Origin of the sequence: Nonomuraea ceibae (genome assembly GCF_019396325.1) — a bacterium.
In the GTDB taxonomy this organism is placed as follows: Bacteria; Actinomycetota; Actinomycetes; order Streptosporangiales; family Streptosporangiaceae; genus Nonomuraea; species Nonomuraea ceibae.
This window is the reverse complement of sequence record NZ_JAHKRO010000033.1, coordinates 1-56904: the sequence shown is the minus strand read 5'-3', so window position 1 is coordinate 56904 and position 56904 is coordinate 1. Positions and strand designations below refer to the sequence as shown.

Sequence of the window (56904 nt, the reverse complement as noted above, 5' to 3'; positions counted from 1 at the left end):
ACGCCTTCGAGCAGGGCCACCACCACCGCGGCGGCCCGCACGAGCACCGGCACCGGGGGCGCCGCGGGCCGGGAGCGTTCCCGTTCGACCTGGGCCGGGGGCCGTGGGGCCAGGGCCCGTTCGGCGGGCACCGGGGCTGGGGCGGCCGGCCGCGCAAGGCCAAGCGGGGCGACGTGCGCGCCGCGATCCTGGCCCTGCTGGCCGAGGAGCCGCGCAACGGCTACCAGATCATCCAGGAGATCGCCGAGCGCAGCGAGGGCGGCTGGAAGCCCAGCCCCGGCGCCGTCTACCCGGCGTTGCAGCAGCTCAGCGACGAGGGTCTGGTCATCTCCGAGGAGAACGAGGGCCGCAAGACCTTCCGGCTCACCGACACCGGCCGCGCCTACATCGAGGCGCACGCCGACGAGGTCCGCGCCCCGTGGGACGAGATGCGGCCCGACATCGATGACAGCACGGCCGACCTCTGGGACCTGTCGCGCCAGTCGGCGTTCGCGCTGATGCAGGTTCTGCAGACCGGCACTGATGCGCAAATCCGCGAAGCGCGTAAGACTCTGGTGGAGACCCGGCGCAGGCTCTACCAGATTCTGGCCGACGGCGACCCGGGTGAGGAGTGAGCCTTGAAGGGGGTGGCGACCGCCATGGACCACGGCGACCTGCGCATCGGTGACGCCGAGCGCGAGCGGACGATGGCCTCCCTGCGCGAGCACTTCGCGCTGGGGCGCCTGACACACGAGGAGCTCGACGAGCGGCTGGACCGGACGCTCGCCGCCCGCACCCGGCGGGACCTGGCCACGATCACGCAGGACCTGCCCGGCGAGGGCCCCGTCGCCCAGGCCGGGCCGGTGCCGCCGCACACGGTCGACTCCTGGCACGCGGCGATGCGCGAGCAGCGCGACCGCATGCGGGAGCTGGCCCAGCGGCACCCCGGCATGAGCCATCATCTGCGCGGGCCCCGGCACCCGGGCCGCCGCCACGGCCACGGCCCGGGGCGGTTCGTGCCGATCCTGGTCATGCTCATGGTGGCGATGGTGGTGACCGGCGGGGCGGGCCTGTTCAAGCTGCTCTTCTTCGTCGCGCTCGGGGCGATGGTGTTCTCTCTGGTCAAGCGGGCGTGCGACCGGAGGTGAGCGGGCTCAGCCCATCTCCTCCAGCCGGCGCCCCTTGGTCTCCTTGACCCACTTGAGGACGAAGACGAACGACAGCAGGGCGAACAGGGCGTACATCGCGTACGTGAGCGGCAGGTTCCACTCGGCGAGGGCCGGGAACGTGACGGTGATCAGCCAGTTGGCGATCCACTGCGCGGCGGCGGCGACGCCGAGCGCGGCGGCGCGGATCCGGTTGGGGAACATCTCGCCGAGCAGCACCCAGACCACCACCCCCCACGACAGCGCGAAGAACAGCACGAACAGGTTGGCGGCGATCAGCGCGATCATGCCCTGCGGGTCGGGCAGCGACACGTCGCCGCCGACGGGCCTGGCGGAACTGAACGCCCAGGCGGCGGCGGCCAGCGAGATCGCCATGCCGGCGGAGCCGATGAGGAGCAGCGGCCGGCGCCCGATCTTGTCGACGAGCGAGATGGCGATGAACGTGCCGATGATGTTGATGATCGAGCTGGAGAAGCTGATCAGCAGCGAGTTGGCCTGGTTGATGCCCACCGACTGCCACAGGACCGATGAGTAGTAGAAGATGACGTTGATTCCCACGAATTGCTGAAAGGCCGACAGGACGATGCCGATCCACACGATCGGCAGCAGGCCGAGCGCCGGGCCGCGCAGATCCTTCATCGTGGGCCTGGCCTCGGACCTCAGCACGTGCTGGATCTCCCGTACGCGCTCGTCCAGGTCCACGTCCTCGCCCTCGACCTCGGCCAGCACCGCGCGGGCCTGCCGGGTGCGGCCCGCCATGATGAGGTAGCGCGGCGACTCGGGGATCGTCGAGGCGAACAGCAGGAAGAGCAGCGCGGGCACGACGCAGGCGCCGAGCATCCACTGCCACGCCTCCAGCCCCCACAGCTGGTTGTTGACGTCGCCGCCCGCCAGCCTGGCGATCACGTAGTTGACGAGCTGGGAGACGGCGATGCCGAGCACGATCGCGAGCTGCTGGAACGAGCCGAGCCTGCCCCGGTAGGCGGGCGGCGCCACCTCGGCGATGTAGGTGGGCCCGAGCACCGAGGCCATGCCGATCGCGGCGCCCGCGAGCACCCGCCACAGCGCCAGGTCCCAGATCGCGAACGGCAGCATCTGCCCGATCGAGCTGATGGCGAACAGCACCGCGGCCACCTGCATGGTCCGGGTGCGCCCCCACCGGTCGGCGAGCCGTCCGCCGATCCAGGCGCCGACGGCCGAGCCGAGCAGCGCGATCGCCACCACGAACCCGGTCTCGACCGCGCCGACCGCGAAGTGGCGCTGGATGCCGACCACGGCGCCGTTGATGACCGAACTGTCGTAGCCGAACAGGAACCCGCCGATGGCCGCCGCCGCCGCGATGAAGACGACGTGACCCAGGTTCTCCTGATGGGCGTGCTGAGTAGCCATGCGGGTCCTTCCCCCTCTGGCTGAGGGACATACCCGTGACTACCTTACGTACTGCTCCAATTACTCAAAATTGGGCGAGCCAGAAGACCGCCACCACCACGGCCGCCACCGCCAGGGCGACGCCGTACAGCAGGACGGCGCGGCCCAGGCGGCGGCGCAGGTAGCCGGGCCGGTGCCGGTCGGCGGTCACAGGCGCGGGTCCACGGGCTCGGACTCCAGCGCGAGCACGGCGAAGACCGGCTCGTGCACCCGCCAGCCCGGCTCGCCGTCGGCCAGCCGCGCCAGCGCCTCCAGGCCGAGCGCGTGCTCGCGCAGCGCCAGCGACCGCTTCTTGCCGAGGAAGCGCCGGCGCAGCACGCCCAGCGACTCGGTGTAGTCGGGGCCGTAGATGATGCGCAGGTACTCGCGGCCCCTGACCTTGACGCCCGGCTGGACCCGGCCGCCGGTGTGCGCGGCGGGCTTGACCACCATGCCCTCGCCGCCCGCCGCCGTCATCGCCTCCCACCAGGCCGTCGCCTCGGCGCGGGACGACGGCGAGTCCAGCGAGACGAACACGTGCCGGGTCGGCGCGATGATCGGCGCGTCGAGCAGCCCCAGCGTCGACAGGTGCCAGGCGTGCGGCTCCAGCGCCGTGGCCCGGCCCTCGCAGGCGAGGATCTGGAACGGCGCCAGCCGCACCCCCTCCAGGCCGTCGACCGGCCAGCAGTAGCGGGCGTAGGCGTCGCGGAACAGCGTGGCGTTGCCCGCCCGGCGGCGGGTGCGCTCCAGCAGCTCCGACACCTCCAGCCCGCGCGCGGCGGCGGCCTCCAGCGCCGAGACCGCCTCCGGCAGCGCGGCCCCGGCGGCGGCGCCCACGGACGCGTACTGGGACCTGATGAGCCCGTCCGCCTTCGCCGACCAGGGCAGCAGCTCGCAGTCGAGCACCACCCAGTCGGAGCCGAGCGCGTCCCACAGCGGCGCGCACGCCTCCCGCAGCCGGTCGACCAGCGGCGTCAGGTCGTCGAAGAACGGCCGCCCGGTGCGCGTGTAGACGGCGCCCGCGCTGCCGTCGGTGACGCCGAACCGCGCCGCCGCCACCTCGGGCGTGCGGGCGAGCACGGCCACGGCCCGCGAGCCCATGTGCTTCTCCTCGCACACGACCTCGGCCACCCCGGCCTCGGCGAACTCCGCGAACGCCTCCTCCGGGTGCTCCAGGTAGCCGTCGAGCGCGGACGTCTGCGACGGCGCCATCGTCGGCGGCAGGTAGACGAGCCAGCGCGGGTCGACCGCGAAGCGGCTCATGACCTCCAGCGCCGCGGCGGCGTTCTCCTCGGCCACCTTGACCCGGCCGGCGAAGCGCGTCTCGACGTGGCGGGTGCCCTGCACGTCGCCGATGTCGAGCATGACCGCGTCACGCGCGGGGGCGGCCAGCGGCTTGACCGGCTCGTACCACACCTTCTCCGCCGGCACCCGGACGAGCTCGCGCTCCGGGTAGCGCAGCGCGGTCAGGTGGCCGCCGAACACGCAGCCGGTGTCGAGGCAGATCGTGTTGTTGACCCATTCCGGCTGGACCGTCGGCGTGTGGCCGTAGACGACCATGGCCCGGCCCCGGTACTCCTCGGCCCACGGGTAGCGCACGGGCAGCCCGTACTCGTCGGTCTCACCGGTGGTGTCGCCGTACAGGGCGAAGGCGCGCACGCGGCCGGAGGCGCGGCCGTGGTAGGCCTCCTTGAGCCCGGCGTGCGCGACCACGAGCCGCCCCTCGTCCAGCACGTAGTGGCTGAGCAGCGAGTCCATGAACGTCCGCGCCGACTCGACGAACTCCGGCGGCTCGGCGGCGAGCTGGTCGAGCGACTCCTGCAGCCCGTGGGCCACCTTGACGTTGCGCCCGGCCAGCGCGCGCACGAGCTTCTGCTCGTGGTTGCCGGCCACGCAGATCGCGGTGCCGGCCGCGACCATGCTCATGACCAGGCGCAGCACGCCCGGCGTGTCGGGGCCCCGGTCGACGAGGTCGCCGACGAACACGGCGGTGCGGCCCTCGGGGTGCGTGAGCCCCTGCCAGCCGAGCTCGGCCAGCAGCGCCTCCAGCTCCGCCCGGCAGCCGTGGACGTCGCCGATGATGTCGAACGGGCCGGTCAGCTCGCGCCGGTCGGACCACGCCTTCTCGTACGTGATCTCCGCCCGATCGATCTCCTCGACGCCGCGCAGCACGTGGACCTTGCGGAAGCCGTCGCGGGAGATCTTGCCGAGCGAGCGGCGCAGGTCCTTGCGCTGGCGGATCACCACGCGGGCGCCGAAGTCGCGGTCGGGGCGGCCGGCGTTGCGCTCGACGGCGACCTCCTCCGGCACGTCGAGCACGATGGCGTCGGCCATCACGTCGTGCTGCCGGGCGAGGTCGATGAGGCTCTTGCGGGCCGCGTACTGCACGTTGGTGGCGTCGACCACGGTGAGCAGGCCGCGCGACAGGCGCACGCCGACGATGTGGTGCAGCAGGTCGAACGCGGCGGGGGTGGCGCTCTGGTCGTTCTCGTCGTCGGAGACCAGGCCGCGGCAGAAGTCGGACGAGATGACCTGCGACGGCTTGAAGTGGCGGGCGGCGAAGGTCGACTTGCCGCTGCCCGAGACGCCGACGAGCACGACGAGCGACAGCTCGGGAACGCTAATCACGGGTGAACACCCCCATCTGGGTCGGCGGGCCGACCTCCGGATCCTCCTCGCCCACGGGCCGGAACACGACCCGGTAGCCGTGCCGGGCCGCCACGTCCTGGGCCCAGGCGGCGAACTCGGCCCTGGTCCACTCGAAGCGGTGGTCGGCGTGGCGCAGGCCGGTCAGGAACTCGTAGCGGACGTTGTACTCGACGTTGGGCGTGGTCACGAGCACGTGCGCGGGCCTGGCGTGACCGAACACGACGTGTTCGAGGGCGGCCAGCCGGGGCGGGTCCACGTGCTCGATCACCTCCATGAGCACGGCGGCGTCGTAGCCGGTCAGGCGCTTGTCGGTGTAGGTGAGCGCGCCCTGGAACAGCGTGAGCCGGGCGCGCTTGGCGTCGGGCATGCGCTCCAGCTTGAGCTTGCGCGCGGCGATGGTCAGCGCCATCGGCGAGACGTCCATGCCGGCGACCCTGGCGAAGCGCGGCCTGGACAGCAGCGCCCCGACCAGCTCGCCCTGGCCGCAGCCCAGGTCGATCACGCTGACGGCTCCGAGCTCCTCCAGCGTCTCCAGCACGGCCTCGCGGCGCCGCGTGTTGAGCGGCGTGCGCCTGACGGGCCGCTCGCCGAGCCCGTCCGCCTCCGCCTCGACAGCCTCGGCCGCCTCCGCCTCGGCGGCCTCGTCGGCCGCGGTCTCCCCCGCCGGGGCGTCCTCCGCGACCGCGGGCTCCAGCTGTTCCTCGGTGTCGTCGCCCAGCTCGGCCAGGCGGGCGAGGGCGACGCGGGCCATGCTCCAGCGCCGGCCCAGGTAGCGGCGGACGATCAGCCCGCGCTCCGGGTGGTCGCGCAGCCAGCCCTCCCCGGCGCGCACGAGCTTGTCGATCTCGTCCGGCGCCATCCAGTAGTGCTTGGCCTCGTCCAGCACCGGCAGCAGCACGTACAGGTGGTTGAGCGCGTCGGCCAGCCGCACGGTGCCGTCGAGCGTGAGCCGCACGTACCGCGAGTCGCCCCACTCGGGGAAGCCCGCGTCGAGCGGCACCGGCTCGGCGGTGACGTGCCAGCCGAGCGGCGTGAACAGCCGCCCGGCCAGCTCGGGGCCGCCCCGGCAGGGCAGCGCGGGCAGCCGGATCCGCAGCGGCAGCGGCGTGGCGGCCAGCTCCGGCCGGGCGTTGCAGCGTCCGGCCCGCGCGGTGCGGAACACGTCGGCCAGCGCCACGGCCAGCAGCGACGAGGCCGCGTAGGGCCGGTCGTTGACGTACTGCGACAGGCTGAAGTCGGGCGATCCCTTGCCCCGTGACCGGGCCAGCTTGACCGGGTCGACGTCGAGCAGGAGCGCCGCCGTGCAGCGTTCCGCGCCCGCCTCGGGGTAGAACACCGTCGCCTCGCCGAACGACTGGGCGAACCGTTGCACCCGGTCCGGATGCTTGTGCAGCAGGAAGCCCAGGTCGGTGGCAGGCGACACGGTGGTGGAGATCGTCAGCAACACCCCGCCAAGTGTGCCGCAGCCCGGCTGGGACATGCCACCGCATATCCGATCAGACGTGCGGCAACACCTCGGCCGCGATCAGCTCCAGGTGGTCCAGGTCGGCCAGGTCCATCACCTGGAGGTAGACGCGCTCGGCCCCCAGCTCGCCGAGCTTGCCGATCTTCTCCAGCACCTCGGCGGGCGTCCCGGCGAGCCCGGCCTCGCGCAGCGTTTCGAGCGACTGCTCGATGACGGCGGCCCGGCGCTCCAGCTCGGCCTGGTCGCGCCCGACGCACACGGTCTGCGCCGCCGACAGGACGACCTCGCGTCCGGTCCGCTCGCACGCCTGCCGGACCCGGTCGAAGGCGGCTCCGGTGTCGCCGAGCCGGTGGAACGGCACGTTGTACTCGTCGGCGAACGTGGCGGCCAGCCGGGGCGTGCGCTTGGCGCCGACGCCGCCGATGATGATCGGCGGGCCGGGCCGCTGCGCCGGCTTGGGCAGCGCGGGCGAGTCGACGAGCCGGTAGTAGCGGCCGTCGTAGGAGAAAGACTTGCCGGCCGCCCACAGCCCCCGGACGATCTCCAGCTGCTCCTCGAAGCGGCCGAACCGCTCCGCCACCGGCGGGAACGGGATCCCGTACGCGGCGTGCTCGCCGTCGAACCAGCCGGTGCCGAGCCCGAGCTCGACGCGCCCGCCGCTCATGGCGTCGACCTGGGCGACGCTGATCGCCAGCGGGCCGGGCAGCCGGAAAGTCGCGGGGGTCACCAGCGTGCCCAGCCGGATCCCGGACGTCTCCCGCGCCAGCCCCGCCAGCGTGATCCACGCGTCCGTCGAGCCGGGGCCCGGGTCGCCCGCGCCGATGCGCTGGTAGTGGTCGGACCGGAAGAACGCGTCGAAGCCGAGGCGCTCGGTGGCCTGGGCGACGGCGAGGAGATCGTCGTAGGTGGCGCCCTGCTGGGGCTCGGTGAAGATCCGCAACTTCATGTCGCCATTATCGCCACACAACGGACGTCATCCGGAGATTGCCCCCGCGACACCGCGAACGCTTGCTAACGTCCACCCTCAAGCGCACCCTGTAGCTCTGCGAACACGGAGGGTGGTCGACATGTCGGCTTCGCGGCGCAGAAGACCCACCGGCACGCTCCCGCGGCCCTTCGCGGTCCTGTTCGCCCTGGCCCTGACCGGCGCGACAGGGGTGGCGGTCTCGCTGCTGCCCGCCCGCGCCACGCTCCAGCCGGCCGACCCGCCGCCCCCGCCCGCGCGGCCCTCCCCGTCCCCCTCGCCGACGCCGCCGCCCGTGCCCGGCGGCTACGTCGGCTTCGTCGACACCGCCGCCGACCCGGGCTTCGACCTGCCGGCCGACTCGCGCCGCACCGGGGTGCGCTGGTACGCGCTCGGCCACCTGGTCGCCGGGCCCGACGGGTGCGGCGTGCGCTGGGCCGGGCGGCTCGACTTCGGCCACGACCCGGTCGCCAACAAGATCGGGCGGCTGCGCGCCAGGGGCGGCGACGCCGGGCTGGTCTTCGGCGGCCCCGACGGGCGGGAGGCCGCCGCCACCTGCACCAGGCCGGGCGCGCTCGCCGCCGCCTACCGGCGGGCCGTCGGCGCGTTCGACGCCGCCTACATCGACTTCGACCTGCGCTCCGACGCCGGCCTCGACCCGCGCTCGGGCGCCGGTGAGGCCACGGTGCTGCGGCGGGCGCGGGCGATCCGGGCGCTGCAGCAGGAGCGGCGGCTGCGGGTCGGCTTCACGCTGCCGCTCAAGCCGTACGGGCTGGCCGCGCGCGACGTCGAGACGCTGCGGCTCACCCGGCGGGCGGGCGCCGACGTCTCCGGCGTCAACCTGCTGGCCGAGATCGAGCCGCAGAGCGCGCCCGAGGGCCGGATGCAGCGGCTCGCCGAGGCGCTGCGCGCCGCCCGCACCCAGCTCGCCGAGGTGTACGGCCTGGCCGAGCCCGACGACGCCTGGCGGCGGATGGCGGTGACCTGCGTGCTGTCCGGCCCGGACGACCTGAGCGAGGGCGACGCCCGCAAGCTCACCGCCTTCGCCGCCCGCTACGGCGTGCCGTGGCTGTCCGCGCGGGGCGCCGAGCCCGCCCCGGAGGCGGCCCGCGTCCTGCACGGCTTCTCCGCGTGACCTCGGCGCACCCCCGCTGAAACTATAAGGTTGTCCCGATACGGGGTGCTTTTGGGCGATAGGGGGATGGGCGGGTGTCCACCAGGCCGGAGACCGCGAAGAAGCTCCTGCTCTACTGGATGGACGGCATGGTCGTCCTCCTGGGCTTCTTCCTCGTCGCGGTGATGGTGAACGCCACGACGGAGGGCCGGCAGTCCCCCGTCACCACCGCCGTGGGCCTGCTGTCCATGGCCGGCGTGATGGTCCTGTACTCCCTCGTGATGCGCGACGCCTACGACGAGCGCCCCCGGCCGACGGCGAAGCTGGTCGCCGGCGGGCTGCTCACCGCCGCCGCGATGCTGCCGGTCCTGCCCCTGCCGCCCGACGCCAGCGGCACCTGGGAGACGCTGACGTACGTGTGGCTCTCCTCCGTCGCGCTGTATCTGCCGCTGTGGGTGACCGTCTGCGCCGGCGCCACGCTCGTCACCGCGATCACCGTGTACGTCTCGGCCGCGCTGGACCAGCCCTGGCAGGCGGTGCTGATGAGCCAGGCGCTGAGCGCGGTCTTCATCCCGGCCGCCACCTGGATCTGGTGCTGGCTGTGGCGGACGATCCGCGACGCGCACGACAGCCAGGCCGCCAAGGCCCGCCTCGCCGTGGCCGAGGAGCGGCTGCGCTTCGCCCGCGACCTGCACGACCTGCTCGGCCACAGCCTGTCGGTGATCACGCTGAAGAGCGAGCTGGCCGCCAAGCTCGCCACCAAGGACGCAGCCAAGGCCGGGCGCGAGATGGCGGAGGTGCGCCGCCTGGCCGGTGAGTCGCTGGTCGAGGTGCAGGTGGCCGTCGACGGCTACCGGATGCTGGACCTGGACGCGGAGCTGAGAGGCGTGCGCGCCGCGCTGGAGGGGGCCGGGGCCCGCTGCGTGACCGACGTCCGGGCCGACGACCTGTCGCCCGAGGCCCGTACGCTGCTCGCCTGGGCGGTGCGTGAGGGGGCCACCAACGTGCTCAAGCACAGCAAGGCCACGAGCTGCGAGATCACCATCGCCCGCGGGGTGCTGGAGATGCGCAACGACGGGGTGCCGCCGGACGCGCCCGCGGGCGCGGGGAGCGGGCTGCGCGGGCTGGCCGAGCGGATGGCGACGGCGGGCGGCTCGTTCTCCGCCTCGCCCACGCCCGCCGGGGAGTTCCTGCTGCGCGCGGAGGTGCCCGTATGAGCCGGCCCTTCCGCGCCGGCCGGACGCGCGCGGCCACCAAGCTGGACAAGATCCGCTGGATCGTCGTCTACTCCGGCGACATCGGCTTCCTCATCGGCCTGGTGGGGCTGCTGCACCTGGCGCTCCTCGTGCTCGAGTACGGCCTCCCGGTGCCCGTGGCCGTGATCTCCGGGGCGTTGCAGCTGGCCCTGATCGTGATGGCGAGCCGCGCGGTCCGGATCGCCGTGCGCGGCGAGCGGCGTCCGACCGCCATGCTCGTGGCCGGCGGGGTGATCACGCTGCTGCAGCTGGTGATCCCGGTCATCTGGGCCGCTCCCGTGTGGCTGGCCATGATCGCGCCGTTCGTGCGCCGCCGGACCCTGGCCGCGGCGACGCTGGCCACGCTCGGGCTGACCACGGCCAACCTCCTGATCGCCGGCGACCTCCAGCCGCTGCCGCTGGTCGTGCAGGGCGCGCTCAGCTTGACGCTCGGCGCCGGGATGCAGGCCAACATGTGGCTGTGGCGCCTCGCCAAGGAGGCGCACGAGGGGCAGGAGGCCAAGGCGCTGCTGGCGGTGTCGGAGGAGCGGCTGCGGTTCGCCCGCGACCTGAACGACCTGCTCGGCCAGAGCCTGACCGGCATCGCGGCCCGCGCGGCGGGCGCCCAGGAGCTGCTGCGCGCCGACCCGGAGGACGCGGCGCGCGAGATGTTCGAGGTGCGCGACACGGCCCGGCAGGCGCTGCGCGAGGTGCGCGCCACCGTGCAGAGCTACCGGGCGCTCGACTTCGACGAGGTGCTGGCCAGCGTCCGCGCTGTGCTGGAGGCCGCCGACGTGCGCTGCACGGTCGAGGCCGACGACACCGCCGGCCTGGCGCCGGAGACCCGTACGCTGCTGGCCACCGTGGTCCGCGAGGGCGCCACCAACGTCCTCAAGCACAGCCGGGCCGAACGCTGCACGATCACGATCAGGGAAGGAATCCTCGAGATGTCCAACGACGGCGTCAGCGGAGCCGTGGGCGAGCACGCCCCCAACGGTCTCGGCGGCCTCGCCAAGCGCGTCGCGACCGCCGGCGGCTCGCTCTCGGCCGCGCCCACCCCCGACGGCGCCTTCCTGCTCAGGGTCGAGGTGCCCGCATGACCACGCGCGTGCTGCTGGCCGACGACGAGCACCTGATCCGCGGCGCCATCGCCGCCCTGCTGGACCTGGAGGACGGCATCCAGGTCGTCGCCCAGGTCGGCCGGGGCGACGAGGTCGTGGCGGCCGTGGCGGAGCACCGGCCGGACGTGGCGGTGCTCGACATCGAGATGCCCGGCATGGACGGGCTCAGCGCCGCCGAGCGGATCAGCGCCGACTGCAAGATCGTCATCCTGACGAGCCTGGGCCGGCCCGGTTACCTGCGCCGCGCGATGGCCGCCGGGGTGAGCGGGTTCCTGGGCAAGGACGCCTCGGCGGAGGAGCTGGCGATGGCGATCCGCAAGGTGCAGGCGGGCGGGCGCTACCTGGACGCCGAGCTGGCGGCGGCGGCGATGGCGGCCGGCGACAGCCCGCTGACCGACCGGGAGCGTGACGCGCTGCGCCTGGCGGCCGACGGCATGGCCATCTCCCGGATCGCCGGGGAGCTGCACCTGACGGAGGGCACCGTGCGCAACTACCTGTCGAGCGCCATGACCAAGCTCAACGCCCAGAACCGGCTGGAGGCCATCCGCACCGCCCAGCGCATGGGCTGGCTGTGACGGGTCAGGCGTCCGCGCGGACCGGTTCCTCCCAGTCGACGCGGTAGTCGTAGATCCACCGGCTCGGGTCCTCGCCCCGCCGGGCCATCCGCTTCAGCGCGGCCGACATGATGAGGTCGCGCGGGATGCGGGCGATCGGCCCGAGCCCCTTCCAGCCGCCGGTGCTGTTGCCCTGGGCGACGACGCGCTCGACGCGGGCGCGGCGCAGCCGCTCGTAGGCGGTGAAGGCGGCGGTGACGCCGGGGCTGTCGCGCAGGCACTTGGCCAGGACGACGGTGTCCTCGATGGCCATGGCGGCGCCCTGCCCGATCGACGGGGCGGTGGCGTGGGCGGCGTCGCCGATGACGATCATCCGGTCGCGGTGCCAGCGGGGCACGGCCGGGACGTCGTACGTCTTCCAGGCGTCGAAGATCTTGCCGGAGGCCGCGACGAGGCCGGCGGCGGGGCCCTCGTCGTCGCGGAACAGGCCGAGCAGGTGGGCCCGCCACTCCTCCGGGCCGGTCGCGGCCAGTTCGGCGCGGCTGGGCTCGGCCTTCCTGGTGAGGTTGGCCGCCCACCAGACCTCGCCGTCCGGGTGGGTGAGGTGCGCGAAGAAGGCGTGCCTCCCGAAGATCGCGCACATCAGCCCCGGTTCGGCGCCGGTGGACACGCCGCGGGCGTAGCCGCCGGTGTTGAGCAGTCCCGAGTAACGGACGCCGGGCGCGCGCGGGTCGATGATCTCGCGGGTGCGTGACCACAGCCCGTCGGCGCCGATGAGCAGGTCGCCCTCGGCCGTGCCGCCGTCGGCGAACCTGGCCAGCACCCGGCGGCCGTCGCTCTCGGCCTCGACGAGCCGCTTGCCGTACTCGATCGGCACGCCGAGCCGTTCGGCGTGCAGGCGGAGCAGCCGGTAGAGGTCGGCGCGCTTGACGGTCCGGCTGACGGTGCCGTCGGGGAGCGGGTCGCCGTAACGGAGCTCGCCGAGTTTCCTGCCGGAGCCGCTGGTCAGGGCCATCCTCGGCGTCGCGAAGCCGATCTCCCCGGCGTCGACGCCGAGGGTGCGTAAGGCGTGGAGCGCGTTGACCGAGAGGGTCAGGAAGGCGCCGGCGTTGTCGGCGTCGCGGTCGTAGGCCTCGTGGACGACGGCGGCGATGCCCGCCTTGTGCAGCGCGATCGCGCTCAGCGTGCCGGCGATGCCGCCGCCCGCGATCAGCGATGTGTATGTCATACACTCGAATATATGGCATACACTTCGGGAGGAGTCAACGAGTGAAGGCGGAGCGATGAAGGAAGAGCTGCCCGCGGGCCTCGCCGAGCTGTGGGCCCGGCTCGGCGCGCCCGAGCCCGCGCCGAGAAACCGGCTGACGCTCTCCCGCGTCACCGGCGCGGCCGTCGAGCTGGCCGATGCCGACGGGCTCGACGCCGTGTCGATGGCCCGGGTCGCCGAGCGGCTCGGCTACACCACGATGTCGCTCTACCGGCACGTCAAGAGCAAGAACGAGCTCCTGCTGCTGATGCTCGACCGCGTCGCGGCCCTGCCCCCCGAGCTGGACGAGCCCTTCGACGGCTGGCGCGACGGCCTGGAGCGCTGGTGCCGGGCGCAGTGGGAGATGCTGCACGCCCACCCCTGGGTCGTGCACCTGCCGATCACCGGGCCGCCGATCACGCCCAACCAGCTCGCCTGGACCGACCGCGCCCTGCGCACCCTGCGCGGCACCGGGCTGAGCGAGGCCGACAAGGCGGGCGTCGCCCTGCTGGTCGCCAGCCACCTGCACACCGTGGCGCGGCTCGGCGCCGACCTCGGGTCCGCCGCCTCGGGCGAGTCGATCGCCGCCTACAGCGACCTGCTCGGCCGGCTGGTCGACGGGGCCCGCTTCCCCGCGCTGCGGGCCGCCGTCGACGCCGGCGCCTACGACTATCCCGCGGGCACCCCGGCCGAGGAGCGGCGGCTGGACTACCGGTTCGGGCTCGCCCGCATCCTCGACGGCGTCGCCGCGCTGATCAGCTCGGCCGGCGGGTGAGCAGCGCCACGCACTCCACGTGGTGGGTCATCGAGAAGGCGTCGAAGGCGCGCAGGTCACCCAGCTCGTAGCCGCGCTCGGCGAACCACTTCAGGTCGCGGGCCAGCGTCGCCGGGTCGCACGACACGTACACCACGCGCAGCGGCTCCAGCGACACGACGCGCTCCACCACGTCGAGGCCCAGCCCCGAGCGGGGCGGGTCGACCACGACGAGGTCGGCCCGCTCGATCTGGAAGCGGTCCAGCGCCTCCTCCACCCGGCCGCGCTCGACCCTCGCCTGAGGCAGGTCGCGCAGGTTGGCGCGGGCGTCGCGCACGGCGGCGGCCTCCGACTCCAGCCCGAACACCGCCCCCTCGGGGCCGACCGCCTCGGCCAGGCCCGCCGCGAACAGGCCCACGCCGCAGTAGAGGTCGAGCGCCCACTCCCCCGGCTCCGGCGCCGCGTAGGCGAGCACGGCGTCGAGCAGCGTCTCGGCCGCGCCGGGATGCACCTGCCAGAAGCCGCTCCCGGAGACGCGGAACTCGCGGTCGCCCACCCGCTCGTGCAGCAGCCCGGAGCCGTGGCGCGGCACGGTGCGGCCCTTGCCCTGGTCGAGCAGGATCGAGGCGGGCGCGTCGAGGTCGGGCACCGCCACCTTGCGGCGCGGGCGCGGCGCGACCACGACGGCCCGGTCGCCCTCGGAGGAGGCGATCACCTCGACCGACGCGGCGCCCGGCCACTGGTGGTCCTCGGCGGCGACGGCCTCCACCTCCGGGTGCGCGATCAGGCAGGCGTCGATGAGCTGAAGGTCGTGCGAGCGGTGCTTGCGCAGCCCGAGCCGGCCGTCGGGCAGGGCGGCGAACTGGACGCGGGTGCGCCAGCCGAGGCCGTCCTTGGCGCCCGGCACCTCCTCCACGACCACGTCACGCTCGATGCCGGCCAGCCGGTGGAGCTGCTCGGCGACCACGGCCGCCTTGAGCCCGCGCTGCGCCTCCAGCGTGGCGTGCTGCCAGTCGCAGCCGCCGCACAGCCCGGGCCCGGCATAGGGGCACGGCGGGACGACGCGGTCGGGCGACGGCTCGAGGATCTCCACGGCGTCGGCGCGCAGGAACCGGGTGGTCTCCTCGGTGACCTTGGCGCGGACCCGCTCCCCCGGCAGCGCGTGCCGGACGAACACCACGCGCCCCTCGTGGCGTGCCACGCACCAGCCGCCGTGGGCGACCGGACCTACTGTCAGCTCGAGTGATACCTGTTCCACACGCATACCCTATGCCCAGCCGGGTGGCACTCCTCCGGTTACGCTGAGTGGTCGCACGCTCGTCAGTGGTTCGGGGGGACGCTGAGTTGTGGAAGCTGGGGTTCGGGGGGACTCTGCTCGGCACGCTGTTCTTCTGCGCGTCGCTGACGCCGTCGCTGCTGCCCCGGACGTGGCTCTACCAGGGGGTCATGGGCGCGGTCACGGCCGTGCTCGGCTACGCCGCCGGGGCCTCGGCGGGCGCGGTGTGGCGGGCGCTGGTGCGCCGCCGCCCGCCGGAGCGCTGGCGCAGGCCGGCCTGGCGGATCATGCTGACGGGCTGCGCGCTGCTGACCGCCGCCGCGCTGTGGTACAGCTACGACTGGCAGCGCGACCTGCGGGCCCTCATGGGCATGGACACCGCGATCACCTGGTTCCCGCCGGTCATCCTGGCGCTGGCCGCGGTGCTGTTCGCGCTGTTCCTCGGCCTGGCCCGGCTCGTCCGGCTCGGCGGGCGCAAGCTGATCGCCTGGCTCGACAGGTTCGTCCCGTTCTACGTGGGTCACGTGCTCGGGGTGCTGGTCGTCGGCTTCCTGGTGGCGGTGTTCGCCAACGACGTGCTGTTCTCCGGGTTCGTCCGGACGATGAGCGACATCTCGTCCGTGACCAACGCCACCACGCACCCGGGCGTCCACCGGCCGGCCTCCGCCTCGCTGTCCGGCGGCCCCGGGTCGCTGGTGAGCTGGGACTCCCTGGGCCGGGAGGGGCGCAGGTTCGTCGGCACGGCCACCACCCCGGCCCGGCTGCGGGAGTTCACCGGGCAGCCCGCCCGGCAGCCCATCCGCGTGTACGTGGGACTCGACACGACGGCCTCACCGCGTGACCAGGCGGCGCTGGCGGTGCGCGAGCTGGAGCGCACGGGCGCGTTCGACCGCGCGGTGCTGGCCGTGCTGGGCACCACCGGCACCGGCTGGGTCGACCAGGGCATGGCCGATCCGCTGGAGTACATGTACGGGGGCGACTCGGCCCTGGTCGCACTGCAGTACTCCTACCTGCCGAGCTGGGTGTCGTTCCTGGTCGACCAGAAGAAGGCGGCGCAGGCCGGGGCGGCGCTGTTCGACGCGGTGCGCTCCCGGTGGGAGCAGCTGCCCGCCGGCGACCGGCCCAAGCTGGTGGTCTCGGGCGAGAGCCTGGGCTCGTTCGCGCTGGAGAACGCCTTCCGCGACGTGGACGACCTGGCCGCCAGGACCGACGGCGCGCTGTTCGTCGGGCCGCCGAACGCCAACCCGATCTGGAACGAGGTCACCGCCGGCCGCGACCGGGGCAGCCCGCTGTGGCGGCCCGTCTACCAGGACGGCGTCACCGTCCGGTTCGCCCAGCGGCCCGGCGATCTGGAGCGGCCGCCCGGCCCGTGGAAGGAGCCCCGGGTCGTCTACCTGCAGAACGCCTCCGACCCGGTCGTGTGGTGGACGCCCCGGCTGATCTACGACCGGCCCGGCTGGCTGGAGGGGCCGCGCGGGCCCGGCGTCAACCCGCAGATGAACTGGTTCCCGCTGGTCACGTTCTGGCAGGTGCTGGTCGACATGACGGCGGGGCTGTCGGTGCCGCCCGGCCACGGCCACCGCTACGGCCCCAACATCGCCGACGGGTGGGCCGCCGTGGCCGCGCCGCCCGGGTGGAGCGAGGCCGACACCGCCAGGCTGCGCGGGCTGCTGCTCAGCGGTTCTTGACCCGCTCGCCGCCCGACCGCCGCGCCACGCCCGGCGCGTACTGCTCGGGGCGCCCGCGCAGCCGGTCGGAGGAGTGGAGCTGCCACGGCACGCTCGTCACCATGACGCCCGGCTTGAACAGCAGCCGCGCCTTCAGCCGGAACGCGCTCTGGTTGTGCAGCAGGTGCTCCCACCAGTGGCCGACCACGTACTCGGGGATGAAGACCGTCACCACGTCGCGCGGCGAGCGGCGGCGCACGGTCTTGACGTAGTCGAGGATCGGCTGGGTGATCTCCCGGTAGGGGGAGTTGAGCATCTTGAGCGGCACCGGGATGCCGCGCCGCTCCCACTCCTCCTGCAGCGCCCGCGCCTCCTTGCCCTCGACGCCGACCGTAATGGCCTCCAGCGTGGACGGCCGGGTGGCGCGGGCGTAGGCCAGGGCCCGCAGCGTCGGCTTGTGGATCTTCGAGACGAGCACGATGGCGTGGTTGCGGGCGGGCAGCGTCGACTCGTCGTACTCCTCGGTGATCTCCAGCTCGGCGGCGACGTTGTCGTAGTGGCGCCTGATGGCCTTCATCATGAGGAACAGGATCGGCATCGCGATGCACACGATCCACGCGCCGACCACGAACTTGGTGAGCAGCACCACCACGAGCACCAGCCCGGTCATGACCGCGCCGAAGAAGTTGATCGTGCGCGAGCGGTGCATCTGGTGGCGGGCCTTCAGGTCCTCCTCGGTCTTGAGCCGGCGGGTCCAGTGGATGACCATGCCGGTCTGGCTGAGCGTGAACGAGACGAAGACGCCGACGATGTAGAGGTTCAGCAGGCGGCTGACGTCGGCGTCGAAGCCCCACAGCAGCAGGCAGGCCATCAGGGCCAGGATGATGATGCCGTTGGAGAAGGCGAGCCGGTCGCCCCGGGTGTGGAGCTGGCGCGGCAGGTAGCGGTCCTGGGCGAGGATCGAGCCGAGCACCGGGAAGCCGTTGAAGGCGGTGTTGGCGGCCAGGAACAGGATGAGCGCGGTGACCCCGGAGATGACGACGAACGGCAGCGACCCGCCGCCGAAGACCGCGTCGGCCACCTGCGAGATGATCGGCTGCTGGTGGTAGCCGGGGCCGACCGGCGTGCCGTCGGGCCGCAGCAGGTCGGTGGCGGCCACCGACGGCTCGGCCACCTTGACCCCGGAGGCCAGGCCCAGCGCGATGATGCCGCCGAACATGCTGATCGCGATCAGGCCCATCATGAGCAGCGTGGTGGCGGCGTTGCGGCTCTTGGGCTTGCGGAAGGCGGGCACGCCGTTGCTGATGGCCTCGACGCCGGTCAGGGCCGCGCAGCCGGTGGAGAAGGCGCGCAGCACCAGGAACGCCGCCGCGAACATGGTCAGGTCGGTCTGCTCCGGCACGATGCCGAAGTCGGCGCTCGGCGCGCGCAGCTCCTCCTTCAGGAAGACGACCTCGAACCCGCCCACGGCGATCATGCCGAGCACCGCGATCATGAACGCGTACGTGGGGATCGCGAACGCGGCCCCCGACTCGCGCAGGCCGCGCAGGTTGACGACGGTGAGCAGGATGACGATCCCGATGGCCACGGCGGGCTTGTGCTGGGCCACGAACGGGATCGTCGCGCCCACGTAGTCGACGCCGTTGGCCACCGACACCGCGACCGTGAGCACGTAGTCGACCATGAGGGCGCTGGCCACGGTGAGCCCCGCGTTGGCGCCCAGGTTGGTGGTGGCCACCTCGTAGTCCCCGCCGCCGCTCGGGTAGGCGTGCACGTTCTGCCGGTAGGAGGCCACGACCGTCAGCATCACGACCACGACGGCGATCGCGATCCACGGGCTGTAGGCGTAGAACGAGACACCCGCCAGCGACAGGATGACCAGGATCTCCTGCGGCGCGTAGGCGACGGAGGAGAGCGCGTCGCTGGCGAACACGGGCAGGGCGATGCGTTTCGGCAGGAGTTGCTCGTGAAGCTGGCCGCTTCTCAGGGCCCGCCCCACGAGCAGGCGTTTGACAAGATCCGATGCTTTCGCCACGTTACGGAATGCTAGTCCTATGTGCCTGTGCCGCCGACGGGGCGCTCCCGGTGGACGCCATACTGGTGTCGAGCAACGGGCCGACCGCGGAGTGCGGGGGAGTATGCATATAGTGATCATGGGGTGTGGCCGGGTCGGATCGACCCTCGCGCACATCCTTGAGGACAACGGGCATTCGGTCGCGATCATCGACCGGGACCCGCAGGCGTTCCGCAGGCTGCGGGCCGGGTTCCGCGGCCGCCGGGTCACCGGCATCGGCTTCGACCGCGACGTGCTCACCGAGGCGGGCGTCGAGTCCGCCGCCGCGTTCGTGGCGGTCTCCAGCGGCGACAACTCCAACATCATCTCCGCCCGCGTGGCCCGCGAGACGTTCGGCGTCGACGACGTGGTGGCGCGCATCTACGACCCCCGGCGCGCCGAGGTCTACCAGCGGCTCGGCATCCCGACCGTGGCGACCGTGCGCTGGACCGCCGACCAGATCCTGCGCCGCGTCCTGCCCGAGGGGGCCGAGCCGCTGTGGCGCGACCCGACCGGCACCGTCGTGCTGGCCGAGGTGACGGTCAACCCGGCCTGGATCGGCACCCGCGTCGTCGACCTGGAGGCGCACGCCGGGGCCCGCATCGCCTTCCTCAACCGGATGGGCGAGGCCGTGGTCATCACCGGCACCACGATGGTGCAGGACGGCGACGTGCTGCACGTCATCGCCGCCGAGGACGACATGGACCGGATCAACCAGGTGCTGGCCGAGGCACCGGAAGAGGACGAGTGATGCGCGTCGCCATCGCCGGGGCCGGCGCCGTCGGCCGCTCCATCGCCGCCGAGCTCCTCGAGAACGGCCACGAGGTCCTGCTCATCGACGTCAACCCCAAGGCCATCAAGATCGACAGCGTGCCGCGCGCCGAGTGGCTGCTCGCCGACGCCTGCGAGATCGCCTCCCTCGACGAGGCCGGGCTCAGCAACTGCCACGTCGTCGTCGCCTCCTCCGGCGACGACAAGGTCAACCTCGTCGTGTCGCTGCTGGCCAAGACCGAGTACGGGGTGCCGCGCGTGGTCGCGCGCATCAACCACCCCAACAACGAGTGGCTGTTCAACGAATCGTGGGGCGTCGACGTCGCGGTCTCCACGCCGCGCCTGCTGAGCGCGCTCGTCGAGGAGGCGGTCAGCGTCGGCGACCTGGTGCGGCTGATGACGTTCCGCCAGGGGCAGGCCAACCTGGTCGAGCTCACGCTGGCCGACGACGCGCCGGTGGTGGGCCAGCGGGCCGGCACGGTGCCGTGGCCCACGGACTCGGCGCTGGTGGCGATCCTGCGCGAGGGCCGCGTCCTGGTGCCGACCGCCGACGACCCCCTGGAGGCGGGCGACGAGCTGCTGTTCGTGGCCAACCAGGAGGTCGAGCAGGAGCTCGCCCACCTGCTCTCCCAGCACTGACCCATGACGGCGCCCACGGAGGGCGGCGACGGGATCGACCGGGCCGGACGGCAGCGGCTGACGGAGTCCACCGGGCTGCGCCGCCGGATCGGCCACCTCGCGGGCGTGGCCGCCAACCAGGTGGGGCTCGTCCACCTGGCGATCGACGAGGGCGGCCCCCTTCGGCCCCCGCCCGCCTCCGGCCCCCACCACTCCGGCCCCGGTTTCTCCGGCCCGGGCCCGGAGAAGCCCGGGAATGGCGGAACCCGCCTCTCGTTCGAGAGACGGGTTCGCCGGGCGGAAGGGGTCAGGCCGGGGCGGGCGGGTTGAGCGGGGTGCGGCCGCGGCCGAGCACCCACACCATCGCGGCCAGCGCCGCCACCTGCAACGGCCAGCCCATGACGATCTTCGCGAAGCCGAGCGCCGCCACCGCCGGGTCGCCGCCGCCGAACAGGTAGACCGGAAGCTGCACGGCCACCCGCACCACGCACGGGATCATGAGCAGCCAGGTGAGCCGGGTGCAGAGCTTCACGATGCCGGGGTCCTTGTGCCACCCCACCGGGTCGTTGGTGACCGACCCGATGAGGAAGCCGACGACCGGCCACCGGGCGACGATCGAGACCAGCATCCCGACCGAGTAGGCGGCGTTCCACAGGATGCCGGGCAGGAAGTAGTCCTTCGCGTCACCGGTGCGGCTGGCGAAGAACGCGCCGATCGCGATGCCGATGAGACTGTTGATCACGAACTGCGGCGTGGACCGCTGCACGAGCCGCACCAGCAGCAGCGCCACCGCCAGCGTGATGCTGACGATCAGCGACAGCCGGAGCTGCTCGGTCGTGATCCAGGTCAGCGTGAAGGCGATCGTCGGCACCGCCGCCTCGATGATGCCGCGCACGCCGCCGAACGCCTTGGCGAGCTGGGCTCGCACCGCCGCCTCGACGGTGTCGTGGGCGGCTTCTCCGGCCTCAGCACTCACCTGATCAACTCCCTGGGCGCAGCTCGTATCGCGGATTGAACATCACCTTGCGGCCGTCCTGCATGCTGACCAGCCCTTCGGCCTTGACCGGCCGGCCCGGCTCGATCCCCGCGATCTTGCGGCGGCCGAGCCACACCAGGTCGATCACGTCGGAGCCGTCGTACAGCTCGGCCTCCAGGGCGGGGGCGCCGCCTCGCGGACGCAGGGTGACCGTCCGTAGCGTACCGGCTACGCAGAACCGGCGTCGGCCGCCACACGAGGCGATGGGCGTGGCGCCTGCCTCGTCGGCGCCCTCACGAAGCTCCTGTGCCTCCAGCTCGGACCGGCTCGTGGCCAGCCTGCTGAAGAAGGCCCGCAATCCTCCGCGTTTCGGAGGCTCTGCCGTACTCATGATGGTTCAGCCTATGTGATAAGGACGCGTCAGCGTATCTCGCTGATTTCGGGGCCGCGTTTGAACGGGTTCTGCTGCTGGGCCTCGGGCTGCTCGGCGACCGGCTGCTCGTTGGGGCGGCGCAGCGGGATCGATTCCTCGCGGGCCATCGGCTCGTCGCCGCGGACGACCACGACGTCCTTGACGAACTCGACGAACGCCTCCGCCACCGTGTCGTCGACCGCGGCGCGGCCGTTGATCACGGCGAGCAGGAACCAGCGGGGGCCGTCGATGCCCAGGTAGCGGGCCGGGCGGCTGCCGCCCTCGACGGGGATCTGCCCGGCCAGCTCGGGGCCGAACGGGCCCTCGCGCTCCTCCAGCGCCGGGGCGCTCGCCTTGATCTTGGTCCTGATCTCGTCCCACAGGCCCGAGCTCTTCGGCGCGGCCAGCGCCTGGAGCTGCAGCGAGCTCTCCTCCCACAGCGCGACCACGCCGACGTGCTGGTCCCCCACGGAGGCCAGCCGGACGTCGAAGGCCGGGTTGTGGGGCAGGCGCAGCCCGCCCAGGTCGGTGCGGTCATGGTCGGGGTGGGGCTCGTCGGCGTCCCACGGGCCGGATTCGCGCGCAGGGACGGCGGCGGTCTCCTCCGCCACCTGCTCCGGCTGCTCACGACGGCGACGTCGCAACACGTTGTCTCACTCTCCCTGATCTTGTCAGTGTCTTTCAGCGTCCGGTCGAACCGTGCCCGCCGGCGCCCCGAGCGGACTCCGGCAGGCTCTCCACCTCGCGGAAGGCCGCCCGCTCCACCCGCTGGAAGACGAGCTGGGCCAGCCGGTCGCCGCGGCGCAGCCGGAACGGCTCCTTCGCGTCGGTGTTGATCAGCGTGACCTTGACCTCACCCCGGTAGCCGGCGTCGACCGTGCCGGGCGCGTTCACCATCGTGATGCCGTGCCTGGCGGCCAGGCCGGAGCGGGGGTGGACGAAGGCCGCGTAGCCGTCGGGCAGCGCAATCGCCACGCCGGTGCGGATGACGGCCCGCTCCCCCGGCAGCAGCTCGGCGTCCTCGGCGGAGTAGAGGTCGGCGCCCGCGTCGCCGGGGTGGGCGTAGCGGGGCACCGGCAGCCCGGGGTCGAGGCGCTGGATGAGGACCTCCACCTCGGTCACGGGTTCACCTCGTAGTCCTGGTGCTCGGCGGCGATGGCCGCGAGGTCGCCGTGCTCGGCGAAGTGCGCCATGTCCACCTCGATGAACAGCGCCGCCGCGCGGACGGCGACCGGGCCGTCGGGGGCGCCCATGCGCCCCTCCGCCTCAAGGTACGCCTTGCGGCCCGAGATCCCGTTGCACCAGGCACGCAGGTGGAGTGTCGTGCCCACAGGAACGGGGAGGAGGTAGTCGGTCTCCAGCCGTCCCGTGACATAGGGCTTGTGGAACAGCCAGACGGACATTCCGATGACCTCGTCCATGGCGGCGGCGAGCACGCCGCCGTGCGCGAGCCGGGGCGCGCCCTGGTGCGCCTCCCCCACGGTGAACTCGGCCTCGACGGTGTTGCCGTCCGGGGTGACGGCGTTGATGTGCAGGCCGGTGGGGTGGTCGGCGCCGCAGCCGAAGCAGCGGCTGTAGTGGGAGCCGAGGGCGGCGCCGGGGCCGGGCGCGCCGGGGTGCGCCTTGGGCGGCTCGGCGCCGGGCGGCGGGGTGGTAACGGTGGAACGGGTCACGGGTGACGAGGCTACTCCGTGTCGGCACCGGCCCGGGTCGCGGCGGGGGAACGTCCCTGTTCCGGGGGATCATCCGTGGTCCCGTCCGTGGGCCCGTCCTGCGGTCCGTCCGGCGGGCCTGTCCCGGCGTCGCCCGCCGGGCGGGGCGGGGGCGGCAGCGAGGGCGGGTCGGAGCGCAGCTCGGGCAGCGCGCGGTAGATGACCGCCGCGATCGGCACCGCGACGACCGCGCCCGCGATGCCCGCCAGGATGCCGCCCACGGACAGCACGAGAATGATCGCCAGCGGGTGGAACCGCAGCGCCCGGCCGACGATCAGCGGCTGCAGCACGTGGTTCTCCAGCTGCTGCTCGATGACCAGGATGCCGACGAAGATGAGCGCGTAGACGATGCCCTTGGCGCCCAGCGTGACCAGGGTGGCGACGGTGCCGGCGAAGAAGATGCCGACGATCGGGATGAAGCTGGCGAAGAAGATGAGCACGGCCAGCGGCGCCCACAGCGGCACCCCCATGCCGGCCAGCACGATGCCCATGACGACGCCGTGCACGGCGGCCACCAGGACGCTGCCCTGCACGTAGTGCGACAGCGTGGTCCACGCGGCCCGCCCGGCCCGGTCGACGCGCGGCGACATCCCGCCGAACCCCTTGAGGAACCACGACCAGATCCGCTCGCCGTCCTTGAGCAGGAAGAACGTCACGAACAGCAGCAGCACGATGGAGGCGAGCACCTCGACGGCCACCGCCCCGGCGGACAGCACGGTGCCGGTGATGGCGTCGCGCTGGGCGTTGATCATCTTGACGACTTCGGCGACGTACGCGCTGATCTGCGCCTGCTCCAGGTGCAGCGGCCCGGTGGTGAGCCACTGCTGCACGTCGGCGACGGTGGCCTCGACCTGCTTGACCAGGTTGGGGAATTCCTCGGTGGCGCGCACGCCGACCAGCCAGCCGGTGCCCACCAGCACGGCCAGCGCGGCGAGCATGGTGAGCCAGGTGGCCCAGATGGGCCGCAGCCCGGCCTCGCGCAGGCTGCGGGTCAGCGGGAAGAGCAGCGCGGTCAGCAGCAGCGCGATCGCGACGGGCAGCGCCACGAAGCTGAGCCGGGCGATCACCTGGACGAAGAAGTAGACGACCACGCCGACGAGGACCAGGCACAGGCACCACGCGGCCATGCGGGCGAGCACGGGGGGCACGAGTTTGGTGGGTCGGTCGGTCAGCACGTTTCAAGACTGGCACGCCGGAGCCGAGGATGCGCGCGGTTAAAAGTTCGGGCCTGGGCAAGGCGGGACCGCCGTGTCACCGTCATGGTCATGAATCCAGTCGGGGTCGTGCGGCCGGTCCGGGTCATGAGGGCGGGCGGGGTCGTGAAGGCGGGCGCGATCACGCTCGCGGTCGTCCTGGGGCTCACGGCGGTCCCGGCCTCCCCGGCGCAGGCGGGCGGGGGCGGGGTCTCGGTCGAGGTGCTCTCCAGCCGGGCCGACCAGGTCAGCGGCGGTGACGCCCTGGTCCGGGTACGGGTGCCGCGCGGCGAGCGGCCGCGGGTGCTGCGTGACGGCGCCGACGTCAGCGCGGCCTTCCGGGCCGACCCGGGCGGGCGCACGTACACGGGCCTGGTGACGGGGCTGGCGGCCGGGACGGGCACGATCACCGCGTACGCGGGCCGGCACCGTGACTCGCTGCGGGTGCGCAACCACCCGATCTCCGGCCCGATCTTCTCCGGCGAGCACCAGTACCCGTTCGTGTGCAAGACGGAGCGGAGCGGGCTCGGCCCGCCCGTGGCGGACAACCGGGACGGTCAGGGCATGGGGGTGGCGGGCGGCTGGAGCCGCGACTGCTTCGCGCCCCCGGTCACCGACCGCCTCTACCGCTCGACTGGCGGCGCGTTCAAGCCGATGCCGCCGCAGGGCCGCCCGGCGGACCTGGCGACGACCACGACGCTGGACGGCCGGACGGTCGACTTCGTGGTGCGGCGCGAGCGCGGCGTGATCAACCGGTTCGTCTACTCGATCGCGGCGCTGGAGGACGGCTACACCGGCCGGGCGGTCTACCAGTTCGACGGCGGCGTGGCGATCGGCCACGACCAGGGCACGCTCGGCTCCGGGGCGCTGGACCCGTACGGGCTGGGCAAGGGGTACGCGATCCTGCACTCGTCGGGCACCCGCACCTCGACCCACTACAACCTGATCCTGGGCGGCGAGACGGCGCTCATGGTCAAGGAGCGCTTCGTCGAGACGTACGGGGTGCCGCTGTACACGGTGGGCGTGGGCGGCTCGGGCGGCGGCATCCAGCAGTACATCTACGGGCAGAACCACGGGAACCGGATCATCGACGCGGCCATCGCCCAGTATTCCTATCCGGACATGGTCACCCAGACCATCCACGTGGGCGACTGCGAGCTGCTCGAACGGTACATGGACGGCAACCCGCGCTGGGCCCGCTGGGAGGACCGCACCGCGCTCATCGGCATGAACGCGAGCGACACGGTGGTGAACCCGTTCACCGGCAAGCCCGGCTCGGACGAGTGCGTGACCGGCTGGCGCGGCCTGACCCCGCTGGCCATGAACCCGCGGTGGACCGACGACGACGCTCCGGAATGGGAGCGGACGGACCCGCCGGGCGTCAAGGAGAGCGTCCAGTGGACGCACTGGGACGACCTGCGCAAGGTGTACGGGGTGGACGCCGCCGGGTACGCCCGCTCGGCGTGGGGCAACGTGGGCGTCCAGTACGGGCTGAAGGCGCTCACGGACGGCGTGATCACGCCCGCGGAGTTCCTGGACGTGAACGCGAAGGCGGGCTCGTGGAAGGAGCAGGCCGACATGGTGCAGGAGGGGTGCCCGTTCACCCCGCCGGCCTGCCCCGGCGACGTCGACCTGTGGAGCGCGCGCAACATGAACCTGGGCGACCCGGCGCCGCGCCGCGCGCCCGACCCGGTGGCGGTCAGGAACGTGCTGCGCAGCGGCCTGGTGTTCGGCGGCGACATCGACATCCCGGTGATCGACTGGCGGCCGTACCTGGAGGAGCGGCTGAACATGCACAACGCCCACCAGTCGTTCGCCACGCGCAAGCGCATGCTGGACCACGACGGCCGGGCGGGCAACCAGGTCATCTGGTTCACCGACGCCCGGCCCGAGCCGCGCTCCGACGCGACGCCCGAGGCGCTGGCCGTGATGGAGGAGTGGCTGACCGCGATCCGGGAGCGGCCGTGGCGCGGCGTGACGGGCAACAGGCCCGCCGGGGCGGTGGACCGCTGCTTCGCCGTGGACGGCACGCAGATCGCGGCCGGGCCGCACGTGTGGGACGGCGTCCTGGACCGGCGGGAGCCGGGGGCGTGCACGAAGGCGTTCCCGCTCTACTCGACCTCCCGCGTGGTGGCGGGCGGGCCGATCGAGGGCGGCGTCTACGCGTGCCGGCTCCAGCCGGTGTCGAGGGCGATCGCCCGCGGCCTCTACGGCGCGTGGACGCCCTCGGCGGCCGAACGCGCCCGCCTGGAGCAGATCTTCCCGACGGGCGTGTGCGACTACTGAACAGCGACTACGGGACGGCGGCTACGGCCGGGGAGCCGAGCAGGACCTCGACGGTGTGGCTCTCACCCTGCTCCAGGACGAACTCCTCGACCGCGCCCGCCCCGCACAGGTCGTCCTGGGCGAGCCGGATGAGGGCGGCCTGCGGCGAGGTGACGGTGAGCCGGGACACCTCGGCCCGCATCGACGCCTTGGCCTCGGACTTGGCCTTGCGGACCTGGCGCAGCACCTGGGAGGCGGCCTCCAGCACGGCGGGGTCGCCGCCCGGCTGCCCCGCCTCGGGCCAGGCGGCCCGGTGGACCGAGCCGTCACGCCACCACGACCACACCTCCTCGGTGACGAACGGCAGGAACGGCGCGAACAGCCGCAGCAGCACGTCGAGCGCCTGCCGCAGCGCCTCGTGCGCCGACGCCGCCGCCGCGCCTTCCTCGTACGCCCTGGCCTTGACCAGCTCCAGGTAGTCGTCGCAGAACGTCCAGAAGAACCGCTCGACGGCCTCCAGCGCCCGCGTGTGCTCGTAGGCGGTGAACGCCTCGGTGGCCTCGCGGACGGTGGCGGACAGGGCGGCGAGCATCGACAGGTCGAGCGGCTCGGTGATCTCGCCGCCGCCCTCGCCGAGCCCGAGCACGAACTTGGACGCGTTGAGGATCTTGATGGCCAGCCGCCGGCCGATCTTGAGCTGCCCGGCGTCGAACGCGGTGTCGACGCCGTAGCGGCCGCCCGCCGCCCAGTAGCGGACCGCGTCGGAGCCGTGCTGCTCCAGCAGGTCCATCGGGGTGACCACGTTGCCCTTGGACTTGGACATCTTCTTACGGTCGGGGTCGAGGATCCAGCCGGAGATCGCCACGTCGCTCCACGGCGTGCTGCCGAACTCCAGGTGGGAGCGGACCACGGTGGCGAACAGCCAGGTGCGGATGATCTCGTGCGACTGCGGGCGCAGGTCGGCCGGGAAGACCCGCCGGAACAGGTCGTCGTCGGTCTCCCAGCGGCCCGCGATCTGCGGCGTGAGCGACGAGGTGGCCCAGGTGTCCATCACGTCGGGGTCGGCCATGAACCCGCCGGGCACGCCGCGCTGGTCCTCGGTGTAGCCCGGCGGGGTGTCGGACGACGGGTCGATCGGCAGCGACTCCTCGGGCGGCGTGATCGGCTCGTCGTAGACCGGCTGCCCGGCCTCGTCGAGCCGGTACCACACCGGGAACGGCACGCCGAAGAAGCGCTGCCGGGAGATCAGCCAGTCGCCGGACAGGCCCTGCACCCAGTTGTCGTAGCGGACCCGCATGTGCGGCGGGTGCCACTCCAGCTCGCGCCCGCGCTCCAGCAGCCGCTCGCGCAGCGCCTCGTCGCGCCCGCCGTTGCGGATGTACCACTGCCGGGTGGTGACGATCTCCAGCGGCTTGTCGCCGCGCTCGTAGAACTTCACCGTGCGCTGCACCGGGCGCGGGTCGCCGTCGAGGTCGCCGGACTCGCGCAGCAGCTCCACGATCCGCTCGCGGGCGCTGTGGACGGTCTTGCCGGCCAGCTCCTTGTACGGGCCGGGCTCGACGCCCTCCGGGGGCTCGGGCAGCAGCCGGCCGTCCCAGCCGATGACCGGGCGGGTCTCCAGGTTGAGCTCGCGCCACCAGGTCACGTCGGTGATGTCGCCGAACGTGCAGATCATCGCGATGCCGGAGCCCTTGTCCGGCTCGGCCAGGTGGTGGGCCAGGATCGGCACCTCGACGCCGAACAGCGGCGACAGCGCCGACGTGCCGAACAGCGGCTGGTAGCGCTCGTCGTCGGGGTGGGCGACCAGCGCCACGCAGGCGGGGATCAGCTCGGGCCGGGTCGTCTCGATCCAGACCGGGCCCTTCTCGCCGTAGAAGGAGATCCGGTGGAAGGCGCCGGGCCACTCCCGGTCCTCCAGCTCGGCCTGGGCGACGGCGGTGCGGTAGCTGACGTCCCACAGGGTGGGCGCCTCGGCCAGGTAGGCCTCGCCGCGCGCCAGGTTGCGCAGGAACGCCCGCTGCGACACGCGCCGCGAGTCGTCGCCGATCGTGGTGTAGAGCAGCGACCAGTCGACCGACAGGCCGACGCGCCGCCACACCTCCTCGAACGCCTGCTCGTCGATCTCGGTCAGCTTGTGGCACAGCTCCACGAAGTTGCGCCGCGAGATGGAGATCTCCCGCTTGCCCGGCTTGTCCGGCGGAGTGAAGCCGGGGTCGTAGGGCAGGGACGGGTCGCAGCGCACGCCGTAGACGTTCTGCACCCGCCGTTCGGTCGGCAGGCCGTTGTCGTCCCAGCCGATGGGGTAGAACACCGACTTGCCCAGCATGCGCTGGTGACGGGCCATGATGTCGGCGTGGGTGTAGGAGAAGACGTGACCGACGTGCAGCGAGCCGGAGACGGTGGGCGGCGGCGTGTCGATCGCGTAGACCCGCTCACGCGGGCTCGTGCGGTCGAAGCGGTAGGTGCCCTGCTCGTCCCAGCGGGCTACCCATACCTGCTCCAAGCCGTCGAGAGTCGGTTTCTCGGGCATGAGGGCATGGCGTAGTCGCTGCTGAGTCATGCCTCCTTATGGTACGGCTTGGCGGGCGCAGAAGCGGTAGAGACTAGTGTTCGTTACAAAGGGGAAGGGAGAAGGTCGGATGGCTGATGACAAGCCCGATGTCGCCTGGCGGGTGGTCGGCGGTCTGGTGGGGCTGGTGACCGCGTGGGCGGCCAGGAAGCTCCTCGGCTACGCCTGGGTCAAGGCGACGGGCAAGGAGCCTCCTGTCGATCCCGACTCGCCCGAGGTCAACATGGGTGAGGCGATCGGCTACGCGGTCGTGATGGGCGTGGGCATGTCGGTGGCGCAGATCGTGGTCAACCGGACCGCCAAGAAGCGCTATGACTCGTGGCGGGCTCTGAAGCAGGCGTCTCCAAAGCTGTGAGAAACTCGCTGGCCCAGCGGTCCACGTCGTAGGTGGCGACCCGGCGGCGCATCGTGCGCATGCGCCGGGCCAGCTCGTGCGGCGTGGCCCGCATCGCGGCCAGCATCTGGCGCTTGACGTCCTCGACGTCGTACGGGTTGACCAGGTAGGACTGGCGCAGCTCGTCGGCCGCCCCGGCGAACTCGCTGAGCACCAGCGCGCCGCTCAGGTCGTGGTGGCAGGCGACGTACTCCTTGGCCACCAGGTTCATCCCGTCGCGCAGCGGCGTGACCACCATGACGTCGGCGGCCAGGTAGAGCGCGGCCAGCTCCTGCTTGCCGTAGGACTGGTGGAAGTACTGGATCGGCTGGCCGCCGAAGACCGCGTTCTCCCCGTTGATCCGGCCCACCTGCAGCTCGATGTCGTCGCGCAGCCGCCTGTACTCCTCGACCCGTTCGCGGCTCGGGGTGGCGATCTGCACGAACGTCGCCTCGCCGGGGGCGATGCGGCCGTCCTTGAGCAGCTCGCCGAACGCCTCCAGGCGCTGGCCGATGCCCTTGGTGTAGTCGAGCCGGTCCACGCCCAGCAGCACGTGCTCGGGGTCGCCCAGCTCGGCCCTGATCTCCTTGGCCCGGGAGATGATGTTCGGCTCGCGGACGAGGGAGTCAAGCTCGCCGAAGTCGACGGAGATCGGGAACGCCTGCGTGGTGACGACCCGGTCCTCCAGGAAGATCTCGTTCCCCTTGTACGGGACGCCGAGCAGCCGGCGGCACAGGCGGCGGAAGTTGGAGGCGCCGCCGGGCAGTTGGAAGCCGACCAGGTCGGCGCCGAGCAGCCCTTCGACGAGCTCCCTGCGCCACGGCAGCCGCCAGAACAGCTCGACCGGCGGGAACGGGATGTGCAGGAAGAACCCGATGCGCAGGTCGGGCCGGAGCTTGCGCAGCATGGCGGGCACGAGCTGGAGCTGGTAGTCCTGCACCCAGACGACGGCGCCCTCCTCGGCTGCCTCGGCCGCGGCGGCGGCGAAGCGCTCGTTGACGGCGCGGTAGGTCTCCCACATGGGCCGCTCGAAGATCGGCGGCGCGACCACGTCGTGGTAGAGCGGCCAGAGCGTGGCGTTGGAGAAGCCCTCGTAGTAGAGCTCGACCTCCTCGGCCGACAGCGGCACCGGGATCAGGCTCATGCCGTCCTGCTCGAAGGGTTCCAGCTCCTCGTCGGCCGCGCCGTGCCAGCCGAGCCAGGCGCCGTGGCGGCGCTGCATGACCGGCGCGATGGCGGTGACCAGCCCGCCGGGGCTTCTGCGCCACGAGGCCGTTCCGTCCGGGTCGACGGTCCGGTCCACCGGCAACCGGTTCGCGACGATCAGAAACGAACTACGGCCAACCACCCGAGATCTCCTCCCAAAGGCTCATTGGTACGCGAGACGCGACGCGCGTCTCACGGCGTCCGCCACCGTCTCGGGCCCCGCGTGGGGGATGATCGCGGCGATGTGGGCATCCGGCCTGATCAGCCATGCTTCGCCAGGTCCAGCGCCGAGCCTCTCAGCGAGCGTGCCGGTCCCGTCCATCTCCGCGAGCTCGCGTACGGCGAGCGGCGCCAAGGTGACCTTGCCCAAGACCTGGGCAAACAAACCCGAATCGCACATTTCACCCAGGAGTACCAGGAATCCATCGCGGCAGTGCTCGCGCAGGCGTCCCCCGGGCAGCGGCACGTCCGGCACGATCACTCCCGGCGCGGGCTCGCACGGCGATCCCCTGGGTGGCCGGCCCCGGAACGGACGGGTGGGCTCGGGCGTGGTGAGCGGCGAGTCCACGTACCAGAACGGCTCGGCGAACCGGCCGGAGTCGACCTGCTCGGGCCGCCCGCTGGCGAGCGCCGCGCGCCGCCGGGCCCGCTCCTCCTCAGTGCGGGGCGCCAGGAAGCGCATGGTGGCGCCGGTCACCTCCAGGTTCTCCAGCGCCGCCGCGTGCCGCTCGGCGTGGTAGCTCTCCAGCAGTTCCTCCGGCGCCCACCCGTGGAGGACGAAGGCCAGCTTCCAGGCCGCGTTCTCGGCGTCGGGCACGCCCGAGTTGAGGCCGCGCGCCCCGAACGGCGCCACCAGGTGCGCGCAGTCGCCCGCGAGCAGCACCCGCCCGGCCCGCATCCGGGAGGCCACCCGCGCGTGGAAGCGGTAGGTCGACTGCCACAGCAGCTCGTGGTCGCGCCCGCCGATCACCTGCCGGATCCGCCTGTCCACCTCCTCCGCGGACGGAACGTGGTCCGGCGGGATCTGCCAGTCGATCCGGTACGACGACCCCGGGCACGGATGGACGAGCACCTGCCGACCCGGGTTCCACTCGGGGTCGAAGTGGAAGCGGCGCTCGTGCTCCCAGCCCGGCAGGTCGGCCCGGATGTCGCAGATGAGGAACTGGTCGTCGAACGTCTCCCCCTCGAACGTGACGCCGAGCGCCCGCCGCAGCTCCTGCGCCCGCGCCCCCGCGCACACGACCGCGTACGGGGCGCGCAGGACGCGCTCGCCGCACCGCACGGTGACGCCGCCACTGTCCTGCTCGATCCCGGTCACCCGGTGGCCCCAGCGCACCTCGATCAGCGGCTGCGCGGCGATGGCCTCGTCGAGGATCTCCTCGGTGCGGGCCTGGGAGATGTTCACGCACGGCGGCAGCGGGCCCTGGCCGCCGAACGTCCAGGAGAACAGCTCCTCGCCCCGGTAGTAGGTGCGGGCGGTGGTCCACGCCAGTCCCTCCTCGGCGATGCGCCCGGCGCCCGCGGCGGCCCAGATGTCGAGCACGTCACGCTGCTGGCAGATGGACCTCGACCCGGTGGCGTCGCGCCGCTCGCGCTGGTCGAGCACGAGCACCGGCACGCCCCAGCGGGCCAGCAGCAGCGCCGCGCTCTGCCCGACCGGGCCCGCGCCGACGACGATGACCTGCGGCTCGGCCAACGAGAGGCTCCCTTCAGGACTGCAACTGGGCCCAGACCTGCCGGTCGCGCTCGGCGGTCCACACGCGCGGGCGCGTCACGCCGTCCAGCTCGTCCCACAGCCGGGAGACGTTGAACGGCAGGCAGTGCTCGAAGATCGGCCAGGAGCCGTAGCGGGGGGCGAGCGCCCGGTGCACGGCCTCGAAGGCGTCCTTGAGCGTGCCGCCGCGCTCGCGGACCCGCCCGGTCTCGGCGAGCATGACGGCCAGGAAGTCGCGGGTCTGCCCGATCGCCGCGTCCACCTCGGCCTTGCCGCGCGCCACCGCTCCCCTGCCGCCGACCAGCGTCGTCGCGCCGAACGAGGCGACCCGGTCCAGCGTCGGCCCGGCCCAGTCGCGGTGGAAGGCGTCGCCGGTGTAGAGGGCGGCCTGCGACTCGACCAGGTCGCCGGCGAACAGCACGCCCTGCCGGGGCAGCCACGCCACCAGGTCGCCCTCGGTGTGGCCGCGCCCGCAGTAGTGCAGCTCCACCCGGCCCCGGTCGCCGCCGAGCTCGATCGTCATCCGGTCGCCGAACGTCACCGTGGGCCTGGTCAGGCCGGGGATCGACGCCGGGTCCTTGAACAGCCGGGGCATCCGCCCGTACTCGCTGGCCCAGTCCTGCTCGCCGCGCTCCTCGATCAGCTCGGCGGTCTTCTCGTGGGCCACGATCGCGTCGGCGCCGAACGCCGAGGCGCCCAGCACCCGGACCGCGTGGTAGTGCGACAGGACCAGGTAGCGCACCGGCTTGTCGGTGCGCTCGCGCAGCAGGGCGAGCCATTCGCGGGCCGCCACGGGGGTCGCCATGGCCTCGAAGCAGACCAGGAAGTCCTCGCCCTCGACGGCGCCGACGTTGGGGTCGCCCTCGGCGGTGAGCGCGTGGACGCCGCCGCCCAGGTCCTCGAAGCTGCGCTGCTTGTCCTCCAGGTCCGCCGAGGAGGCGAACGGCCTGCTCACCACGTGTAGAACCCCTTCCCGCTCTTGCGCCCGAGCCTGCCCTCGGCGACCATCTCGCGCAGCAGCCGGGGCGGTTCGAAGCGCGGGCCCAGCCGGGCGTGCAGGTAGTCGGCGATGGCCAGCCGCACGTCCAGGCCCACCAGGTCGCCGAGCTTGAGCGGCCCCATCGGGTGGTTGTAGCCGAGCGTCATGGCGGTGTCGATGTCCTCGGCCGAGGCGACGCCCTCCTCGACCATGCGGATGGCCTCCAGGCCGAGCAGCACGCCCAGCCGGCTGGTGGCGAAGCCGGGCGAGTCGTTGACGACGACGCTCGTCTTGCCCAGCCGCTCGGCGCAGGCGCGGGCCAGGTCGAGGGCGGCGGGCTCGGTGGCGGCGGTGACGACGATCTCCACCAGCCGCTGCACCGGCACCGGGTTGAAGAAGTGCAGGCCGAGGAAGCGGCCGGGCCGCTCCAGCCCGGCCGACAGCTCGGTGACCGACAGCGAGCTGGTGTTGGTGGCCAGCACCGCGCCGGGCCCCAGCCGTGACTCGGCCTCGCCCAGCACTACGGCCTTGAGCGCCGGGTCCTCCGGCACGGCCTCGACGACGAGGTCGGCGTCGGCCGGGACCGGCCCGAAGGCCAGCCGCTCCAGCGCCCGCGCCCGGCTGCCGCCGCCGCGCGACTCGGCCACGCCGAGCCCGTGGACGATCCGCTCGCGGGCGGCGTCGGCCTGCGGCTCCTGCACGGTGACGGTGTCGCCGGCGGCCAAGAACACCTGCGCGATCCCGGCCCCCATGCGGCCGCCGCCGATGACGCCGATCCTCATGAGGCGGGGCGGCGCGACTGGACGACGTGGAAGCGGCCGGCGACGTAGCCGGGGTCGGTGAGCGAGGCGGTGGCGGCCGGGTTGGCGCCGCTGCCGTGGTAGTCGGAGAAGGCGGCCGACTGGTTGACGAACACGCCGCCGGTGAGGTTGCACGACAGGTTGACGCCCGCGTCGAGCGCGGCCCGCTCGGCCTGCTCCAGCACGTCCTCCGAGGTGGAGTAGACCGACGCGGTGAGCGCGCCGCGCTCGGCGATCGTGCGGCGCAGCAGGTCGAGGCTCGCGGCGGTGGAGTCGGTCGGGACGACGAACGAGATCGGCCCGAAGTGCTCGCGCCCGAAGACGTCGGCCCGCTCGGGCCCGACGCGGACGATCGCCGGGGTGCGCACCACCGCGTCGGGGAACGCAGGATGCTTGATCGCCCGCGACGCGAGGACCGGCTCGCCCAGCTCCGGCGCCTGCTCGACCCTGGCCAGCACGTCCGGGTTGACGATCGCGCCGGTCAGCTCGACGGCCTTGGCGTCGTCGCCGAGCAGCCGGTCGACCGCCGCGGCCAAGCCCCGGGCGACCTCGTCGAAGCTCTTGTGCCCCTCGTCGGTGTCGATGCCGCCGGCGGGGACCAGGATGTTCTGCGGCGCGGTGCACATCTGCCCGCTGTAGAGCGACAGCGAGAACGCGAGGTTGGCGAGCATGCCGCGCCAGGAGCCGGTCGAGTCGACGACGACGGTGTTGACCCCGGCCTTCTCCGTGTGGACGAGCGCCTGCCCGGCGTTGCGCTCCAGCCAGTCGCCGAACTCGGTGGAGCCGGTGAAGTCGACCACCCGCACCCGGGGATCGGTGGCCAGCTCGACGGCCAGGCCCCTGCCCTCCTCGACGGCGAGCTGCACCAGGGCCGGGTCGAAGCCCGCCTCGGCCAGCACCTCGCGGGCCACGCCCACGCTGATGGCCAGCGGCAGGATCGCCCGGGGGTGCGGCTTGACGACGACGGGGTTGCCGGTGACCAGCGAGGCGAACAGCCCCGGGTAGGCGTTCCAGGTCGGGAACGTGTTGCAGCCGATGACCAGCGCGACCCCGCGCGGCACCACGGTGAACCGCTTGTCCATCACGACCGGCTCGCCCTTGCCCGGCTTCTCCCAGCGGGCCGTGGCGGCCGACGCCGTCATGGCGGCGTAGCCGTACGCGATCGCCTCCAGCGCGCGGTCCTGCGCGTGCGGGCCGCCCGCCTGGAAGGCCATCACGAACGCCTGCCCGGTCGTGTGCTGCACCGCGTGGGCCAGCTCGAAGCTGCGCTCGTTGATCCGGCGGACGATCTCCACGCAGGCCAGCGCGCGGGCCTCGGGGCCGGCGTCGCGCCAGGCGGGCATGGCCGCCCGCGCGGCGTCGAGCAGTTCGCCGGCGGGCGTGCGCGGGTAGGTGACACCCAGGTCGATCCCGTACGGCGAGCGCTCGGCGCCGATCCGCTCGCCGGGCTGCTCCAGCGGGAACGGCTTGCCGAGCAGGCTGTCGAACGCCTCCTTGCCCCGCTCGGCCGCGCCCTCGCCGTAGACGCGGGGGCTCGGCGACTCGGGGTAGGCGCTCCAGTAGGCGCGCCGGGCGACGGCGGTCAGGGCCTGGTCCAGGGTTTCGCGGTTGCGTTCGAACATCGTTGTTCACCCTCTTGACAGGGAACGACCGGACGGTTGAGTGTTTACCGAACATTCGGTCAGTTGACAAGGAAGACTTGCGTGGAACGCGAACGCAAACGCGGACATGACCCGGAGTCCGTGCTCGCCGTGGCCGTGCGCGTCTTCAACGAGCGCGGCTACGACGGGACCAGCATGGAGGACCTGGCCAGGGCGCTCGGCGTCACCAAGTCCGCCATCTACTACCACGTGCCGGGCAAGGAGCAGCTTCTCGCGCGGGCGCTCGACCGGGCGCTCGACGGGCTTACCGCGCTGGTGGTCGACGAGCGCGCCGCCTCGGGCCCGGCGATCGAGCGGCTGGAGCGGGTGGTGCGGCAGAGCGTGCGCATCCTGGTGGAGCGGCTGCCGTACGTGACGCTGCTGCTGCGGGTGCGCGGCAACAGCGCGACCGAGCAGCGGGCGCTGGAGCGGCGGCGGGAGTTCGACGCGTTCGTGAGCCACCTGGTCAAGGAGGCGGCGGCCGAGGGGAGCATCCGGCCGGACCTCGATCCGGCGCTGGTGACGCGGCTGCTGTTCGGCGCGGTCAACTCGATCACCGAGTGGTACCGGCCGGGGCGCGGCGGCTCGCCAGGCGAGCTGGCCGACGCGCTGGTCGCGATGACGTTCGGCGGGCTACGGGTTTAGCTCGGGACGCTCCCCCGGCGGCAGCGGGCTCTTGATCCGCAGGTCGTTGCGGATGGCCTCGCCGAGCTTCTTGGTGGCCATCCGGTTGAGCGCTCCCCCGGCCACGGCGCCGGTCAGGAACGGGCCCAGCGTGGTCAGGTGGCGGCCCAGCGTGCGCATCAGCCGGTTGCGCAGCGCGGTCTTGGTCGCCGCGCCGAGCGCGAGCGTCACCGAGGCGGGCGCCAGCGGGTCGACGCCGCGCTGCTTGGCCCAGGCGGCGGTGAACGCCACCGCGCGCTGGGCGCCGGTGCCCTGCACGCGCACGCCGTAGACCTCGTGCAGCTCGGCCAGGAGCTTGACCTCGATGGCGGCCACGACGATGGTCTCGGCGACGAGCTGGGCGGGAGCGGAGAGGAGGAGGGGTGGGGCGGCGAACTCCGCCGCGGCGAGCGCCCCGCCGATGGCCCCGACGGTCATCGTGGCCTTCTGCGCGGTGCGGACGAGGTCGTCGGCGAGCTCCTCGCCGGTCAGCCCCTGGTGGTGCTCGGACAGCGTGTGCAGGTCCCTGATGGGGATGCGGGGGGCGATGTTGAGGAAGACGTCGGCCAGCCAGCGACCGCGGCCCGCGCCGCTCTTCCTGGCCTTGCTCGCGCCCGTGGACAGGGCACGGGCTAGTCGGCCGAGCAGCCTGCGCCGCTCGGCCGGCTCGAGCTCACCGGGTGCGGTGAGCCTGCCCACGAGCTCGCCGACCTCCGACTCGGAGGCGGCGACCTCGTCGCCTGGTTGTTGATCCTTTTCAGGTGCGGCCACGCGGTTGCCTCCTTATCAGGCGGCGCACTCCCGGCAGACCTGCTGACCGTTCTTCTCGGAGGCCAGCTGGCTGCGGTGGTGCACGAGGAAGCAGCGCGCGCAGGTGAACTCGTCGGCCTGGCGCGGGATCACGCGCAGGCTGAGCTCCTCGTTCGACAGGTCGGCGCCGGGCAGTTCGAGCGACTCGGCCAGATCGGTCTCGTCGATGTCGATGCTGCCGGACGACTTGTCGGTGCGCCGCGCCTGAAGCTCCTGGAGACTGTCCTCCCCAAGATCGTCGTCTGTCTTGCGCGGGCTGTCGTAGTCGGTAGCCATGATTACTCCATCCCCCTCATCAAATATGTCGTCGCGCTCGTCGCGCGTCTTCTAACGTCCGGGAGGCCCGTCTTGTGCCCGTTCCGCCGGGGAGATTTCCCATCGGTACCCCGCGGGAACGGACGGCGAACCTCCCAACACGCCAGGGCGTGACGCGTCCGGCAATGGTTAGCCAAATATGGCCGAACCCACAGCCTTGGCGTCATGCCCCACCGTGTTCGACGGCACATCCAACCACATGTGCGACGCGAACGAGACGCCCCGTGCAGGGCAACACGCCGATCAACGTCTTGGAAGCCTCATGGTGACCACAAGACCTCCGCCCTCCCGTGGGACGGCGTTGACGTTGCCGCCGTGCGCCTGCACCACGGCGCGGACGATGGACAGCCCAAGGCCCGCTCCCTTGGCCGAATCCACCCGATCGGCATTGAGCCTCCTGAACGGTTCGAACAGGCTGTTCACCTCGTACGCCGGGACGTGCTGCCCAGTGTTGGCCACCTGAACAACCAAGGCACCGTCCACCATTCCCGTCCGGATCCAGACTTTTCCGTTTTCGGGAATGTTGTACTTGACCGCGTTCTCAAGGAGGTTGCTGATCGAGCGTTCCAGCAGAACCGGGTCGCCCACGGTAGGCGCGCTGACCAGTTCGGTGGTGAATGTCACCCCGTGCTGCTCGGCGAACGGCAGCACCTGGTCGACCGCCGTCTGGGCGACCTCCCGGACGTCCAGGGGCTTGCGCACCGCCAGCTCGCGCTCGCTCCTGGCCAGCAGCAGCAGGCCCTCGATCAGCTTCTCGTTGCGGGCGTTGACCTCCAGGAGGGTACGGCCCAGCGCCTTGAGGTCCTCCGACGCCTCGGGGTCCGACAGGGCGATCTCCAGGACCGTCCGGTTGATGGTCAGCGGCGTGCGCAGCTCGTGGGAGGCGTTGGCGACGAACCGGCGCTGGGCGTCGAAGGCGACGTTGAGCCGGGTGAGCATGTCGTCGAAGGTGTCGGCCAGCTCCTTGAGCTCGTCGTCCGGCCCCTTGAGGTCGATGCGCTGGTGGGCCAGCGTGCTCTCCGACAGCTTGCGCGCCGAGGCGGTCATCTGCGCCACGGGCCGCATCGCCCGGTCGGCGACGAAGTAGCCGATGATGAGCGCCAGGATGCCGACTCCGGCCAGCGCCATGAACGAGCTCTGCACCAGCGCGTCCCGCGCCCTGGCCACCGCGTCAAGCCTCGCCGCGTCCCAGATCGCCTGCGTCTGCTGCTCCTGGGCCTGGCTCAGCCAGCCGCCGGTGTCGAGGGTCGGCCAGGCGTCGTCTATCGCGTTGCCCACGATGGCGTACACCGAGAACAGCAGCACGGCGGCGGCGGCGAAGACGAGCGCGCTGTAGGTGATCGTCAGTCGCCAGCGGATGCTGACCCTGCCGGGAAGCTCCTTCACACGCTCCATGGTGGAGCGCGAGGACGGCGGCGACGACGGCGGGGGCGGACCGTCCCAGGCGGGCGGCCCCTGAGGAGGCGGCGCCTGCGGGCGCACCCCCTTCCGCTCCGAGTGCGGGCTGATCATCGGATGCGTCGGCGCCGACGCACGGTCCGGCCGTTCCGTCACAACTTGTACCCAACTCCAGGCACAGTCTCGATCACCTGAGGCTCGCCCAGCTTCTTGCGCAACGTCATCATGGTCACCCGCACCACGTTGGTGAACGGGTCGATGTTCTCGTCCCAGGCCTTGTCGAGCAGGTCCTCCTGGCTGACCACGGCGCCCTCGGCGCGCATGAGCTCCTCCAGGACGGCGAACTCCTTCTTGGTGAGCACGATCTCCTTGCCCTCGCGCTCCACCAGCCGCTTGCCCGGGTCGAGCCGGATCCCGGCGCGCTCCAGCACCGGCGGCAGCGCCGGGGCCGAGCGGCGGCCCAGGGCACGTACCCGGGCGACCAGCTCGATGAACACGAACGGCTTGGCCAGGTAGTCGTCGGCGCCCAGGCCGAGGCCCTCGACCTTGTCGTCCACGTCGCCCGAGGCGGTCAGCATGAGGATGCGCGAGGCGGTGCGCTGCTCGACCAGGCGGCGGCACACCTCGTCCCCGTGCACGACCGGCAGGTCACGGTCCAGGACGATCACGTCGTAGTCGATGTAGGAGGTGCGCTCCAGCGCGCCGCCGCCGTCGTAGGCGACGTCGACGGCCATGGCCTCGCGTCGCAGCCCTGTCGCGATCGCGTCGGCGAGCACCCGCTCGTCCTCGACCACCAGCACTCGCACCCTGGTACACCTCTTCCCGATCGTGGTGCCTCATTCTGCCCACAGCCTCGATAAGCGCACGGTAAGGCATGTGCGGGCCCGCCAGGACAGCGGTGACACAAGCGACAGTCAATTTCATGTTTCGGGACCGCGGATGCCTGGGTACACCAGCCAAACACCTTTCGCCCCCACGAGAACGGACCCCGAGAGAGCAGGTGAGATGGGCGAGTTCACGACCACGATCGAAAGCCGCCTGAACCAGGCTTACCAGGGCCTGCGCGAAGCCAGGAGCTCCGGCGACGACTACCTCGCCGACACGCTCACCGCCGAGATCGAAGACCTGCGCCGCCTGGCCGACGATCACGGCGTCCCGCTGCCCCGCTGAACCACCGACGGCCGGAGCCCCGGGCAAGGGGCTCCGGCCGTCGCATGCTCGGCACCGGTCGGTCGCGGGTCAGCCGCAGGGTCAGTCGCGCTCGGGGTGCAGCGGCGCGAGCAGGTCGTGCAGCTCCTCGAAGAGCCCCGGTGCGGCGCTGAGCGTGAGGTCGATGTTGGCCGGCCGGCCGCGCAGCCCGCCGACCCTGGCCCCGGCCTCGGCCGCCACCAGGCCCGCCGCGGCGTGGTCCCAGTAGTTGACGCCGCGCTCGAAGTAGGCGTCCACCCGGCCGCTCGCGACCGAGCAGAGGTCGACCGCGCACGAGCCGCCGCGCCGGATGTCGCGCACCTGGGGCAGCACGGCCGTCAGCGCCGCGGCCTGCTCCGCCCGGCGCGCCGCGTCGTAGCCGAACCCGGTGGCCACCAGGGCCTGCCCGAGCGGCGCCGCAGGGTTGACGCGCAGCCGCTCGCCGCCCAGCCACGCGCCCTCGCCGAGCGCCGCAGTGAACACCTCGCCGCGCGGCGCGACGTTCACCACGCCCGCGACGATCCGGCCGCCGGCCTCGACCGCGATGGACACGGCCCAGTCCGGCAGGCCGTACAGGAAGTTGACGGTGCCGTCGATGGGGTCGACGACCCAGCGCACGCCGGAGCCGTCGCCGCCCTCCTCGCCGCCCTCCTCCCCCAGGACGCGGTCGTCCGGCCGGGCGGCCCGGATGCGCTCGCGGATGAGCTCCTCCGAGGCCCGGTCGAGCGCGGTGACCACGTCGGTGGGGCTGGACTTGGTCTGGACCGCGCCCGGCTCGACGGACATCGTGGGCCGTTTGGCCAGCAGCATGTCGCCGGCCTCGCGGGCGATGTCCTCGGCCAGGCGCAGGAAGTCCGTCATCACGCCACCGAGTCCGGGCGCTTCCACTCCTGGCCGAGCACGTGCTGGGCGAGGAAGGCCAGGACCGTCTCGTACCAGGCGACGGCGTTGCCGGGCTTGAGGATCCAGTGGTTCTCGTCGGGGAAGTAGAGGAACTTCGACTCGACCTCCGAGCGGCGCAGGTCCCACCACAGGCGCAGCGCCTCGCCGATCGGCACCCGGTAGTCCTTGTCGCCGTGGATGACGAGCATCGGGGTGCTGATCTTGTCGAGCGCGCGGTGCGGGGAGAGCCGGGCGTAGCGGTCGGAGCCGGGCGCGCCGAACTCGCGCTGCCAGTAGGCGGAGGCGTCGGTGGTGCCGGCGAACTGGTCGAGGTTCCACAGGGAGGCGTGCGTGACGATGGCGCGGTAGCGGTCGCTGTGGCCGGCGATCCAGTTGGCCATGTAGCCGCCGAACGAGCCGCCCATCGCGCCGATGCGCTCGGCGTCGATGTCGTCCCTGGCCAGGGCCACGTCCACGATCGCGTCGAGGTCGGCCTGGGTGCGCGGGCCCCAGTCGCCCCAGCCTCGGTCGATCATGTCCTGACCGTATCCGGTGGACAGGCACGGGTCCGGCATCAACACGGCGTATCCGTGCTCGGCCATGATCCACGACTGCCAGCGCCACTGCCAGTCGTTCCAGGAGGCGACGGGGCCGCCGTGGATCCACAGCAGGAACGGCGCGGGCGACTCGGCCGAGGCGCCTTCCGGCAGGACGAGCCAGCCGCGGATCTCGGCACCGTCGTCGGCGGTGGCGGTGATCTCGGTGAGCGTGCCGCGCACCTCGGGGCGCGGGACGGGCGAGAGCAGGTCGGTGACCTCGCCGGTGCCGGCGTCGACGCGGGCCGGGGCGGGCGCGAGAGCGATGCCGCTGCGCAGCGCGTACACGGTCCCGCCGTCGGGCGAGACGTTGAGCCCGAGGTAGGAGGCGTCGTCCTGGGTGAGGCGGACGGCCTCGCCGCCGCCGGGGGTGACGCGGAAGACCGGGCGGCGGCCGCGGAAGTCGGCGACCAGGTAGACGGCCGAGGAGTCGGGCGCCCAGGCCACGTCCATCGGGAACAGGTCGCCGGCGTGCGGGCCGCCCTCGCCGGTGGCCACGTCGGCGATCCACAGCTCGACCCGGGCCGAGACGTCCAGGTCGGTGTGGCGCTCGCGCGAGCACGCCAGCCTGGTCCCGTCGGGCGAGACGGCCAGCGGGCCGCCGAAGTCGTGACCCTCCTCGCTGAGGAGCGTGCGCCGCTCGCCGGTGGCCACGTCGACGGCCACCAGGTCGATCCGGCTCTGCCCGGCCGACAGCGGGACGCGCCAGGTGGTGATCACCGTGCGGCCGTCGGGGGTGAGCTCGAAGGCGGCGTCGCGCAGCGCCTCGCCGGGCTCGGGGGTCAGCTCGCGCACGTCCTCCAGGCGGTCGGCGCCGAGCCTGCCGGTGAACAGCCGGGTGCGGCCGGGGCCGAGGTCGTGGTCCCAGTAGCGCACCGGGTAGCCCTCGTGCAGGATGGCGCTGATCCCGGCGTCCTTGCGCGCCTTGCGCCGTTCCTCCTCGTCCGCCTCGTCGCCGTCGAGCACGTCGGAGGCGAACACCACCACGTCGCCGGCGGTGCGGACGGCGCCGATGCCGCCGGGGCGGCTCGCCACCTGGCGGGCCTCGCCGCCCTGGCGCGGCAGCAGCCACAGGGCGGGCGTCTCGTCCCCGTCGTCCTTGGCGGTGGGGTCGGGGCGGGCCGAGGTGAACAGGAGGTCCCCGGAGGCGGTGAAGACCGCCTGGGTCTCCCCCTTGGCCGACCTGGTCAGCCGGTACGGCTCGCTGCCGGGCTCGCCGTCCGGCGTGACGGCCCACAGGGCGGTCCCGTACGACTTGCCGTCGGGGTTGAGCGACTGCACGGCCGACACGAGACGGGAGCCGTCGGGTGAGAGCTTCAGGGAGAGAACTCGGGGGATCGCGACATAATCGCGAATGTCGTGAAATGCGGTCACCCATCCGAACCTACCTCGTGAGAGGACCACGGGCACGCGCGCATAAGGTTGCTCACGTGGGAGATTACGACGCGCTGCTGGTGCTGTCGTTCGGCGGTCCCGAAGGCCCCGACGACGTGCTGCCCTTCCTGGAGAACGTGGTGCGGGGCCGCGGGGTGCCCCGAGAGCGGCTGATGGAGGTCGCCGAGCACTACCAGAGCTTCGGCGGCGTCAGCCCGATCAACCAGCAGTGCCGCGACCTGGTCGAGGCCCTGCGCCCGATCGCCGGCGTGCCGGTTTACTGGGGCAACCGCAACTGGCACCCGTTCGGCGAGGAGACCGTCAAGCGGATGGCCGGCGACGGGGTGCGCAGGGCGGCGGTCTTCGCCACCTCCGCCTACGCCGGCTATTCGAGCTGCCGCCAGTACTACGAGGACATCGCCCGCATCTCCTTCGAGGGCGGCCCCGAGCTGGTCAAGATGCGCCACTTCGGCGACCATCCGTCGTTCGTCGAGGCGATGGCCGACCACACCCGGCAGGCGCTGGAGCGGCTGGGCCGCGACGACGCCCGGCTGGTGTTCACCGCCCACAGCATCCCGGTCACGATGGCCGAGACCGCGGGCCCGGCGGGCGGCCTGTACGAGACGCAGCTGCGCCGCACGGCCCGGCTCGTCAGCGAGGCGCTCGGCCGCGACGAGCCCTGGGACCTGGTGTGGCAGTCGCGCAGCGGCCCGCCGCAGGTGCCGTGGCTGGAGCCGGACGTCTGCGACCACCTGCGTCAGGTCGACGCGGGCTCGGTGGTGCTGGTGCCGATCGGGTTCGTCTCCGACCACATGGAGGTCGTCTACGACCTCGACACCGAGGCCCGTCAGGTGGCCGCCGAGATCGGGCTGCCGATGGAGCGTGCGGCGACCGCGGGCACCCATCCGGCGTTCGTGCGGATGGTGCGCGAGCTGATGGACGAGCCCGAGCCGGTCGCCTGCGCGCTGACCTGCTGCCCGGCCCCGCGCCGCCGTCAGGCGTAGGCGCGGGCGTAGGCCTCGGCGATGCTCAGGACCTTGTTCACGTAGTCCCACGAGTGATTGTAGTGCCACACGGCCTTGCGCAGCTTCTCGCCGCCCTGGCCGGCGCCCGTCTTGCACAGGTAGTTGGCCGCGCCCGGCACCGCGTCGTACGGGCTCCAGATGTCGCGCTCGCCGTCCCCGTCGCCGTCGACCCCGTACGCCTTCCAGGTGGCGGGCATGAACTGCATCGGCCCGAGCGCGCCCGCGCTGGACGGGCCGTTGTTGCGCCCGTGCCCGCTCTCCACCTGCCCGATCGCGGCCAGCACGGTCCACGACAGGCCGGGGCAGCGGGTCGCCGACTGCTTGTACAGCTCCAGGTAGCTGCCGGGCCGGGCGGCCGTGGCCGTGGCGGGCTGCTCGCGCTTGGCCTCGGTACGCCGCGCGGTGCCCAGCATGACGACCTGGCTGCCCTTGCCGAGCACCTTGCGCACGCCCTTCTCGCTGATGCCGCCCTCCTTGCCGTGCAGCAGCACCGCCACGCCCTGCGCCATGCCGAGGGTGCGGCCCAGGTCGGCGCCGACCAGGCCGTCGACGCCGGTCAGCCCGAGCGGGGCCGACGCGCCCACGCGCAGCCTCGGCCCGCCGCCCACCTGGTAGTACGCGCCCAGCGTCAGGCCGTACTTGCGCATGGCCGCCGAGTCGGCGACGACCTCGCCCCGGGCCAGCGCGCTCCACACGCCGGGCTGGTCGGCGACGACCTTGGGGGTCCAGGAGCGGAAGTCGGCGGGGTCGACCGCGAGCAGGTTCAGCCCGGTGCCCGACACCTTGACCGAGCCGGCGTCGACCACGAGGGCCTTCTGCACGTGCTTGAGCGCGGCGAGCCGGTGGCGGGCCTGCTGGGGCACGGTGCCGGGGGCGATGGCGAGCACCCGGGGCGGGGTGGGCGTGACACCGGCGCCGCCCTGGCCGAAGTCCTTGACAGGGGCCGTCGTGGGAACGAGCTTGTCGAGCGCGGGGGTCTCCCGCCGCACGGTCCGGGGCTGCGGCGCCGTCGTCGTCTCGAACGGGTCCTCGCCCAGGAGCAGCACGACGCCCGCGGCCGCGAGCGTGACGGTGAGCACCGCGGCGACCATGAGCAGTGCGCCGCGCAAAGAGGGAAGACCGGACACGCGGCACACGTTAACCCACGTGCCGGAAACAGGTTGCGATCCGGACAGATGATGCGCGAGGGTGTGTCGGCACAGTAAGGAGAAACGCGGATGGTCGGGCCTTACCGGGGGTTGTTCAAAGGGCCCGGCGTCAAGGGTTTCGTCCTGGCCGGCTTCGTCGGCCGGATGCCGATGTCCATGCTCGGCATCGGGGTCGTGCTGCTCATCGAGGGCGTCACGGACTCCTTCGCGGTCGCCGGCGCGGTGGCCGGGGCCTGCAACGTCGCCTTCGCCGTGGCCGCCCCCATGTCGGCGCGGCTGACGGACCGGTTCGGCCAGAGCCGGGTGATCGTCCCCTTCGCCACCCTGAACGCGCTCGCGCTCGCCGCCCTCATGCTCAGCGCCGGGCTCGGCCTGCCCGACTGGACGCTGTACGTGTCGGCGCTGCTGGTCGGGGCCACGTCGCTGTCGCTCGGCTCGATGGTGCGGGCCCGCTGGTCCCACGCGCACAGCGGGTCGGCCAAGCTGCACACGGCCTTCGCGTTCGAGTCGGTCATCGACGAGGTGATCTTCGTCACCGGTCCGGCCCTGGTCACCGTGCTGGCCACGGCCGTCAACCCGTTCGCCGGGCTGGTCGTGGCGCTGGTGTGCATGTTCACCGGCTCGCTCGCGCTCGCGCTCCAGCGGCGCACCCAGCCGCCGATCCAGCCGGTCAGGACCGGCGGGGGCGGCAGCCCGATCCTCATCCCCGGCATCGCCCTGCTGTCGTGCGTCTACCTGGGGCTCGGCGCGGTCTTCGGGTCGGTGGACCTCATCACGGTGGCCTTCGCCACCGAGCACGGTGCGAAGGGCATGTCGGGGTTCCTGCTGGCCGCCTTCGCGGGCGGCTCGATGGTGTCGGGCCTGTGGTTCGGCTCGCGGCACTGGCAGATCTCGCTGCGCGGCCGGTTCGTCCGCTCGCTGGGCGTGTTCGTCGTCGGGCTGCTGCCGATCATGTTCATCGGGAGCGTGCCGGTCATGGCGGCCGGGCTGTTCCTGGCCGGGCTGGCCATCTCGCCGACGCTCATCACCGGCTTCTCGCTCACCGAGCGCCTGGTGCCGTCGTCGCTGCTCACCGAGGGCATGGCGTGGATCTCGACGGCGATCGGGCTCGGCGTCGCGCTGGGCGCCTGGGCCGGCGGTCAGCTCACCGAGCTGTACGGGCCGTCCGACGCCTACGCCTTCTCCCTGGGGGCCGCGGTCTTCGCCGTCGTCGTCGGGCTCGCAGGTTCGGGTTTCCTGAGACTTCCCGAAGCGCCTTCACCGGCCAAGAGCTGATCCGCTACGGTCGAGACATCCCTCGCAACATCCATCACATTGGAAACATTGCTTATGTCCCGACATCTCAGTTCACTCTTGGCCATCGCGGCTGTCACGGTCGCCCTCGCTCCCGCCCCCGCGCTCGCGGCCCCCGCCGAGGAGGAGGTCGACTGCACGAAGGTCAAGTGCGTGGCGCTGACCTTCGACGACGGCCCCGGCAAGTACGCGGGCACGCTGCTCGACACGTTGAAGAAGTACGACGCCAAGGCGACGTTCTTCCTCGAAGGCCAGTACGTGAAGAGCCGCCCCTCCTACGTCAAGCGGATGGTCGCGGAGGGGCACGAGCTGGGCAACCACAGCTACAAGCACCCCGACTTCACCAAGCTGACCGCGCCCGCGATCCGCTCGGAGATCCAGCGGACCAACGACGAGATCAAGAAGGCGGCGGGCGTCGAGCCCAAGCTGCTGCGTCCGCCGTACGGCATGTCGGACCTGACGACGTCGGAGGTCGCCGCCGAGTTCGGCATGCCGATCATCCTGTGGACCGGCGGCTCGGCCGACTGGAGCTCCAAGAACGAGGAGGCGATCAAGAAGCAGACGCTCAAGGTCGCCAAGCAGAACAGCATCGTCCTCATGCACGACTGGGTGAAGCAGACCGTCGACGCGATGCCGTCGATCATCCGGACGCTGCAGAAGAACGGCTACCACCTCGTCAAGGTGAGCGACATCGTCAAGCACGAGAATCTGAAAGCCGGTGACACGTTCCCCCTCCCCGAGGGCTGGGATAAGTGAGTATCGTTCGCGTTTAGTCGGACGACAGGGGTGTGCGCGTGGCCTTCATCAACTGGGCGGGGAACCAGGCCATCGAACCCGCCGAGGTACGCGTCCCCACCTCCACCGGCGACGTTGTCCGGGCCGTGCTTGACGCGGCGGCGAGCGGGCGGCGGCTGCGCATGGTGGGAACGGGCCACTCCTTCACCGGAGTGGCCCTCACCGACGGACTCATGCTCCGCCCCGACGGGCTGACCGGCGTCGTCTCCTGGCACGGCGACAGCGTCACCGTCCTGGCAGGCACCCCGCTCCGCACGCTCAACGAGCTGCTCGGCGAGCGCGGCCTGGCCCTGGCCAACATGGGCGACATCACCGAGCAGACCGTCGCGGGCGCCATCCAGACCGGCACCCACGGCACCGGCCGCGACACCGGCGGCCTGGCCGACCAGGTCACCGCCCTGGAGCTGGTGCTCGCCGACGGCACGGTGACCACCGCCGGGCCCGGCGAGGACCTGTTCGACGCCGCCCGGGTCGGCCTGGGCGCGCTCGGCGTGCTCACCTCCGTCACCTTCCGCGTCGAGCCCGCGTTCCTGCTGCGCAACGAGCGCCGGCGGATGCCGCTGACCCGCATCCTCGACTCGCTCGACGAGCTCACCTCGGGCAACGAGCACCTGGACTTCTTCTGGCTGCCGCACACCGACGCGTGCCTGGTCAAGACCAACAACCGCCACCCCGGACCGGCCAGCCCGCCCGGCGCGTTCCGGCACTGGCTCGACGCCGTCTTCCTGGAGAACACGCTGTTCGGCGCCGCGTGCGCCGCCGGCGCCCGCGTCCCGGCGCTGATCCCGCGCATCAACGCCGTCAGCGCCGCCGCCCTCGGCGACTCCGCCTCCGTCGACACCTCGTACAAGATCTTCACCGCCCGGCGGGACGTGCGCTTCCTGGAGATGGAGTACGCGATCCCACGCGAACGGCTCGGCCAGGCGCTGCGCGAGACCCGCGACCTGATCGAGCGGACGGACTGGAAGATCACCTTCCCCGTCGAGGTCCGCGTCACGCCGCCGAGCGACGCGTGGCTGTCCACCGCGTACGGGCGGCCGACTGCCTACCTCGCCTGCCACGTCTACCGGCCCACGCCCAACCCCGCCTACTTCGCCGGCGTCGAAGAGATCATGACCCGGCTCGGCGGACGGCCCCACTGGGGGAAGCTGCACACCCGCGACGCCGCCTACCTGGCCACCGTCTACCCGCGCTTCGCCGACTTCACCGCGCTGCGCGACCGGCTCGACCCCGGGCGCCTGTTCGCCAACGCCTACCTGGACACCGTCCTCGGCTAAGCCTTTGGTAAAGAACCGGCTGGCGAATCGACGGGATCGCGTGTCCCGCACTCCGTGAGCGGCCCGCGGGCGGCACCCTCTTCGCTCGTGCCCCGACGATTCGGCCTGCCCTCCCTGTACCTCGCGGCGGCCGTGGTCACCGCCGCCGCGACGGCCGTCACCACCGCTGTCCCCCTCATGACGCCCGCCTCCGGCCTGGCCGCCCGGCCCCGCCACGCCGAGCCCGCGCACCCGTACATCGTCACCGCGCGCGACCGGGCGGCCGCCCGCGACCTCGTCGGCGAGGTGCGCTGGCGAGTGCGCCGCTACTACACCGCCGCCCTGCCCGGCTTCGCCACCGTGCTCAACGCCGCCGAGGAGGCCGAGCTGCGCGCCGACCCGCGCGTGCTCGCCCTCGAACCCGACCGCGCCATCCGCCCCGCCCCCGGGCGCGCGGCCACCCCCGCCCGCACCCCCGGCGGGCGCGGCGTCACCGTGTACGTGGTCGACAGCGGCATGGACGTGGACCGGTTCGGCGACCGCGCCTGGCGGGCCTTCGACGCCACGGGCGGCACCGGCCACGACTGCACCGGGCACGGCACCCGCGCCGCCCGCGCCGTCGCCGCCGCCGCGCCCCACGCCAGGATCGCCTCCGTGCGGACGCTCGGCTGCCACGGCGCCGGCAGGCTCTCGGACGTGCTCGCCGGGCTCGACTGGGTGCGCCGGCACGCGCGCGGCCCCGCCGTCACCAGCGTCCCGCTCGACACCGCCGGCTCCCCCGCCCTCACCACCGCCCTGCGCGCCCTCGTCAGATCCGGCGTCTTCGTCACCGCCACCGGCCCCGGCGCCTGCCGGACCGCGCCCGGCGAACCCGCCTACACCGCCGCCGCACCCCATCTCGCCGGCGCCGCAGCCGGATACCTGGAGTCCCATCCGGGCGCAAATCCGGCGGATCTGGCGACTTGGCTCAAGTGCCCGTCGGTGCGCGGCGCGATTCGCCAGAATCCGTCGAGGAGCTCTAACCTCCTCCTGCGCACCGGTGGGCTCTGAAGGGGATGGATTCGTCAAATGTGACCGGCGTCACATCGCCTCCGGGCTATCCCAGGAAGGCGATGTTCGGACATGCCGGGTACGGTGCTGGCAGGCAACCGGCACACGCGAGAGACTCAAGGGTCCGGGGGAAGAATGGCGACGCTGACGAAGGGACTCGCATGCAGGAGCTCCGACTCGTCGCGGTGAGTGAGGACGGCACCTACCTCGTGCTGGCGACTGCCGGACGGGGTACACGCTTCACGCTCCCCGTGGACGACCGGCTCCGTGCTGCCGTCCGCGGCAACTTCTCCCGTCTCGGCCAGTACGAGATCGAAGTGGAGAGCCCGTTGCGTCCCAAGGAGATCCAGGCCCGCATCCGAGCAGGTGAGACCGCGGAAGAGATCGCCGCGACCGCCGGCATCCCGGTCGAGCGCGTCCGCTGGTTCGAGGGCCCGGTCCTCCAGGAGCGCGAGTACGTCGCCCAGCAGGCCCAGCGCGTCACCGTCCGCATGCCCGGCGAGTCCTCGCCCGGCCCCACCCTCGGCGAGCTCGTCGCCGAGCGCCTCAACCGCCGCGGCGTGCCCACCGACGAGATCGACTGGGACTCCGCCAAGCGCGACGACGGCCTGTGGCGGGTCAAGCTCGGCTACGTGTGGAACGGTCACACGAGACACGCCGAATGGCTCTTCGACCCGCGCCGCCGCCACGTCACCCCGCACGACGACGAGGCGCTGCGCCTGTCGTCCGCCGACTTCGACCCCGACCCCGTGACCGAGGACACCACGGTCACGCCCTTCACACCCCGCGTCGCCAAGCTCCAGCCGGTGCCGCCGCTGGCCTCCGACCCGCTGCCGTTCCCCTCGGTCATCCGCAACGAGCCCGATCCGGAGCCCGCCCTGGAGGCGCCGTTCGACCGGCAGCCGCCGCGCGACCCCGCCCGGGAGACCGGCCAGACCCGCCCCGCCGACCCGCACCGCCGGGCCGGTTCCTCACCCTGGCTGCCCGACTTCGGCCAGTCACGGGCGACGGACTCCGAGTCCTTCTACGCCCCCCGCCCCACCCGCGACCCCGACCCCCAGCCTTCCTTCACCCCGCCACCGGCCGCGCCGTCGCCTGCCGCGCCGTCGCCTGCCGCGTCGTCGCCCTCGGCCGAGCCGTACGCGCCCGCCGAGTCGCGGTCGCCTGCCGAAACCCGGCCGCCTGCCGAGAGCCGGTCGCCTGAGACGCCGTCGCCGTACAGGTCGTCGGCGCCCTCCTTCCTGCCGCCATCGGCCTCACCGTCCTCCGCGCAGCCCGAGGACACTCCCGTCCCGTCCCTGCCCGCCGCCGCCGCTGCGGCTCCCCCGGCCGCCGACATCCCAGCCCCGGACACCGAGGCTCCCGCGCAGGCCCAGCCCGCGACGGCACCGGCCGCCCCCCAGGAGCCGGCCCCGGCCCCGCTGGCTGCCACGCCCACCGAGCCCGCCACCCCGGAGCCTTCACCGGCGACCGGCGACACCACCGCGCCTCAGGCAACCACTTCCGAGCCTGCCGCAACGCCGTCCCAGCCCACGCCCACGCCGGCCGCCGAGGCAGCCGCTCCCGCCACCCCGGACACCGCACCGGCAACACCGGATGCCGCCCCGGCAACGCCGGATGTCGCTCCGGCAACGCCCGCCGCTGCCTCGGCCCCCGTCGAGGCGGCCACCGCCTCCCCGGAGGCATCGGCCCCCGCTGCCCCGGCTCTCCCCGTACAGGAAGAGAGCGCCCGCGCCGACGCGACCCCGCCCACCACAGCGGACCAGCCGAAGCCCCCTGCCCAGGAGGCCCCGGCCCCGTCCGCCACCCCGGCCGAGGCAACCCAGGACGAGGCCCCCACGGCCGCCGCCACCCCGGAACCCGCAGCGCCCGAGGCCGCCGCCACCCCGGAACCAGCGCCGGAGGCCGCCGAGAAGCCGGCCACCCAGCTCCCGGAGCCCGCCACCGCGCAGCCCACCGCGCCCGCGAAGACCGAGGACTACCCGGAGCCCACCCAGCCCGAGGCCGCACAGGCCGCCGAGCCGGACAAGCCCGCCCAGCCGGTCACCACCACAGCCGACGACCCCGCACGGCCCGAGGCGGCCAAGGCCGAGGAGCCCGTCGCCAAGGCCGACGCGTCCACCGAGGCCGAAAAGCCCACGCAGCCCGACGCCGCCAAGGCGGAGGAGCCTGCGGAGCCAGCCGCCGCCAAGGCAGAAGAGCCCGTCGTCACCGAGACCGACGAGCCCGCACAGGCCGAGGAACCCGCACAGCCGGTCGCGGTCAAGGCCGACGAGCCCGCACAGGCGGACGCCACCAAGGCCGAGGAGCCCACCGCCGCGAAGACAGAAGAGCCCGCCGAGCCCGAGGTGCGGAGCGAGCCCGAGGAGGCCGCCGCCTCCACCGCGCCCGCCGAGCCTGACGTACAGGCTGAGGCCGAAACCAAGGGGGCGGCGCCCAAGCCGGGGCCGAAGCCCGGGCCCAAGCCGGTGCCTGCGGCACGGCCGAGCGAGGAGGACGCGAAGGACAAGCCGGCGGCCAAGGAAGAGCCGCCGGTGCCGGTCCCGTCTCCCCCGCCCGCCCCGGCTGCCCGGCAGGCCCGCAAGGGTTCGCGGGGCCGTCGCGCCTCGGTGCCGACGTGGGACGAGATCATGTTCGGCGCCCGCCGCCAGGACTGACCCGCCACATCCGCGCGAAACGACGACCGGGTGGAGCTGGACGACAGCCCCACCCGGTCGCAGACCCGCCGTAAGCGACCTCCTTCGCCCCCCCGGATCCACCAAGAACGGGCGCGGTCAGGACGGTTGCAGCTCGTCGAAGAAGGCGAGGTCGTCGGCGGGGTCCGGGCTCACGAGGCGTTCCAGGCCGGCGGCCGTCATCGCCGCCCATCGACCGGCCCGTGGCCGCCAGGCTGGCCGCTCGCCCCGCTTGACCGGCCCTCAGGACCCTCCCGGGCCGTCCGGGCTGTCAGAGCTCTCACCGTCCTGCTCGGGGAGGTCCCCGTGCCGCTCGGGGCCGTTCCCGTGCCGCTCGGGGAGGTCCCTCTGCCGCTCAGAGAGGTCCCCGTGCCGCTCGGGAACGGGTGCCAGGAAGGGGGCCAGCCAGTCGGGCGTCACCTCGGCCGGGAAGTCCCTGGCCTGGGCCTCGGAGACGTCGACGGCCGAGTAGCCGCCCCGGCCCGCGCCCACGCCTGCCGTCAGCGTCACGACGCCGGCGCGCCGTTGGAACCAGGTCTGCCGCAGCCGCCACCCCACGACGGCGCGCCGCTCCACCACGGCCTGCGTACGCCGCAACGACCCGCCGCGGACGGTCACCCGCTCGCCGTCGTAGCCGTGGCCGAGCGACCGGTAGCGGTCGAGCCCGAGCGGCACCCCGACGGCGGCCAGCAGGAGGGCCAGCACCAGGACGATCCACCAGATCAGCGAGGCGGTCAGCACGGCGGCCGCGGTGGCGAGCGCGGCGACGGCCAGCCACGGGAAGACGGCGCGGAACAGCCGCCGGTTGCGCGCCACCGGCGGATGGGGGCGCAGCTCCGCCCGGTAGGGGCCGACGGCGTCGCTGGTGACCTGGCGGGCGACGGCCCGGGGCACCACTGGCAGGAGCTGGCCGCGCGTCTCGGAGTCGCCCAGGCCGGTCACGATGGCCCACGCCCTGGCGACGCCGGCCCAGCGTTCGGCGAGGCCCTCGGCGATCTCGTAGCCGCGTACGCGCCGCGATTCGAGCGACACGCTGCGCCGGTTGACGAGCCCGCGTTCGGCGACCAGGTAGCCGTCGCGCCGTTTGAGCTTGAAGTCCCAGTTGAACACCGCGTACATCACGCCGCCCACGAACGGCATGGCCACCACGAGCAGCACCGCGATCGCCACGAGCAGCCACGGGTGCTCCCAGAGCCAGGTGCCGGCCGTCCAGGCGGCGTCCCTGCCGAACCCGAGTTCGTTGCCCCACTGGAACGCCAGCCCCACCGCGCCGCCCGCCAGCGCGAACGGGGTGAGCAGGTAGGCCCCCGACAGCGGCCCGTACAGCAGCCACCGGCGCGGGACGGCGGTGATGACGCGCTCCTCCGGCTCGTGCGGCCGCTCCGGCACGGCGCCCGGCCCGGCGGGGTCGAGGGCGCCCTCGGGCACAGCGGTAGCCGTCCCGGAACCGGCGGCGTCCGGGCCGGGGTGCGCGTGGCGGGCGGCGGCGGCGCGGCGCAGGAGGACGGGCTTGAGGCGTTCGGCCTCGTGGCGGGTGACGCCGTCGAGCGTGGCCTCGCCGTCGCCGCCGCTCGCCCCCGTGTCGATCTTCAGCACGGACAGGCCGAGGAGCCGGTGCATGGGCGGGGTGGACACGTCGACGCCGCGCACCCGTTCGAGCGGGATCGTCCGCACCGACCGGCTGATCAGCGAGCGCTTGATCTCCAGCCGGTCGCCGATGATCTCGTACGTGAACGTGGCCCAGCGGACGACCGCGAACACCACGGTGCCGACCAGGCCCAGCGCAGCCCACAGGTAGGACCGGCCGGAGAAGCCGCCCACGACGAGCACGCCGACGAGCGGCACGAGCAGCGACGGCAGCATCCGGACCGGGTCGATGAGCAGCACCTTGGGGCTCAGCCTGAGCGGCACCCGGGGCGGCGGGAACGTACCGGGCCCCTCCGGCGGCGGGCCCGCGGGACCCTCCGGAAGGGACGGCGGCGGAGGGGGCGGCGGCGGGGGCGGGGCGCCGGTCACGTGGCGTCATCCCTGAGCTGCTCGGCGCGGCGGGCGAGCTCTTCGGCGAGCCCGGCCGCCACCTGGTAGTCGAGCCCCTTGATCGTGGAGGACCCGGCGTGCGAGGCGGTGCGGATCTCCAGGGTCGCCAGCCCGAGCATCCGTTCCATCCACCCCTGTCCCTTGTCGACCGTCTGGATGCGGCTGACCGGCACGAACACCCACTCCCGGGTCAGGAACCCCTGCCGGGCGTAGACGACATCTCCCGACAACTCCCACCGGTGCACCGCGTAGCGCACGAACGGCTCCGCCACCAGGAACGGCGTCGTCAGCACGCCCACGACGACCGGCAGCAGCCACGGCGCGCGGGCGAACCAGCCGGGCACCCACGACCAGCCGCTGCCGCCCACCCAGCCGCCCACGAGGATGGACCCGCCCACGAGCAGCACGAACCCGATCAGCGCCTCCAGCAGCCAGAGCCCGCGGGCTCTGGGCGAGACGCGGTTCGCCGGGTCGCGGAGCGGGCCAGTTGAGTTCACGACTCCAGCTTAGGGCTCGCGCCCATGTCAGCGATCTGTCAGCGGCCGGTGGAGCGTGTGGGCAAAGTGTCAGTGGCGTCGGGCAGGGTGATGCCCATGGGATACGCGATTGAAGCCGAAGGCCTGGTGAAGCACTACGGCGAGACCAAGGCGCTCGACGGCGTCGACCTCGCCGTGCCGGCCGGCCGGCTGCTCGGCGTGCTCGGGCCCAACGGCGCGGGCAAGACCACGGCCGTGCGCATCCTGGCGACCCTGCTGGTGCCCGACGCCGGGCGCGCTTCGGTGCTCGGTTACGACATCGGCCGCCAGGCGCACCAGGTCAGGTCGCTGATCGGCCTCACCGGGCAGTACGCCGCCGTCGACGAGATGCTCACCGGGGTGGAAAACCTCATCATGATCGGCCGGCTGCTCGGCCTGTCCCGGAGCGAGGCGCGGCGGGAGGCGACGGCGCTGCTGGAGCGGTTCGACCTGACCGAGGCCGGGGGGCGGGCCGCCAAGACGTTCTCGGGCGGCATGCGCAGGCGGCTCGACCTGGCCGCGAGCCTGGTGGGCCGGCCGAAGGTGCTGTTCCTCGACGAGCCCACCACCGGTCTCGACCCGCGCAGCCGCACCGAGTTGTGGGGCGTGGTGCGCGGCCTGATGGCCGACGGGGTGACCGTCCTGCTCACCACCCAGTATCTGGAGGAGGCCGACCAGCTCGCCGACGACATCGTGGTCTTCGACCACGGCAAGGTGATCGCGACCGGCACCTCCGACCAGCTCAAGGCCACCACCGGCGCCCAGGTGCTGGAGGTGCGGCCGATGGAGGAGCACCAGCTGGAGCTGGTGGCCAAGGTCGTCACCGACGTCGTGGAGGAGACCCCGGCGATCGCGGGCGGCAAGGTCACCGCCGCCGTGCGCGACCCGGCCGTGGTGCCCGCCGTCGTGCGCCGCCTCGACGACCTCGGCATCGTGGCCACCGAGCTGGCGCTGCGCAAGTCCAGCCTCGACGAGGTGTTCCTGGCGCTGACCGGGCACCGCGCCGAGGAGCCGGAGAAGACCGACGAGGAGACCTACGCATGACCGCGACCACCGCCTCCCTGCCCGCGCCGCCGAGGCGGGTGAGCCCCGGCGCCACGGTCAGCCAGACGATGACGCTGGCGTGGCGCAGCCTGGTGCAGATCAAGCACAACCCGTGGGAGCTGCTCGATCTCAGCATCCAGCCGATCATGTTCCTGCTGCTGTTCACGTACGTGTTCGGCGGCGCGATCTCCGGCTCGACGGGCGACTACCTGCAGTTCGCGCTGCCCGGCCTGCTCGTGCAGAACGCGCTGTTCTACACGCTGTCCACGGCGATCGGGCTCAACACCGACATCACCAAGGGCGTCTTCGACCGGCTGCGGAGCCTGCCGATCGCGCGCACCGCGCCGCTGGCCGGGCGGGTCATCGCCGACACGTTCAAGCAGGTGTGGGCGTTCGCGCTGCTGGTCGGGTTCGGGATGGCGCTCGGGTTCCGGGTGACGACCGGCGTGGCCGGGCTGCTGGGCGCGCTGGCGCTGCTGGTGATCGTGGCGCTGGCGATGTCGTGGATGTCGGTGCTGATCGGGCTCAAGGCGTCGAGCCCGGAGAAGGTGCAGATGGTGGCCTTCTCGGTGATGATGCCGCTGACGTTCACCAGCAGCGCGCTGGTGTCGCCCGACACGTTCCCGGGCTGGCTGAAGGCGTGGTCCGACGTCAACCCGGTGAGCCACCTGTCCGACGCGATCCGCGGGCTGATGATCGGCGGCGAGGTGGCCTCCCCGGCGCTGGTGTCGCTGCTCTGGTCGGCGGGTTTCGTGGTGGTGTTCGCGCCGCTGGCCATCAGGGTCTTCCGCACCCGCCTCTGACCGGCTCCCGCGAGCCCGGTTCCGGGTCTCGCGGATCAGACCCGCAGGGCGAGGGCGATGACGGCGTCCCGGTCCATCCGGCGGCCGCGCGCGAGGTGGCGGCCGAACTCCGCCGCCCCGAGCGCGGCTTCGGTGTCGCCGGTGATCCGTACATGGTCG

The 56904-nt window shown here is 72.8% G+C and carries 52 protein-coding genes (1 of these 52 only partly in view); 23 read left to right on the top strand and 29 right to left on the bottom strand.

All coding sequences use genetic code 11. From position 1 onward, the window contains the following. Nucleotides 1–614, top strand: the 3' portion of a protein-coding gene (locus tag KME80_RS21705) for a PadR family transcriptional regulator (RefSeq protein ID WP_219507785.1). 88 nt of this gene lie to the left of the window's left edge; 614 of the gene's 702 nt are visible here — the last part of the coding sequence; the start codon falls outside the window, past its left edge; the stop codon is at nucleotides 612–614. 12 nt (nucleotides 615–626) lie between these two features. Then, nucleotides 627–1127 carry a DUF1707 SHOCT-like domain-containing protein gene (locus tag KME80_RS21700; protein WP_308125875.1) on the top strand — a complete coding sequence of 167 codons (501 nt, stop codon included), beginning with the start codon at nucleotides 627–629 and terminating at the stop codon, nucleotides 1125–1127. Between the two features lie 6 nt (nucleotides 1128–1133). Here the strand turns inward: KME80_RS21700 and KME80_RS21695 are convergent, their stop codons facing one another. The 5 genes from KME80_RS21695 to KME80_RS21680 all read right to left on the bottom strand — a co-directional run bounded on the left by KME80_RS21695 (nucleotide 1134) and on the right by KME80_RS21680 (nucleotide 7612). Further along, nucleotides 1134–2534: a sugar porter family MFS transporter gene (locus KME80_RS21695; RefSeq protein ID WP_219507783.1), complete on the bottom strand. Its 1401-nt coding sequence runs from the start codon at nucleotides 2532–2534 to the stop codon at nucleotides 1134–1136. 64 nt (nucleotides 2535–2598) lie between these two features. Next, nucleotides 2599–2724 carry a hypothetical protein gene (locus tag KME80_RS51945; RefSeq protein ID WP_281427099.1) on the bottom strand — a complete coding sequence of 42 codons (126 nt, stop codon included), beginning with the start codon at nucleotides 2722–2724 and terminating at the stop codon, nucleotides 2599–2601. Further along, nucleotides 2721–5180, bottom strand: a complete 2460-nt coding sequence (locus tag KME80_RS21690; protein ID WP_219507781.1) for a polynucleotide kinase-phosphatase — start codon at nucleotides 5178–5180, stop codon at nucleotides 2721–2723. Before KME80_RS21690 ends, KME80_RS51945 begins: the two co-directional genes overlap by 4 nt. Then, entirely contained in the window at nucleotides 5173–6648 is a 1476-nt protein-coding gene (locus KME80_RS21685) for a 3' terminal RNA ribose 2'-O-methyltransferase Hen1 (protein ID WP_219507779.1), read from the bottom strand. The genes KME80_RS21690 and KME80_RS21685 overlap by 8 nt, the downstream gene beginning before the upstream one ends. A gap of 49 nt (nucleotides 6649–6697) precedes the next feature. After that, nucleotides 6698–7612 (bottom strand): LLM class F420-dependent oxidoreductase, encoded by a 915-nt coding sequence (locus KME80_RS21680; RefSeq protein ID WP_219507777.1) that lies wholly within the window; start codon nucleotides 7610–7612, stop codon nucleotides 6698–6700. Between the two features lie 121 nt (nucleotides 7613–7733). Between KME80_RS21680 and KME80_RS21675 the strand changes: the two genes are divergently transcribed. From KME80_RS21675 to KME80_RS21660, 4 genes are all read left to right on the top strand, one after another. Next, nucleotides 7734–8765 carry a glycoside hydrolase family 18 protein gene (locus KME80_RS21675; RefSeq protein WP_219507775.1) on the top strand — a complete coding sequence of 344 codons (1032 nt, stop codon included), beginning with the start codon at nucleotides 7734–7736 and terminating at the stop codon, nucleotides 8763–8765. Between the two features lie 74 nt (nucleotides 8766–8839). Beyond that, complete coding sequence (locus tag KME80_RS52795; RefSeq protein ID WP_219507773.1) at nucleotides 8840–9961, top strand: sensor histidine kinase; 1122 nt, start codon at nucleotides 8840–8842, stop codon at nucleotides 9959–9961. Then, a complete protein-coding gene (locus tag KME80_RS21665) occupies nucleotides 9958–11079 on the top strand; it encodes a sensor histidine kinase (RefSeq protein ID WP_219507771.1) in 1122 nt (373 codons plus the stop codon). The genes KME80_RS52795 and KME80_RS21665 overlap by 4 nt, the downstream gene beginning before the upstream one ends. After that, nucleotides 11076–11675, top strand: a complete 600-nt coding sequence (locus KME80_RS21660; protein ID WP_219507769.1) for a response regulator transcription factor — start codon at nucleotides 11076–11078, stop codon at nucleotides 11673–11675. Before KME80_RS21665 ends, KME80_RS21660 begins: the two co-directional genes overlap by 4 nt. A gap of 4 nt (nucleotides 11676–11679) precedes the next feature. Here the strand turns inward: KME80_RS21660 and KME80_RS21655 are convergent, their stop codons facing one another. Next, entirely contained in the window at nucleotides 11680–12882 is a 1203-nt protein-coding gene (locus KME80_RS21655) for an FAD-dependent monooxygenase (RefSeq protein WP_219507768.1), read from the bottom strand. A 55-nt stretch (nucleotides 12883–12937) separates the two neighbouring features. Between KME80_RS21655 and KME80_RS21650 the strand changes: the two genes are divergently transcribed. Continuing rightward, a complete protein-coding gene (locus tag KME80_RS21650) occupies nucleotides 12938–13675 on the top strand; it encodes a TetR/AcrR family transcriptional regulator (RefSeq protein WP_219507766.1) in 738 nt (245 codons plus the stop codon). Here the strand turns inward: KME80_RS21650 and KME80_RS21645 are convergent. After that, nucleotides 13656–14912 (bottom strand): class I SAM-dependent RNA methyltransferase, encoded by a 1257-nt coding sequence (locus KME80_RS21645; protein ID WP_308125870.1) that lies wholly within the window; start codon nucleotides 14910–14912, stop codon nucleotides 13656–13658. The genes KME80_RS21650 and KME80_RS21645 overlap by 20 nt on opposite strands. Before the next feature lie 86 nt (nucleotides 14913–14998). On the opposite strand from KME80_RS21645, the gene KME80_RS21640 reads away from it, so the two are divergent. After that, on the top strand, nucleotides 14999–16618 hold the full coding sequence (locus tag KME80_RS21640) for an alpha/beta hydrolase (RefSeq protein WP_246645345.1): 1620 nt from the start codon (nucleotides 14999–15001) through the stop codon (nucleotides 16616–16618). On the opposite strand, the gene KME80_RS21635 is transcribed toward KME80_RS21640, so the two are convergent. Next, nucleotides 16605–18632, bottom strand: a complete 2028-nt coding sequence (locus KME80_RS21635) for an APC family permease (protein ID WP_219507762.1) — start codon at nucleotides 18630–18632, stop codon at nucleotides 16605–16607. The genes KME80_RS21640 and KME80_RS21635 overlap by 14 nt on opposite strands. A 103-nt stretch (nucleotides 18633–18735) precedes the next feature. Here KME80_RS21635 and KME80_RS21630 point away from each other — a divergent pair, with 103 nt between their 5' ends. The 3 genes from KME80_RS21630 to KME80_RS21620 are packed head-to-tail and all read left to right on the top strand — an operon-like array spanning nucleotide 18736 to nucleotide 20369. Then, the gene (locus KME80_RS21630; protein ID WP_219507760.1) at nucleotides 18736–19401 is read left to right on the top strand and encodes a potassium channel family protein; all 666 of its coding nucleotides are present in this window, start codon (nucleotides 18736–18738) and stop codon (nucleotides 19399–19401) included. After that, the gene (locus KME80_RS21625) at nucleotides 19401–20060 is read left to right on the top strand and encodes a potassium channel family protein (RefSeq protein WP_219507758.1); all 660 of its coding nucleotides are present in this window, start codon (nucleotides 19401–19403) and stop codon (nucleotides 20058–20060) included. The genes KME80_RS21630 and KME80_RS21625 overlap by 1 nt, the downstream gene beginning before the upstream one ends. Before the next feature lie 3 nt (nucleotides 20061–20063). Continuing rightward, nucleotides 20064–20369 carry a hypothetical protein gene (locus tag KME80_RS21620; protein ID WP_219507756.1) on the top strand — a complete coding sequence of 102 codons (306 nt, stop codon included), beginning with the start codon at nucleotides 20064–20066 and terminating at the stop codon, nucleotides 20367–20369. Here the strand turns inward: KME80_RS21620 and KME80_RS21615 are convergent. Genes KME80_RS21615 through KME80_RS21590 form a run of 6 tightly spaced genes read right to left on the bottom strand, consistent with a single transcriptional unit; the run spans nucleotide 20347 to nucleotide 24314 of the window. Then, nucleotides 20347–21015 carry a DUF3159 domain-containing protein gene (locus tag KME80_RS21615; RefSeq protein ID WP_308125869.1) on the bottom strand — a complete coding sequence of 223 codons (669 nt, stop codon included), beginning with the start codon at nucleotides 21013–21015 and terminating at the stop codon, nucleotides 20347–20349. The genes KME80_RS21620 and KME80_RS21615 overlap by 23 nt on opposite strands. A 4-nt stretch (nucleotides 21016–21019) precedes the next feature. Continuing rightward, nucleotides 21020–21406 carry an OB-fold nucleic acid binding domain-containing protein gene (locus tag KME80_RS21610; RefSeq protein WP_049570465.1) on the bottom strand — a complete coding sequence of 129 codons (387 nt, stop codon included), beginning with the start codon at nucleotides 21404–21406 and terminating at the stop codon, nucleotides 21020–21022. A gap of 29 nt (nucleotides 21407–21435) precedes the next feature. Further along, on the bottom strand, nucleotides 21436–22074 hold the full coding sequence (locus KME80_RS21605) for a DUF3710 domain-containing protein (protein WP_308125868.1): 639 nt from the start codon (nucleotides 22072–22074) through the stop codon (nucleotides 21436–21438). A 34-nt stretch (nucleotides 22075–22108) separates the two neighbouring features. Then, the gene (gene dut / locus KME80_RS21600; RefSeq protein WP_219507754.1) at nucleotides 22109–22549 is read right to left on the bottom strand and encodes a dUTP diphosphatase; all 441 of its coding nucleotides are present in this window, start codon (nucleotides 22547–22549) and stop codon (nucleotides 22109–22111) included. Continuing rightward, the gene (locus tag KME80_RS21595) at nucleotides 22546–23100 is read right to left on the bottom strand and encodes a PaaI family thioesterase (RefSeq protein WP_219507752.1); all 555 of its coding nucleotides are present in this window, start codon (nucleotides 23098–23100) and stop codon (nucleotides 22546–22548) included. The genes dut and KME80_RS21595 overlap by 4 nt, the downstream gene beginning before the upstream one ends. 11 nt (nucleotides 23101–23111) lie before the next feature. After that, nucleotides 23112–24314, bottom strand: coding sequence for an AI-2E family transporter (locus KME80_RS21590; protein ID WP_219507751.1), 1203 nt, complete (start codon nucleotides 24312–24314; stop codon nucleotides 23112–23114). Between the two features lie 90 nt (nucleotides 24315–24404). Between KME80_RS21590 and KME80_RS21585 the strand changes: the two genes are divergently transcribed. After that, on the top strand, nucleotides 24405–26618 hold the full coding sequence (locus tag KME80_RS21585; protein WP_219507749.1) for a DUF6351 family protein: 2214 nt from the start codon (nucleotides 24405–24407) through the stop codon (nucleotides 26616–26618). Between the two features lie 7 nt (nucleotides 26619–26625). Here KME80_RS21585 and valS read toward each other — a convergent pair whose 3' ends face one another. Then, a complete protein-coding gene (valS, locus tag KME80_RS21580; RefSeq protein ID WP_219507748.1) occupies nucleotides 26626–29127 on the bottom strand; it encodes a valine--tRNA ligase in 2502 nt (833 codons plus the stop codon). Nucleotides 29128–29236: 109 nt separating this feature from the next. On the opposite strand from valS, the gene KME80_RS21575 reads away from it, so the two are divergent. Next, the gene (locus KME80_RS21575) at nucleotides 29237–29521 is read left to right on the top strand and encodes a DUF4235 domain-containing protein (protein WP_219507747.1); all 285 of its coding nucleotides are present in this window, start codon (nucleotides 29237–29239) and stop codon (nucleotides 29519–29521) included. Here KME80_RS21575 and KME80_RS21570 read toward each other — a convergent pair. From KME80_RS21570 to paaN, 5 genes are read right to left on the bottom strand one after another with little or no spacing between them, the layout of a single operon-like run. Continuing rightward, nucleotides 29454–30887 carry an alpha,alpha-trehalose-phosphate synthase (UDP-forming) gene (locus tag KME80_RS21570; protein ID WP_219507746.1) on the bottom strand — a complete coding sequence of 478 codons (1434 nt, stop codon included), beginning with the start codon at nucleotides 30885–30887 and terminating at the stop codon, nucleotides 29454–29456. The two genes, KME80_RS21575 and KME80_RS21570, sit on opposite strands and share 68 nt — an antisense overlap. 21 nt (nucleotides 30888–30908) lie before the next feature. Beyond that, nucleotides 30909–32441: an FAD-dependent monooxygenase gene (locus KME80_RS21565; RefSeq protein WP_219507745.1), complete on the bottom strand. Its 1533-nt coding sequence runs from the start codon at nucleotides 32439–32441 to the stop codon at nucleotides 30909–30911. Between the two features lie 13 nt (nucleotides 32442–32454). Beyond that, nucleotides 32455–33414 carry an MBL fold metallo-hydrolase gene (locus tag KME80_RS21560; protein WP_219507817.1) on the bottom strand — a complete coding sequence of 320 codons (960 nt, stop codon included), beginning with the start codon at nucleotides 33412–33414 and terminating at the stop codon, nucleotides 32455–32457. Then, a complete protein-coding gene (locus KME80_RS21555) occupies nucleotides 33411–34220 on the bottom strand; it encodes a 3-hydroxyacyl-CoA dehydrogenase family protein (RefSeq protein WP_219507744.1) in 810 nt (269 codons plus the stop codon). The genes KME80_RS21560 and KME80_RS21555 overlap by 4 nt, the downstream gene beginning before the upstream one ends. Continuing rightward, entirely contained in the window at nucleotides 34217–35860 is a 1644-nt protein-coding gene (gene paaN / locus KME80_RS21550; RefSeq protein WP_219507743.1) for a phenylacetic acid degradation protein PaaN, read from the bottom strand. The genes KME80_RS21555 and paaN overlap by 4 nt, the downstream gene beginning before the upstream one ends. A gap of 81 nt (nucleotides 35861–35941) precedes the next feature. Between paaN and KME80_RS21545 the strand changes: the two genes are divergently transcribed. After that, nucleotides 35942–36523 (top strand): TetR/AcrR family transcriptional regulator, encoded by a 582-nt coding sequence (locus KME80_RS21545; RefSeq protein ID WP_308125867.1) that lies wholly within the window; start codon nucleotides 35942–35944, stop codon nucleotides 36521–36523. On the opposite strand, the gene KME80_RS21540 is transcribed toward KME80_RS21545, so the two are convergent. From KME80_RS21540 to KME80_RS21525, 4 genes are all read right to left on the bottom strand, one after another. Next, nucleotides 36512–37312, bottom strand: coding sequence for a hypothetical protein (locus tag KME80_RS21540; protein ID WP_308125866.1), 801 nt, complete (start codon nucleotides 37310–37312; stop codon nucleotides 36512–36514). The two genes, KME80_RS21545 and KME80_RS21540, sit on opposite strands and share 12 nt — an antisense overlap. 15 nt (nucleotides 37313–37327) lie before the next feature. After that, nucleotides 37328–37627: a DUF4193 domain-containing protein gene (locus tag KME80_RS21535; RefSeq protein ID WP_049570503.1), complete on the bottom strand. Its 300-nt coding sequence runs from the start codon at nucleotides 37625–37627 to the stop codon at nucleotides 37328–37330. Nucleotides 37628–37909: 282 nt separating this feature from the next. After that, a complete protein-coding gene (locus KME80_RS21530) occupies nucleotides 37910–39178 on the bottom strand; it encodes a sensor histidine kinase (RefSeq protein ID WP_219507813.1) in 1269 nt (422 codons plus the stop codon). Nucleotides 39179–39216: 38 nt separating this feature from the next. Next, nucleotides 39217–39870, bottom strand: coding sequence for a response regulator transcription factor (locus KME80_RS21525; protein ID WP_219507742.1), 654 nt, complete (start codon nucleotides 39868–39870; stop codon nucleotides 39217–39219). A gap of 199 nt (nucleotides 39871–40069) precedes the next feature. Between KME80_RS21525 and KME80_RS21520 the strand changes: the two genes are divergently transcribed. Then, a complete protein-coding gene (locus KME80_RS21520; RefSeq protein WP_219507740.1) occupies nucleotides 40070–40234 on the top strand; it encodes a hypothetical protein in 165 nt (54 codons plus the stop codon). Between the two features lie 81 nt (nucleotides 40235–40315). On the opposite strand, the gene KME80_RS21515 is transcribed toward KME80_RS21520, so the two are convergent. Beyond that, a complete protein-coding gene (locus KME80_RS21515; RefSeq protein WP_219507739.1) occupies nucleotides 40316–41113 on the bottom strand; it encodes an inositol monophosphatase family protein in 798 nt (265 codons plus the stop codon). Next, nucleotides 41113–43104, bottom strand: a complete 1992-nt coding sequence (locus KME80_RS21510) for a S9 family peptidase (RefSeq protein WP_219507738.1) — start codon at nucleotides 43102–43104, stop codon at nucleotides 41113–41115. The genes KME80_RS21515 and KME80_RS21510 overlap by 1 nt, the downstream gene beginning before the upstream one ends. A 56-nt stretch (nucleotides 43105–43160) precedes the next feature. Between KME80_RS21510 and KME80_RS21505 the strand changes: the two genes are divergently transcribed. After that, nucleotides 43161–44108, top strand: coding sequence for a ferrochelatase (locus tag KME80_RS21505; RefSeq protein WP_219507737.1), 948 nt, complete (start codon nucleotides 43161–43163; stop codon nucleotides 44106–44108). On the opposite strand, the gene KME80_RS51940 is transcribed toward KME80_RS21505, so the two are convergent. Then, on the bottom strand, nucleotides 44099–45256 hold the full coding sequence (locus KME80_RS51940) for a lytic transglycosylase domain-containing protein (protein ID WP_308125865.1): 1158 nt from the start codon (nucleotides 45254–45256) through the stop codon (nucleotides 44099–44101). The genes KME80_RS21505 and KME80_RS51940 overlap by 10 nt on opposite strands. A gap of 90 nt (nucleotides 45257–45346) precedes the next feature. On the opposite strand from KME80_RS51940, the gene KME80_RS21495 reads away from it, so the two are divergent. The 5 genes from KME80_RS21495 to sepH all read left to right on the top strand — a co-directional run bounded on the left by KME80_RS21495 (nucleotide 45347) and on the right by sepH (nucleotide 52328). Then, complete coding sequence (locus KME80_RS21495) at nucleotides 45347–46552, top strand: MFS transporter (RefSeq protein ID WP_219507736.1); 1206 nt, start codon at nucleotides 45347–45349, stop codon at nucleotides 46550–46552. Nucleotides 46553–46630: 78 nt separating this feature from the next. Then, nucleotides 46631–47326: a polysaccharide deacetylase family protein gene (locus KME80_RS21490; protein ID WP_246645342.1), complete on the top strand. Its 696-nt coding sequence runs from the start codon at nucleotides 46631–46633 to the stop codon at nucleotides 47324–47326. A 38-nt stretch (nucleotides 47327–47364) separates the two neighbouring features. Then, nucleotides 47365–48642: a D-arabinono-1,4-lactone oxidase gene (locus KME80_RS21485; protein ID WP_219507734.1), complete on the top strand. Its 1278-nt coding sequence runs from the start codon at nucleotides 47365–47367 to the stop codon at nucleotides 48640–48642. Between the two features lie 87 nt (nucleotides 48643–48729). Continuing rightward, on the top strand, nucleotides 48730–49671 hold the full coding sequence (locus tag KME80_RS21480) for a protease inhibitor I9 family protein (RefSeq protein ID WP_219507732.1): 942 nt from the start codon (nucleotides 48730–48732) through the stop codon (nucleotides 49669–49671). Nucleotides 49672–49832: 161 nt separating this feature from the next. Beyond that, entirely contained in the window at nucleotides 49833–52328 is a 2496-nt protein-coding gene (gene sepH, locus KME80_RS50530; RefSeq protein WP_246645341.1) for a septation protein SepH, read from the top strand. Nucleotides 52329–52589: 261 nt separating this feature from the next. Here sepH and KME80_RS21470 read toward each other — a convergent pair whose 3' ends face one another. Together KME80_RS21470 and KME80_RS21465 are read right to left on the bottom strand one after the other, a co-directional pair. Continuing rightward, a complete protein-coding gene (locus KME80_RS21470) occupies nucleotides 52590–54257 on the bottom strand; it encodes a PH domain-containing protein (protein WP_308125864.1) in 1668 nt (555 codons plus the stop codon). Nucleotides 54258–54358: 101 nt separating this feature from the next. Beyond that, a complete protein-coding gene (locus KME80_RS21465) occupies nucleotides 54359–54880 on the bottom strand; it encodes a PH domain-containing protein (RefSeq protein ID WP_219507730.1) in 522 nt (173 codons plus the stop codon). A 96-nt stretch (nucleotides 54881–54976) separates the two neighbouring features. Here KME80_RS21465 and KME80_RS21460 point away from each other — a divergent pair, with 96 nt between their 5' ends. Next, a complete protein-coding gene (locus KME80_RS21460) occupies nucleotides 54977–55942 on the top strand; it encodes an ATP-binding cassette domain-containing protein (RefSeq protein WP_219507728.1) in 966 nt (321 codons plus the stop codon). Further along, on the top strand, nucleotides 55939–56745 hold the full coding sequence (locus tag KME80_RS21455) for an ABC transporter permease (protein WP_219507727.1): 807 nt from the start codon (nucleotides 55939–55941) through the stop codon (nucleotides 56743–56745). The genes KME80_RS21460 and KME80_RS21455 overlap by 4 nt, the downstream gene beginning before the upstream one ends. The last annotated feature ends 159 nt before the right edge of the window (nucleotides 56746–56904 follow it).

Coding starts and splice junctions, on each gene's coding strand:
- KME80_RS21695 (WP_219507783.1), bottom strand. CDS start 2,534: ATGGCTACTCAGCACGCCCATCAGGAGAACCTGGGTCACGTCGTCTTC.
- KME80_RS21680 (WP_219507777.1), bottom strand. CDS start 7,612: ATGAAGTTGCGGATCTTCACCGAGCCCCAGCAGGGCGCCACCTACGAC.
- KME80_RS21675 (WP_219507775.1), top strand. CDS start 7,734: ATGTCGGCTTCGCGGCGCAGAAGACCCACCGGCACGCTCCCGCGGCCC.
- KME80_RS21665 (WP_219507771.1), top strand. CDS start 9,958: ATGAGCCGGCCCTTCCGCGCCGGCCGGACGCGCGCGGCCACCAAGCTG.
- KME80_RS21660 (WP_219507769.1), top strand. CDS start 11,076: ATGACCACGCGCGTGCTGCTGGCCGACGACGAGCACCTGATCCGCGGC.
- KME80_RS21655 (WP_219507768.1), bottom strand. CDS start 12,882: ATGACATACACATCGCTGATCGCGGGCGGCGGCATCGCCGGCACGCTG.
- KME80_RS21650 (WP_219507766.1), top strand. CDS start 12,938: ATGAAGGAAGAGCTGCCCGCGGGCCTCGCCGAGCTGTGGGCCCGGCTC.
- KME80_RS21630 (WP_219507760.1), top strand. CDS start 18,736: ATGCATATAGTGATCATGGGGTGTGGCCGGGTCGGATCGACCCTCGCG.
- KME80_RS21625 (WP_219507758.1), top strand. CDS start 19,401: ATGCGCGTCGCCATCGCCGGGGCCGGCGCCGTCGGCCGCTCCATCGCC.
- KME80_RS21620 (WP_219507756.1), top strand. CDS start 20,064: ATGACGGCGCCCACGGAGGGCGGCGACGGGATCGACCGGGCCGGACGG.
- KME80_RS21610 (WP_049570465.1), bottom strand. CDS start 21,406: ATGAGTACGGCAGAGCCTCCGAAACGCGGAGGATTGCGGGCCTTCTTC.
- KME80_RS21585 (WP_219507749.1), top strand. CDS start 24,405: ATGAATCCAGTCGGGGTCGTGCGGCCGGTCCGGGTCATGAGGGCGGGC.
- valS (WP_219507748.1), bottom strand. CDS start 29,127: ATGCCCGAGAAACCGACTCTCGACGGCTTGGAGCAGGTATGGGTAGCC.
- KME80_RS21575 (WP_219507747.1), top strand. CDS start 29,237: ATGGCTGATGACAAGCCCGATGTCGCCTGGCGGGTGGTCGGCGGTCTG.
- KME80_RS21555 (WP_219507744.1), bottom strand. CDS start 34,220: ATGAGGATCGGCGTCATCGGCGGCGGCCGCATGGGGGCCGGGATCGCG.
- paaN (WP_219507743.1), bottom strand. CDS start 35,860: ATGTTCGAACGCAACCGCGAAACCCTGGACCAGGCCCTGACCGCCGTC.
- KME80_RS21535 (WP_049570503.1), bottom strand. CDS start 37,627: ATGGCTACCGACTACGACAGCCCGCGCAAGACAGACGACGATCTTGGG.
- KME80_RS21530 (WP_219507813.1), bottom strand. CDS start 39,178: ATGATCAGCCCGCACTCGGAGCGGAAGGGGGTGCGCCCGCAGGCGCCG.
- KME80_RS21520 (WP_219507740.1), top strand. CDS start 40,070: ATGGGCGAGTTCACGACCACGATCGAAAGCCGCCTGAACCAGGCTTAC.
- KME80_RS21515 (WP_219507739.1), bottom strand. CDS start 41,113: ATGACGGACTTCCTGCGCCTGGCCGAGGACATCGCCCGCGAGGCCGGC.
- KME80_RS21495 (WP_219507736.1), top strand. CDS start 45,347: ATGGTCGGGCCTTACCGGGGGTTGTTCAAAGGGCCCGGCGTCAAGGGT.
- sepH (WP_246645341.1), top strand. CDS start 49,833: ATGCAGGAGCTCCGACTCGTCGCGGTGAGTGAGGACGGCACCTACCTC.
- KME80_RS21460 (WP_219507728.1), top strand. CDS start 54,977: ATGGGATACGCGATTGAAGCCGAAGGCCTGGTGAAGCACTACGGCGAG.
- KME80_RS21455 (WP_219507727.1), top strand. CDS start 55,939: ATGACCGCGACCACCGCCTCCCTGCCCGCGCCGCCGAGGCGGGTGAGC.